45 protein-coding genes, 16 tRNA genes and 1 riboswitch (1 of these 62 cut by a window edge) are annotated in these 47,163 nt (G+C 45.2%); of the genes, 50 read left to right on the top strand and 11 right to left on the bottom strand.

Features of this window, described 5'->3' with window-relative positions:
* The first annotated feature begins 145 nt into the window (after window positions 1-145).
* The 21 genes from AC58QM_RS29705 (at window position 146) to AC58QM_RS29605 (ending at window position 8,997) form a co-directional block, all read left to right on the top strand.
* Window positions 146-221: transfer RNA gene (locus tag AC58QM_RS29705), tRNA-Asn, on the top strand.
* A gap of 3 nt (window positions 222-224) precedes the next feature.
* Window positions 225-316, top strand: a tRNA-Ser gene (locus AC58QM_RS29700).
* Between the two features lie 15 nt (window positions 317-331).
* A tRNA-Glu gene (locus AC58QM_RS29695) sits at window positions 332-406 on the top strand.
* A 14-nt stretch (window positions 407-420) separates the two neighbouring features.
* A tRNA-Val gene (locus AC58QM_RS29690) sits at window positions 421-493 on the top strand.
* 56 nt (window positions 494-549) lie between these two features.
* Window positions 550-626, top strand: a tRNA-Met gene (locus AC58QM_RS29685).
* 12 nt (window positions 627-638) lie between these two features.
* Window positions 639-715: transfer RNA gene (locus AC58QM_RS29680), tRNA-Asp, on the top strand.
* A 21-nt stretch (window positions 716-736) separates the two neighbouring features.
* Window positions 737-812, top strand: a tRNA-Phe gene (locus tag AC58QM_RS29675).
* A 15-nt stretch (window positions 813-827) separates the two neighbouring features.
* Window positions 828-903: transfer RNA gene (locus AC58QM_RS29670), tRNA-Thr, on the top strand.
* Window positions 904-912: 9 nt separating this feature from the next.
* Window positions 913-994: transfer RNA gene (locus tag AC58QM_RS29665), tRNA-Tyr, on the top strand.
* An 11-nt stretch (window positions 995-1,005) separates the two neighbouring features.
* Window positions 1,006-1,079 (top strand) — tRNA-Trp (locus AC58QM_RS29660).
* A 25-nt stretch (window positions 1,080-1,104) separates the two neighbouring features.
* Window positions 1,105-1,177 (top strand) — tRNA-His (locus AC58QM_RS29655).
* Between the two features lie 22 nt (window positions 1,178-1,199).
* Window positions 1,200-1,271: transfer RNA gene (locus AC58QM_RS29650), tRNA-Gln, on the top strand.
* Between the two features lie 8 nt (window positions 1,272-1,279).
* Window positions 1,280-1,354: transfer RNA gene (locus tag AC58QM_RS29645), tRNA-Gly, on the top strand.
* A gap of 10 nt (window positions 1,355-1,364) precedes the next feature.
* Window positions 1,365-1,438: transfer RNA gene (locus tag AC58QM_RS29640), tRNA-Cys, on the top strand.
* 11 nt (window positions 1,439-1,449) lie between these two features.
* Window positions 1,450-1,538: transfer RNA gene (locus AC58QM_RS29635), tRNA-Leu, on the top strand.
* Between the two features lie 17 nt (window positions 1,539-1,555).
* Window positions 1,556-1,634 (top strand) — tRNA-Leu (locus AC58QM_RS29630).
* A gap of 252 nt (window positions 1,635-1,886) precedes the next feature.
* Window positions 1,887-3,596 carry a sensor histidine kinase gene (locus tag AC58QM_RS29625; protein WP_497288382.1) on the top strand — a complete coding sequence of 570 codons (1,710 nt, stop codon included), beginning with the start codon at window positions 1,887-1,889 and terminating at the stop codon, window positions 3,594-3,596.
* Entirely contained in the window at window positions 3,589-5,193 is a 1,605-nt protein-coding gene (locus AC58QM_RS29620; protein WP_497288381.1) for a response regulator, read from the top strand. The genes AC58QM_RS29625 and AC58QM_RS29620 overlap by 8 nt, the downstream gene beginning before the upstream one ends.
* Before the next feature lie 225 nt (window positions 5,194-5,418).
* Complete coding sequence (locus tag AC58QM_RS29615) at window positions 5,419-6,405, top strand: ABC transporter permease (protein ID WP_497288380.1); 987 nt, start codon at window positions 5,419-5,421, stop codon at window positions 6,403-6,405.
* Between the two features lie 15 nt (window positions 6,406-6,420).
* Window positions 6,421-7,371, top strand: a complete 951-nt coding sequence (locus tag AC58QM_RS29610) for a carbohydrate ABC transporter permease (protein ID WP_497288379.1) — start codon at window positions 6,421-6,423, stop codon at window positions 7,369-7,371.
* A gap of 75 nt (window positions 7,372-7,446) precedes the next feature.
* Window positions 7,447-8,997 (top strand): ABC transporter substrate-binding protein, encoded by a 1,551-nt coding sequence (locus AC58QM_RS29605; RefSeq protein ID WP_497288378.1) that lies wholly within the window; start codon window positions 7,447-7,449, stop codon window positions 8,995-8,997.
* Between the two features lie 83 nt (window positions 8,998-9,080).
* Here AC58QM_RS29605 and AC58QM_RS29600 read toward each other — a convergent pair whose 3' ends face one another.
* Window positions 9,081-9,188 (bottom strand): YjcZ family sporulation protein, encoded by a 108-nt coding sequence (locus tag AC58QM_RS29600; protein ID WP_497258310.1) that lies wholly within the window; start codon window positions 9,186-9,188, stop codon window positions 9,081-9,083.
* Window positions 9,189-9,439: 251 nt separating this feature from the next.
* On the opposite strand from AC58QM_RS29600, the gene AC58QM_RS29595 reads away from it, so the two are divergent.
* Together AC58QM_RS29595 and AC58QM_RS29590 are read left to right on the top strand one after the other, a co-directional pair.
* Window positions 9,440-10,150, top strand: coding sequence for a class I SAM-dependent methyltransferase (locus AC58QM_RS29595; RefSeq protein WP_497288385.1), 711 nt, complete (start codon window positions 9,440-9,442; stop codon window positions 10,148-10,150).
* Window positions 10,151-10,234: 84 nt separating this feature from the next.
* Window positions 10,235-11,449, top strand: coding sequence for an ROK family protein (locus tag AC58QM_RS29590; protein WP_497288377.1), 1,215 nt, complete (start codon window positions 10,235-10,237; stop codon window positions 11,447-11,449).
* Here the strand turns inward: AC58QM_RS29590 and AC58QM_RS29585 are convergent.
* Window positions 11,439-12,233: an alpha/beta fold hydrolase gene (locus tag AC58QM_RS29585; protein WP_497288376.1), complete on the bottom strand. Its 795-nt coding sequence runs from the start codon at window positions 12,231-12,233 to the stop codon at window positions 11,439-11,441. The genes AC58QM_RS29590 and AC58QM_RS29585 overlap by 11 nt on opposite strands.
* 185 nt (window positions 12,234-12,418) lie before the next feature.
* Between AC58QM_RS29585 and AC58QM_RS29580 the strand changes: the two genes are divergently transcribed.
* From AC58QM_RS29580 to AC58QM_RS29555, 6 genes are all read left to right on the top strand, one after another.
* The gene (locus AC58QM_RS29580; protein WP_310501636.1) at window positions 12,419-12,802 is read left to right on the top strand and encodes a hypothetical protein; all 384 of its coding nucleotides are present in this window, start codon (window positions 12,419-12,421) and stop codon (window positions 12,800-12,802) included.
* Between the two features lie 220 nt (window positions 12,803-13,022).
* Window positions 13,023-14,390 carry a molybdopterin-dependent oxidoreductase gene (locus tag AC58QM_RS29575; RefSeq protein ID WP_497288375.1) on the top strand — a complete coding sequence of 456 codons (1,368 nt, stop codon included), beginning with the start codon at window positions 13,023-13,025 and terminating at the stop codon, window positions 14,388-14,390.
* Window positions 14,391-14,488: 98 nt separating this feature from the next.
* Window positions 14,489-15,133 (top strand): MOSC domain-containing protein, encoded by a 645-nt coding sequence (locus AC58QM_RS29570; protein WP_497288374.1) that lies wholly within the window; start codon window positions 14,489-14,491, stop codon window positions 15,131-15,133.
* Window positions 15,130-15,750 (top strand): molybdenum cofactor guanylyltransferase, encoded by a 621-nt coding sequence (gene mobA, locus AC58QM_RS29565; RefSeq protein ID WP_497288373.1) that lies wholly within the window; start codon window positions 15,130-15,132, stop codon window positions 15,748-15,750. Before AC58QM_RS29570 ends, mobA begins: the two co-directional genes overlap by 4 nt.
* Window positions 15,751-15,822: 72 nt before the next feature.
* On the top strand, window positions 15,823-16,827 hold the full coding sequence (moaA, locus tag AC58QM_RS29560) for a GTP 3',8-cyclase MoaA (protein WP_497288372.1): 1,005 nt from the start codon (window positions 15,823-15,825) through the stop codon (window positions 16,825-16,827).
* Window positions 16,828-16,857: 30 nt separating this feature from the next.
* Window positions 16,858-18,126, top strand: coding sequence for a molybdopterin molybdotransferase MoeA (locus tag AC58QM_RS29555; RefSeq protein ID WP_497288371.1), 1,269 nt, complete (start codon window positions 16,858-16,860; stop codon window positions 18,124-18,126).
* Window positions 18,127-18,245: 119 nt separating this feature from the next.
* On the opposite strand, the gene AC58QM_RS29550 is transcribed toward AC58QM_RS29555, so the two are convergent.
* Together AC58QM_RS29550 and AC58QM_RS29545 are read right to left on the bottom strand one after the other, a co-directional pair.
* Window positions 18,246-18,347, bottom strand: a complete 102-nt coding sequence (locus AC58QM_RS29550) for a sporulation protein YjcZ (RefSeq protein WP_310501627.1) — start codon at window positions 18,345-18,347, stop codon at window positions 18,246-18,248.
* Window positions 18,348-18,507: 160 nt separating this feature from the next.
* The gene (locus tag AC58QM_RS29545) at window positions 18,508-19,299 is read right to left on the bottom strand and encodes a stalk domain-containing protein (RefSeq protein ID WP_497288370.1); all 792 of its coding nucleotides are present in this window, start codon (window positions 19,297-19,299) and stop codon (window positions 18,508-18,510) included.
* A 4-nt stretch (window positions 19,300-19,303) separates the two neighbouring features.
* Window positions 19,304-19,456, bottom strand: a riboswitch (cyclic di-AMP (ydaO/yuaA leader).
* A gap of 169 nt (window positions 19,457-19,625) precedes the next feature.
* Between AC58QM_RS29545 and AC58QM_RS29540 the strand changes: the two genes are divergently transcribed.
* From AC58QM_RS29540 to lepB, 6 genes are read left to right on the top strand one after another with little or no spacing between them, the layout of a single operon-like run.
* Window positions 19,626-20,288 carry a PspA/IM30 family protein gene (locus tag AC58QM_RS29540; protein WP_497288369.1) on the top strand — a complete coding sequence of 221 codons (663 nt, stop codon included), beginning with the start codon at window positions 19,626-19,628 and terminating at the stop codon, window positions 20,286-20,288.
* Window positions 20,289-20,306: 18 nt separating this feature from the next.
* Entirely contained in the window at window positions 20,307-20,438 is a 132-nt protein-coding gene (locus tag AC58QM_RS29535) for a hypothetical protein (RefSeq protein ID WP_497288368.1), read from the top strand.
* Window positions 20,423-21,085: a cell wall-active antibiotics response protein LiaF gene (gene liaF / locus AC58QM_RS29530; RefSeq protein WP_497288367.1), complete on the top strand. Its 663-nt coding sequence runs from the start codon at window positions 20,423-20,425 to the stop codon at window positions 21,083-21,085. Before AC58QM_RS29535 ends, liaF begins: the two co-directional genes overlap by 16 nt.
* A gap of 25 nt (window positions 21,086-21,110) precedes the next feature.
* A complete protein-coding gene (locus AC58QM_RS29525; RefSeq protein ID WP_497288366.1) occupies window positions 21,111-22,178 on the top strand; it encodes a sensor histidine kinase in 1,068 nt (355 codons plus the stop codon).
* A gap of 26 nt (window positions 22,179-22,204) precedes the next feature.
* Window positions 22,205-22,852, top strand: coding sequence for a response regulator (locus AC58QM_RS29520; RefSeq protein ID WP_310501620.1), 648 nt, complete (start codon window positions 22,205-22,207; stop codon window positions 22,850-22,852).
* A gap of 17 nt (window positions 22,853-22,869) precedes the next feature.
* On the top strand, window positions 22,870-23,418 hold the full coding sequence (gene lepB / locus AC58QM_RS29515) for a signal peptidase I (protein WP_497288365.1): 549 nt from the start codon (window positions 22,870-22,872) through the stop codon (window positions 23,416-23,418).
* Between the two features lie 76 nt (window positions 23,419-23,494).
* On the opposite strand, the gene AC58QM_RS29510 is transcribed toward lepB, so the two are convergent.
* Entirely contained in the window at window positions 23,495-24,214 is a 720-nt protein-coding gene (locus AC58QM_RS29510; RefSeq protein WP_497288364.1) for a hypothetical protein, read from the bottom strand.
* A 130-nt stretch (window positions 24,215-24,344) separates the two neighbouring features.
* Between AC58QM_RS29510 and AC58QM_RS29505 the strand changes: the two genes are divergently transcribed.
* Entirely contained in the window at window positions 24,345-24,791 is a 447-nt protein-coding gene (locus AC58QM_RS29505) for a GNAT family N-acetyltransferase (protein WP_497288363.1), read from the top strand.
* 45 nt (window positions 24,792-24,836) lie between these two features.
* Here AC58QM_RS29505 and AC58QM_RS29500 read toward each other — a convergent pair whose 3' ends face one another.
* The gene (locus AC58QM_RS29500; RefSeq protein ID WP_497288362.1) at window positions 24,837-25,205 is read right to left on the bottom strand and encodes a hypothetical protein; all 369 of its coding nucleotides are present in this window, start codon (window positions 25,203-25,205) and stop codon (window positions 24,837-24,839) included.
* A 191-nt stretch (window positions 25,206-25,396) separates the two neighbouring features.
* Here AC58QM_RS29500 and zwf point away from each other — a divergent pair, with 191 nt between their 5' ends.
* The 4 genes from zwf to AC58QM_RS29480 all read left to right on the top strand — a co-directional run bounded on the left by zwf (window position 25,397) and on the right by AC58QM_RS29480 (window position 30,735).
* Window positions 25,397-26,932, top strand: a complete 1,536-nt coding sequence (zwf, locus tag AC58QM_RS29495) for a glucose-6-phosphate dehydrogenase (protein ID WP_497288361.1) — start codon at window positions 25,397-25,399, stop codon at window positions 26,930-26,932.
* 172 nt (window positions 26,933-27,104) lie between these two features.
* On the top strand, window positions 27,105-28,178 hold the full coding sequence (locus AC58QM_RS29490) for a metallophosphoesterase family protein (protein WP_497288360.1): 1,074 nt from the start codon (window positions 27,105-27,107) through the stop codon (window positions 28,176-28,178).
* Between the two features lie 46 nt (window positions 28,179-28,224).
* Complete coding sequence (locus tag AC58QM_RS29485) at window positions 28,225-29,808, top strand: peptide chain release factor 3 (RefSeq protein WP_497288359.1); 1,584 nt, start codon at window positions 28,225-28,227, stop codon at window positions 29,806-29,808.
* Between the two features lie 126 nt (window positions 29,809-29,934).
* The gene (locus AC58QM_RS29480) at window positions 29,935-30,735 is read left to right on the top strand and encodes a YheC/YheD family protein (protein WP_497288358.1); all 801 of its coding nucleotides are present in this window, start codon (window positions 29,935-29,937) and stop codon (window positions 30,733-30,735) included.
* Here the strand turns inward: AC58QM_RS29480 and AC58QM_RS29475 are convergent.
* Entirely contained in the window at window positions 30,730-32,094 is a 1,365-nt protein-coding gene (locus tag AC58QM_RS29475) for a putative bifunctional diguanylate cyclase/phosphodiesterase (protein ID WP_497288357.1), read from the bottom strand. The genes AC58QM_RS29480 and AC58QM_RS29475 overlap by 6 nt on opposite strands.
* A gap of 271 nt (window positions 32,095-32,365) precedes the next feature.
* Here AC58QM_RS29475 and AC58QM_RS29470 point away from each other — a divergent pair, with 271 nt between their 5' ends.
* The 4 genes from AC58QM_RS29470 to AC58QM_RS29455 all read left to right on the top strand — a co-directional run bounded on the left by AC58QM_RS29470 (window position 32,366) and on the right by AC58QM_RS29455 (window position 36,713).
* Window positions 32,366-33,406 carry a LacI family DNA-binding transcriptional regulator gene (locus AC58QM_RS29470; protein WP_497288356.1) on the top strand — a complete coding sequence of 347 codons (1,041 nt, stop codon included), beginning with the start codon at window positions 32,366-32,368 and terminating at the stop codon, window positions 33,404-33,406.
* A 361-nt stretch (window positions 33,407-33,767) separates the two neighbouring features.
* Window positions 33,768-34,931, top strand: coding sequence for a Gfo/Idh/MocA family protein (locus AC58QM_RS29465; protein WP_497288355.1), 1,164 nt, complete (start codon window positions 33,768-33,770; stop codon window positions 34,929-34,931).
* Window positions 34,932-34,961: 30 nt separating this feature from the next.
* Window positions 34,962-35,594 (top strand): ThuA domain-containing protein, encoded by a 633-nt coding sequence (locus AC58QM_RS29460; RefSeq protein ID WP_310501609.1) that lies wholly within the window; start codon window positions 34,962-34,964, stop codon window positions 35,592-35,594.
* Window positions 35,595-35,615: 21 nt separating this feature from the next.
* Window positions 35,616-36,713, top strand: coding sequence for a Gfo/Idh/MocA family protein (locus AC58QM_RS29455; protein ID WP_497288354.1), 1,098 nt, complete (start codon window positions 35,616-35,618; stop codon window positions 36,711-36,713).
* A gap of 147 nt (window positions 36,714-36,860) precedes the next feature.
* Here the strand turns inward: AC58QM_RS29455 and sspI are convergent, their stop codons facing one another.
* Window positions 36,861-37,064 (bottom strand): small acid-soluble spore protein SspI, encoded by a 204-nt coding sequence (gene sspI, locus AC58QM_RS29450; RefSeq protein ID WP_497288353.1) that lies wholly within the window; start codon window positions 37,062-37,064, stop codon window positions 36,861-36,863.
* 176 nt (window positions 37,065-37,240) lie between these two features.
* On the opposite strand from sspI, the gene AC58QM_RS29445 reads away from it, so the two are divergent.
* The 3 genes from AC58QM_RS29445 to AC58QM_RS29435 all read left to right on the top strand — a co-directional run bounded on the left by AC58QM_RS29445 (window position 37,241) and on the right by AC58QM_RS29435 (window position 41,084).
* Window positions 37,241-37,900, top strand: coding sequence for a potassium channel family protein (locus AC58QM_RS29445; RefSeq protein WP_497288352.1), 660 nt, complete (start codon window positions 37,241-37,243; stop codon window positions 37,898-37,900).
* Between the two features lie 8 nt (window positions 37,901-37,908).
* Entirely contained in the window at window positions 37,909-38,715 is an 807-nt protein-coding gene (locus AC58QM_RS29440) for a TrmH family RNA methyltransferase (protein ID WP_497288351.1), read from the top strand.
* Window positions 38,716-39,575: 860 nt separating this feature from the next.
* Window positions 39,576-41,084: a DUF3800 domain-containing protein gene (locus tag AC58QM_RS29435; protein WP_497288350.1), complete on the top strand. Its 1,509-nt coding sequence runs from the start codon at window positions 39,576-39,578 to the stop codon at window positions 41,082-41,084.
* A gap of 57 nt (window positions 41,085-41,141) precedes the next feature.
* Here AC58QM_RS29435 and AC58QM_RS29430 read toward each other — a convergent pair whose 3' ends face one another.
* The 3 genes from AC58QM_RS29430 to AC58QM_RS29420 are packed head-to-tail and all read right to left on the bottom strand — an operon-like array spanning window position 41,142 to window position 44,131.
* Window positions 41,142-42,317: an MFS transporter gene (locus AC58QM_RS29430; RefSeq protein WP_497288349.1), complete on the bottom strand. Its 1,176-nt coding sequence runs from the start codon at window positions 42,315-42,317 to the stop codon at window positions 41,142-41,144.
* A gap of 33 nt (window positions 42,318-42,350) precedes the next feature.
* Window positions 42,351-43,181: a carbohydrate ABC transporter permease gene (locus AC58QM_RS29425; protein WP_497288348.1), complete on the bottom strand. Its 831-nt coding sequence runs from the start codon at window positions 43,179-43,181 to the stop codon at window positions 42,351-42,353.
* Window positions 43,178-44,131: a carbohydrate ABC transporter permease gene (locus tag AC58QM_RS29420; protein ID WP_497288347.1), complete on the bottom strand. Its 954-nt coding sequence runs from the start codon at window positions 44,129-44,131 to the stop codon at window positions 43,178-43,180. Before AC58QM_RS29420 ends, AC58QM_RS29425 begins: the two co-directional genes overlap by 4 nt.
* A 280-nt stretch (window positions 44,132-44,411) precedes the next feature.
* On the opposite strand from AC58QM_RS29420, the gene AC58QM_RS29415 reads away from it, so the two are divergent.
* The 3 genes from AC58QM_RS29415 to AC58QM_RS29405 form a co-directional block, all read left to right on the top strand.
* Window positions 44,412-45,452 (top strand): LacI family DNA-binding transcriptional regulator, encoded by a 1,041-nt coding sequence (locus AC58QM_RS29415; protein ID WP_497288346.1) that lies wholly within the window; start codon window positions 44,412-44,414, stop codon window positions 45,450-45,452.
* Window positions 45,453-45,616: 164 nt separating this feature from the next.
* Window positions 45,617-46,507: a sugar phosphate isomerase/epimerase family protein gene (locus AC58QM_RS29410; RefSeq protein ID WP_497288345.1), complete on the top strand. Its 891-nt coding sequence runs from the start codon at window positions 45,617-45,619 to the stop codon at window positions 46,505-46,507.
* Window positions 46,508-46,561: 54 nt separating this feature from the next.
* Window positions 46,562-47,163: the start of an ABC transporter substrate-binding protein gene (locus tag AC58QM_RS29405; RefSeq protein ID WP_497288344.1), read on the top strand. It continues 811 nt past the right edge of the window; 602 of the gene's 1,413 nt are visible here — the first part of the coding sequence; the start codon lies at window positions 46,562-46,564; the stop codon falls past the right edge of the window.

The raw sequence follows: 47,163 nt of genomic DNA, 5'->3' as shown, positions 1-47,163 counted from the left end.
CGAGGTGGAAGTGCGGCAACGTATGCAGCTGACGAATACTAATCGGTCGAGGGCTTAACCAAAATTCCTAAGTAATCTAACTTTACGTTGAAGTTTCGTATCTAGTTTTCAAGGAATAAATCCTTGAAAGATTCATTGTTCCTATTCCCTGATAGCTCAGTTGGTAGAGCACTCGACTGTTAATCGAGTTGTCACAGGTTCGAGTCCTGTTCGGGGAGCCATATGGAGAGGTGTCCGAGCTGGCCGAAGGAGCACGATTGGAAATCGTGTAGGCGTCACAAGCGTCTCGAGGGTTCGAATCCCTCTCTCTCCGCCATAATCTTTCTAGCAAGGCCCGTTGGTCAAGTGGTTAAGACACCTCCCTTTCACGGAGGTAACAGGGGTTCGAGTCCCCTACGGGTCACCATTTTTACTTCCCATGGAGGCTTAGCTCAGCTGGGAGAGCATCTGCCTTACAAGCAGAGGGTCGGCGGTTCGATCCCGTCAGCCTCCATCATTTTTCCTAATGAAAGACTTGATTTAATAGGAAACGTGACTTATACTTAATGACGCGGGGTGGAGCAGCCCGGTAGCTCGTCGGGCTCATAACCCGAAGGCCGCAGGTTCAAATCCTGCCCCCGCAACCAAATAATGAATGTGGAGCTGTGGTGTAGTGGCCTAACATGCCTGCCTGTCACGCAGGAGACCGCGGGTTCGAATCCCGTCAGCTCCGCCATTATCACATTCATTGCAGTAAGGCTTTGTAGCTCAGTCGGTAGAGCAGAGGACTGAAAATCCTCGTGTCGGCGGTTCGATTCCGTCCAAAGCCACCATTTTTAACTAAATAAGCCGTTGTAGCTCAACTGGTAGAGCAACTGACTTGTAATCAGTAGGTTGGGGGTTCAAGTCCTCTCGACGGCACCATTGCTTTGTGGAGGCTTAGTGAAGTGGCTAAACACGGCAGACTGTAAATCTGCTCTCTTCGAGTTCGGTGGTTCGAATCCATCAGCCTCCATTTCTTTATGCAGGGGCATAGTTTAAGGGTAGAACAAAGGTCTCCAAAACCTTTGGTGTGGGTTCAATTCCTGCTGCCCCTGCCAAAAATGCAAGAAACCTAATATTGTGGCGGTCGTGGCGAAGGGGTTAACGCACCGGTTTGTGGATCCGGCATTCGCGGGTTCAAGTCCCGTCGTCCGCCCATTATTACCAAAGCAACATAATGGGGATTAGCCAAGCGGTAAGGCAACGGACTTTGACTCCGTCATGCCAAGGTTCAAATCCTTGATCCCCAGTTTTATATGCGGAAGTGGCTCAGCGGTAGAGCATCGCCTTGCCAAGGCGAGGGTCGCGGGTTCGATCCCCGTCTTCCGCTCCATTATTACTAAGGCGCCATAGCCAAGTGGTAAGGCAGAGCTCTGCAAAAGCTTTACCCCCAGTTCGAATCTGGGTGGCGCCTCCACAATCTTATTAGCCGGAGTGGCGGAATCGGCAGACGCACAGGACTTAAAATCCTGCGGTAGGTGACTACCGTACCAGTTCAAGTCTGGTCTTCGGCACCATTGTTTTACAAGTTTATGCCGGCATGGCGGAATGGCAGACGCGCTCGACTCAAAATCGAGTCCGAAAGGGTGGAGGTTCGAGTCCTCTTGCCGGTATAATGAAAAAGAAGCCTGTGAAATCATTTGATTTCATGGGCTTTTTTGTATTTGCTTTATGATAGACGACTCTGGCCAAACATTGTATCTATAATGCTATGTACATGTGTTTTACGGATAGTAAAATAGGAAAAGGATGTATACAATGATAGATCATACCCTAAATGACAGATGAGGCGGGAAATCCTTTTGAATATAGTGAATTCAGTAAGGTTTAAAATTTTTATTGGGTTTGCGCTGGTGGTAGCTCCATTGGTTTTGTTCTTAGCTTTTAATAATGTGTACTCCATGAATGTGGTAAGAGATCAAATATCCCAAAACTATAATAAGCTCCTGCAGCAATATGTGGAGGACACGGATAATACGCTCAAAGAATTCGATAATTATTTATTTCATCTATATAGTGATCCTGATGTAATCAATATGAACTTGTACCCGTTAGAATCGGATGATTATGTGCTGGCGAAGCAACGGTTATTCAATAAGTTAACTCGACAGTTGGATATATACAACTTGGTTAATACCTTTTTTGTATTTTCAGCTACTACGGGAGATCTGTTGGTGTCAACGAGAGAAAATACGTATTACTATGATCGCGTTCAGACAGTGAAGGAATTTATCGTAGATAATACGAAGACCCGGCCAAATGATAGTTCCAATGGCAACTGGCTCATTATGAAAGCTTCGAATGGTGATCACTATTTGATGAAAATTAATAAGGATCTAGGGGCGGGACTGTCGGGCGGCATTCTTATTAAAATGAGCAGCATGGTTGAGCCGCTTAGCAAATGGGATACCGGCGAAGGTGGAGGAACTACAGTGGTGTCACCAGAGGGGACTACGTTAACAAACACCTATTTCCCTTTGCAAAGATATCAAAACATCAGCGATCAAATAGCGCCCAAAAACTCAGGCTTTCAAATTGTGAAAGACAAGGAACTCGATCAGCAGTTTTTGATTGTGCGCGAAGCCTCCACACATGCTGATTTGGATTTTGAGCTTATTATTGCTGAGAAAAATATGCTCAAGAATTTACCGTATTTGCAGCTGTTGATTTACTTTTTGCCATTAGGCGGAGCCTTCGTTCTGGGAATTTATTTGTTGTATGTCCAGCGCATCCTTTTCAAACCATTGATGCAATTAATTCGTGGGATGAGGAAGATTGCGCAAGGGGAATTATCGATACGGTTGCATGAAGGCAGCTCGACGGAATTCGCCTTCCTGATCGCGACATTTAACAACATGGTGGATCAGATTGAGAATTTGAAGATCTCGGTGTATGAGGAGAAGATCCGTGTTCAGCAGGCGGAATTTAAGCATTTGCAGGTGCAGATAAATCCCCATTTTTATATGAATAGTTTAAATATTATTTATAACCTCGCGGCGTTAAAGGATACGAAGTCCGTGCAAAAGATGTCCTTGCATCTGGCGGATTATTTCCGTTTTATTATGCGTACGAATCGAACGACGATGACGCTGAAGGATGAAATCGATCATATTCGGAATTATTTGGAGATTCAGGTAATGCGCTATCCGGATCATTTGACTTTTGACATCCAATTACCCGAGACATACAGTCAGTATGCGATTCCGCCACTCATTGTCCAGCCATTTGTAGAGAATGCAGTGATTCATGGTTTTACAAAAAAGTATGGAACCTATGTGATTCAAGTGAAAGCTGAGCAGGATCCAGAAGCATCTGAGGAGTTCTTCATCCTCTCAATTAGTGATAACGGGGAAGGCTTTCAACCGGAAATGCTACAGCAATTGAATTCCGCTCAGTATTTGGACCAATCAGGTGATGAGCATCTAGGGATCTGGAATGTGCGACATCGGTTGCAGATGAATTATGGAAACAAAGTTGCACTGCGATTTCTGAATAAGCCGGACAGAGGGGCTATGGTGCAAATCAGGCTGCCGCTTCATACCGCCGTTGTGGAAGGGATGGATAAAGATGTATAACCTTTTAGTTGTAGACGATGAGAAGATTGCGGTTAAAGGAATAACGGTGGGGATCGACTGGGGAACGTTTCCGATTGGTCACATTTTTGAAGCATTGGATGTAAGTGAAGCGAAAGAGATCCTATCACAGAATCGCATTGATATTATGATTTCGGATATAGAAATGCCTGGCGCCAATGGTTTGCAGCTCCAAGAGTGGGTGCGAATGAATTCACCGCAAACAGAGACAATTTTCCTGACAGGTCATGCGAACTTCGAATATGCCAGGCAGGCTGTTCGTTTAGGGAGCTTTGATTATGTGTTAAAGCCGGTGGATCACGATCGTCTGCAAGACATTGTGAAGCTCGCCATCGCGAAGATCAAAGAGGATCAGGAGCATTTGGATTTTCATGAAACGTATAAAATGTATTATAGTCACTGGGTCAATGAGCTTCCGACTTTGGTGGAGAAGTTCTGGCAGGAGCTGCTAAGCGGGAAAATACCAGCAAATGAGGAGCGGTTAACACGTCATTTCCAGATGTATGAAATCCCGCTGGATATGACCAGCACTATTTTACCTATCTTAATCAGTGTGGAGCACTGGAAAGAAGAACTCAACGCGAGAGACGAAGAGATCATGGAGTATGCAATTCGAAAAGCTGCTGCTGAAATCATTATTGTAGATCAGGCAGGTTGTGTGATTCAGGAGAATGGCTCATCCTTAGTTCTGCTATATGTAGCTGAAGGAAGTCAGCCATCGTTAACTGATATTAAAGCAAAATGTGAGGCTTATATTAGTGCGTGTCATCGCTATTTTCAGTGCAGCTTGTCCTGTTATGTAGGTGAGGAAAGTTCTTTGCTTAAACTAACGGCGAAGGTTGCGGATCTATTTCAAAATGAGCGAAACAACGTGACGAAAAGCAATTGTGTCCTTATGGTCAGTGAGATGGATCAGCCGCATCTGAATAAGCCGCAAGCACCAACCTTTTCCGATTGGATCGTGTTATTAGAGTCTGGAAAGAAGGCAGAACTAGTAGCTCGCATTCAAGAGAATATTGATCGTCTGCAGAAGATGGATGACGTGGGCTCTGAAACCGTAGAGGCTTTCTACTATGGTCTGCTGCATGTGGTGTATCATGTTTTGCACAAAAAAGGATTAACGGTTCATGATATGCTGCCTCATCAAGATTTGCAGGATTATAGCAATGCAACACGCTCTTTAAATCAGCTTAGGAACTGGGCTGTGCGCATCGCGCAAATAAGCTGTGACTATATGAATAGCCATCTGAAAGGCGTATCGGCTGTTACAGCGAAGGTATGCCAATATATTGATGAGCATATGGAAGAAGAGCTTAGTAGAGAGGAATTGGCGGCCTCAGTATATCTCAATCCGGCCTATCTATCACGTTTATTTAAAAAAGAAACAGGACTTTCCATTTCGGAGTATAGCCTAAAGGTTCGAATGGAGAAAGCGATGAAGCTGTTAGCCGAAACAAATGATAAGATCAGCTATGTGGCGGAGCAAACGGGCTATTCACATTTTTCCTTTTTCGCGAAAATGTTCAAGAAGTATTCTGGTCTTTCTCCGCAAGAGTATCGGAAAAACTTTCAGGGCTGAAGCGGCTTGAAAGAAGGATCAAACATAACTGACAAAAAGCTGCCTAAATGGGCGGCTTTTGTGTTTTATTTTGCATAAATACTAGCTCTATCGGCAGTTTCCGTCGAATGTCACAGAAGTGCTGATTCGGTCACGCCGAAGATAGAGATTTAGTAGTAAACGCTTTACAATGAACCTATAACAGAGAGGCAAGCGGATGGATTGGAAAGGGGAGCATAATAGAAGATGAACGATACGTCAAATACGGCAGCGCAAGCAGCCCCTATACGTACTACAAAACGTCGAACTCACGTCAAAGTAAGCTTTCTATGGACAGTACGCAAGTATTGGATATTCTACGTAATGATGGCGCCAGCAGCATTATTATTAATCATTAACAACTACATTCCAATGGCGGGTGTTCTGATCGCTTTCAAAAACGTGAATTACACGAAAGGGATATTAGGAAGTCCTTGGGTTGGCTTTGATAACTTCAAGTATTTATTCTCCAGTGAGGTTGCGTGGGTCATTACTCGGAATACGATCTCTTATAATCTGGTGTTTATCGTATTGAACTTAGTGATAGCAGTCGCGATGGCCATCATGTTCAATGAGATGCGTAGTAAATTCCTATCTAAGTTTCATCAAAGCACGATGTTTCTACCTTTCTTTCTGTCCATGGTATGTGTTGCTTATCTAGTGTACGCTTTCTTGGGAGCAGAGCATGGCTTCGTGAATACGGTGCTCCTGCCTAAATTAGGTTTTGAACCGATTGACTGGTATACAGAGCCGAAATATTGGACAGTTATCCTGCCGATCGTGAATACATGGAAAAACCTTGGTTACTATACGGTCATCTACATGGCGGCCATTATTGGTATTGATCATGAGTATTATGAGGCAGCTTTAATTGACGGAGCGAATAAGTGGCAGCAAGTGAAACGGATTACGATTCCGCTTATCATGCCTGTTATGATCACGATGACACTCCTGCAGGTAGGTAGAATTTTCTATGCAGATTTCGGCTTGTTCTTCCAAGTAACCAAAAACGCGGGTGCATTATTTCCGACGACACAAGTTATTGATACCTATGTGTATCAAACGTTCTTAACGATGGGGGATATCGGAATGTCATCGGCAGCAGGTTTGTATCAAGCAGTAGTAGGCTTCCTACTAGTTCTAGTTACGAATTTATTTGTTAGAAAAGTGAGCAAAGAGAATGCACTATTTTAAGAAGGAGTGGCTGTCGTGAGTGAAGCAATGTCTGTACGCAAACAACAACAGCGGATAGCCAAGAAGCGAGGACCGAACGATTTATCACCTACAGCAAATATGTTGGTAAACGTATTCTTCTGGATTTATACCGCAGCATGTATAATGCCTCTTATATTAGTAATTATTGTATCCTTTTCCGATGAAAAGGGAGTTCTGATTCATGGCTACAATTTCATCCCGGAAGCTTGGAGCTTGGAAGCCTATAAATTCATGTTTAAGGATTGGCATCAAATCTTACGCTCCTTCGGGATCTCAGTCTTCTTAGCAACGGTGGGAACAGCGATTAGTTTAGTCATGATGTCGCTATACGCGTACCCCATTTCGCGAAGTGATTTTCCACATAAAAGCTTTTTCTCCTTCTTCATGTTCTTTACCATGTTGTTCAATGGAGGACTCGTTCCTTGGTATCTGGTCTATACGCAGATGCTGGACTTGAAAAATACGATTGCAGCGCTCATGCTGCCCCTACTCGTATCCGCTTTCTTCGTACTACTGCTGCGGACGTTCTTTGCTAATTCGATCCCGATGCCATTAATTGAAGCAGCGAAGATTGATGGAGCCGGTGAGATTCGGATTTTCAGTCAAATTATTATACCGCTTTCCTTACCTGTATTGGCTTCGGTTGGTTTGTTCCAGGTACTGAACTATTGGAATGACTGGTTCCTCAGTCTGGTGTTCATATCAGGCAGTAAAAACATCAATCTGCAGTTCATGATGTACAAGACGATGCTGGATATTCAGTTTCTGACATCTAATGTGCAGGCAAGTCAAGGTTTATCACAAGCAGGGGGAATGCTGCAGCTGCCAACGGAAACGGTGCGCATGGCGATGGCTGTACTCGGTATAGGCCCGATCGTGTTCGCGTATCCCTTTTTCCAGAAGTATTTTAAGAAAGGCTTAACGGTTGGCGCAATAAAAGGTTAGTTGGATACGGCTTGTACCAGTTATGACTGGTTTAGCATATAGGAATAATTGAGATAAAAGGGAGGCAATCCATCAATGAAAGCTTTGAAAAAAAGCACTCTTGCACTTCTTACACTATCGTTTTCGTTATCACTCACTTTGGCGGGCTGTTCAAAGAGTACACCAGAGCCTACAACAAGTGCTACAGCAGCACCGGCAACAAGTACGGCACCTGCTGCAACGAAAGCAGCAACGACAGACCTGAAACCGTATGAAGTGAAGTTAGTCTACCCTGGTACGCCGCAACCGGATCAAGCTAAAGTCGAAGATGCGATGAACAAGGTTTTGAAAGAAAAAATTAATGCAACGATCAAATTAATGCCAATCGACTGGGGTCAATGGGATAACAAAACGAACTTAATGATCGCTTCCCGTGAAGAGTTCGATATCCTTTTCACAGCGCAATGGAATGGTCACGCTGTCAATGTGGGTAAAGGCGCATTAATGCCACTGAATGATCTGATTGGGCAATATGGAAAAGGTATTACGGATTCCTTAGACCCAGCTTTCCTTCAAGGCGCTAAAATCAATGGTAAAAACTATGGTGTGCCAACAAATAAAGAACTTGCAGCATCAGGTGGCATTGTGTATCGTTCCGATATTGCGAAAGAGCTAGGAATTGATATGGCGGCTGTTAAAACGATGGCAGACTTAGGCAACGTGCTTAAAACGGTCAAAGAGAAAAAGCCTGAAATGACAGCTTTCTTCCTTCGCGACGGCGATAACCTGAATGCGCACTATTTGGCCCAATATGATTATCTGGGAGACAGTACAATTCCAGGTGTCATCATGAAAGACGGCACAGATACGAAGGTTATTCCGAAGTGGGATCAACCGCGTTACAAAGAAATTTTGAAATTAACTCGTGATTTTATGCAAAAAGGTTATATCAATAAAGATGCGGCTACGACGCAATTGTCAGGTCAAGATGCATTGAAATCTGGTAATGTGTTCATGATTACGTCTTCATTAAAACCAGGTAAAGATAGTGAATTAGCTAATGCAACTAACTTGGTCGGCAAGCTTGGACAAATCGAGCTTACACCACGTACGATTTCTACTGGCGACACGGCAGGTTCCATGTTAGGGATTTCCGTAACTTCTAAGGATCCAGCTCGTACGATGATGGTCATTAACCTTTTGCACACGGATAAACAATTGAACAACTTAATTAACTTCGGTATTGAAGGAACGCACTACACGAAAGTGTCTGACAACATTATTAAAGCTACTGATGCAGGTAAAAACTATGCGCCTGGTGCTGCTTGGCAGTTCGGTAACCAATTCTTGAACTACTTGTATGACAATGAAGATCCGAAGAAATGGGATAAATTCAAAGAGTTCAACGCATCAGGTAAGAAATCCCCTGGTCTTGGCTTTACGTTCGACTCCGAGCCTGTTAAAACGCAAGTGGCTGCAGCCGTTAACGTAGGTAAAGAGTTTGACGCTGCGATGGATACAGGTTCTGTGGATATGGATGCTTCCTTGCCGAAATATCAAGATAAAATGAAAGCAGCAGGCATCGACAAAATTATTGCTGAAAAGCAAAAACAATTGGATGCATTCTTAGCAGCATCGAAGAAATAAGTTGTTGTATGTATAAGGGGATAAGGAGCCAAGCTCAGATGAGCTATGGCTCCTTATTTGTGTTTCCGAACATGTATAACTAATTACCAAGCATAAGTCATAGTTACAATAACGAGCAATACAAACAACACAAGAATAGCAGCAGCAGAAGTTCCACCATAACCTGCACCAGTACCTACAGCAACACCCATTTATGTCACCCCCCCTCTCTAGGAATGCTCTTCCGCAGAAGCGAATGAGAGACAATACTATCCTATGGAGAGATGTCACGCTTTGCTTGGGTGTTTCGCCTAATTCTGATGGGACAACCCCTATTTTTGGGCATGAGCCTGTTTTTGGAAAAAGGTGGCGAGAAGTTGAACAAGTGACAGGAGCCTTCCATATGGTAGAAAAAGAAACGTAATGCCATTGCGGAGGTGTAAGGGCTATCGATTACTTGGATATGTTAGCGAAGCTCGGGATAGGAAACGCACATCCCGGGGGATTTGGAGAGACCATCGAGCAATTAAAGAGATATCCGATTGAAAGAGGGAAAAAAGTGCTGGAGGTTGGTTGCGGAACAGGTAGAACGGCCTGTTATTTGGCGGAGCAGGGTTGTGATGTAACCGCAATTGATATACGTCCAGAAATGATTAATAAAGCGAAGATTCGAGCGGAAAAGCAGGGGGCTCAGGTGAATTTCTTGATAGGGGATGTGTGTCATCTGCCATTCGAGGCGAATACGTTCGATGTTGTGATGGTCGAATCCGTCACGAACTTTGCAGATGCGCAGAAAGCCGTATCGGAGTATTACCGGGTATTACAACCAGAAGGCAAGCTGTACGACCGAGAAGTGATTAAAGTAAAAGACATGACAACAGGCATTCATAGGGCGCTATGCAGCTTCTATGGGGTGAGTAAGATTTATAAGCTGGAAGAATGGCAAGAGTTACTGGAAAGTAATCAATTCCGTTCAGTCGCCTCGACAGGGATTCACCCTTTTCCATTGACGATGTTCGAAGATCAAGTTCAGCACCCAGATCCTGTTCATTTGTCTGATCGACAATCCTTTATGGATCCACGTGTGTGGCAAATCACGGCGAGATATGATGAGCTCGTTAGTAAATATCATCCTTATATGGGCTATACCTTAATGATGGGCACTAAGCTCTAAGTGATAAGGACACAATAAGAAGCAGGATAATGATTCCTTCACGGCGAAACTTATGAGAAAGATTATCGTTGGGGGCTGCTTCTTTTGAACGTAGATATCATAACAGAACGAATATCGAACCGAAAAGCCAAGGAAGTATACGAGCTGATTACACGTCAAACTACGGTTTCGAAAATAGATTTATTAGAACAAAGCGGTATGACGGTCTCTACGTTGACACGCCTGTTGGAAGAGTTAACGAGTCAGGGACTCATTTTGGAATCCGGCTTTGGTGTATCTACGGGCGGGCGTAGGCCGATTTTGTACGAGAAGAATCCGGCCTATGCTTATATATTTGGTTTGGAAATCTCCCGAACATTGTCCAAGCTGGTACTTGTCGATTTAGGAATGAATAAGCTGGAAACCAAGAGCTGGACCATGACAGAAGTCATGACGCCCGCAGCGCTTCTTCCCCTTATTGCCGAGGAAGCCAAGCATATGTTAGTTCAGCATGGCATTGATATTTCTCAGGTGTTGGGTATTGGGGTTGGGGCCGTAGGGCCAGTTGACCGAATATCTGGCGTTATTCTGGAGCCCTCTTATTTCCCAGCGATTGGTTGGAGGCATGTAGAAATCTGTCATTGGTTAAGTGAAGCCCTACAGATCCCGGCGCTGCTGGATAATGGTGCGAACACGGCGATTCTAGCTGAATCCTGGCACCAGCGAACAAGGAGCTTTAAGCATCTCCTTTATATACATGCAGGCGTAGGCTTACGCTCTTCGATGGTGTCGGAAGGAAAGGTCATCTATGGGGCAGTGGATATGGAAGGCTCAGTAGGGCAAATGATTATTCAAACGGATGGTGTTCCCCATCGTAACCAAACTGGTAATTATGGCGCATTGGAATCGTACGCTTCATTGTATGCCATTGAGAAGGCAGCTAAATCAGCCTTAAAGCAAGGCAGATCAACTGTGTTGGTACATATGGTTGAGGATCCCGAGCAAGTCACCTATAAGCATGTTATGGAGGCGCTCAAAAAAAATGATCCCCTAGCCGTGGAGATCGTGACGGAGGCAGCGACCTATTTCGGGATCGGCCTGGCGAATTTATTGAATATTTTGCACCCAGAGAAAGTGATTATCGGGGGGCCATTAATTACAGGCGGGGAGTTGTTCTTCCAGACAGCAACGCAAGTTGCTATCCGCAAAACTTATTATTACCCCGCCTATCAGGTTATCTTTAGCAAAGGACAGCTAGGCGATGAAGCACTTGCCATCGGCGCGGCCGTGATGGTTATGAACCAGCTGGTTAAGCCTTAACTCCTTTAAGAAAATTAAGAAGCAAGGCATTAAAGACGTCAGGTTTCTCCATCGGGGTAAGATGAGAAGCAGCAGGAATTACGTGATAGCTAGCTCCTTGAATATGATCGGCCATGGATTTCATGACATCTGGAGGCGCAATGGCATCCTGCTCACCTGCAATAACGAGTGTTGGTACTGTAATGGTGCTTAGCAAGGGTACGGAGTCATCACGGAATGCCATCGCAATGCTGGCATGGACAAGCCCTTCCGCTGGCATGCTATCCATAATCAGTTTAAGGCTATCAACCAGCTGCGGCTGCTCTTGCAGGGTTGTTGCAGTCACAAGCTTTGGAAGCATGGCATCACGAGCTGCCGCGGCTCCCTTATCGTATAAGGAGACAGCCATATTCATACGATTTTTCCGCCCTTCTTGGCCGTCTGGCTCGGGGCGTGTGTTGGCAAAAATGAGTCCAGAAAAGCGTTCAGGCGCTAAACGCAGTAGAGCAAAAGCGACATAGCCACCCATGGAGAAGCCTCCGAGGGTGGCTTTTTCTATACCTAAATCATCCATGAGGGCAAGGATATCTTGCGCATAATTAGTGAGAGACATCGGGGATACAGGGACATTGGATTGGCCCATCCCGCGGAAATCTGGAGCGATTACACGGTAGTGGGATGACAAAGATTCGACCTGAGCTTGCCACATGCGATGATCCAAAGGAAAGCCATGAAGGAGGATAACTGCAGCCCCTTGACCTTGATCTTGAACGAATAATTCAGTACCGTTTACATGTTTTTTCATACGTTTTCTCCCTCCAAGAATCGGTTTTTGTAAAAAAATATCGAAAAAGTTATGTCTTCATACTTTCATTATGGTTAACTCATACTTACTTAACATTTCATTGCTATTCTCTGATTATACCTTTAGTACTTCACCAAGAACAGGCAAAATGAAACATTCATATTTACGAAATGGGGATTATTGATATGACTAAGAAACCATGGTCCACGCAAGAGTTGGACAAATTAATTCGCCTTTCCTCGGAGTGTCCGCCAGTTGTCATTGCTAGAGAACTATCTCGTCCTGTCACATCTGTTCGCAAGAAAATGCGTGAAATGGGTGTCAGCTACGTATCGGGAGAGCAATGGAAGAAAAGTCAAATTCAATACCTCATTTCGGATGAAGGAACTTCATATAAAAACAAACATAAGTTAACGCAAGAATCGAATGAAAATGGATTTGAATCCCCTGTGCTGGACGAGTTCTGGACGACCCTTGTGAAAATGGCTCGCGTAGCTAAAAAAAGGGGGAAACGGGTCGATGTCCTATCGTTTATCGATACATACCGGAAGATTCGTATTGGCGGTTAACGACAACTATATAAACAAATGAAGGTGAAATCCGTGATGACGTGATTTCACCTTTTTCTTTTTGATGAAAGATGAAGGTTAATAGATGAAAGGTGAAAGACGAAAGATAAAAGATAAAAGATGAAAGATGAAAGATGGACTGATAAATTTATCCAAAATTATAAGCTAATTTTAAGGTTAATGCGGTATGATAGATGCATAATCTTATGGAACGTATCCCATGAAGGATGTGGCGAAGGTGGAGTCAAAAAGAGGCTGGCTCAAGCAGTCGTTTGGAAAGCGGTTAAACGCCATTCATAGCTGGAATGCTTGGATTTTGGTGCTGTTGACTGTGACGGGAATTGTGCTCAGTATTGGCGCAATCCGCGGGGATCTTGGTGCTTTTCGTGTAACGCTGAAGCAGCTTCACATCTATTTGGGAGTCGCCTCGGTGCTGCTCATGGTGCTGTATGCACCCATGATACGCAAGCATTGGCGACAAATTCGCGCGCGGCGCAACCAACGCGCGAATCTGGTGTTCGTGCTCGCACTCCTGATCGGCTGGGCCGCATCAGGCGTAATCCTGTGGCAGTTCCGCCACATGCCACCGGCTCTGAATAACGCGGCACTCCTCGTGCATGACCTACTAACCTGGGTCGGAGTGCCGTATGCCGTGTACCACGCCATCTCGCGCAGCCGATGGCTGAAGCGCCAGCAGCGGCTCGAGCAAGCCGTTGCCATGACTAAACCGCCCGCATCGCTGCAGGCGGTCACAGCCCCTGCTGCCGCCGCTAGCGTGGCAGCGGCGGATCCGGTGGCGTCAGAGGACGCCACGGCAAAGCGCACAGCAGCGCAGGCGGTGATCGCCGCGCTGAAGGAATCACCGATCACACGCGCCTCCTTCCTGCGACTCGTCGCAGGGGTGGTGCTCGTGATCGCGGTCGGTCCCGCCTTTTATCGCTGGATAAAAGGCGCGTTCGATACCGGCGGGTCGTCGACCGCCGACTATGTGGCAAGCGACGGCAACCGCATGCTGCCGCCGCCAGAGCCACTTCCCGATTCCTCCGCAGTCGTAGGCGGAGGGGCCAAAGGGAATTTCCGTATCTACACCGTAACGGAAATTCCGGCTTTTTCATCAGATACATGGAAATTTGCTATCTCGGGTTTGGTAGATAAGCCTAATGCATGGAACTGGGATCAGTTCATGCAGATGAAACGCACGGTGCAAGTCAGTGACTTTCATTGTGTGACGGGTTGGTCTGTGTACCAATGTACCTGGGAAGGTATTCCCTTGAAGCAGCTATTAGCAGCAGCAGGCGTGCAGGCATCTGCTAAGTTTGTGAAGTTTTATTCAGGTGACAAAGTGTACACCGATGCACTTTCCTTGAGTCAAGCAAACGGGGACGATATTATGGTCGCGGTCTTACTCGACGGCAAACCGATTCCACAGCAATTAGGTGGACCGGTACGCCTGATTGTACCGAAGATGTATGCGTATAAATCAGTGAAGTGGCTGCAAGCCATTGAGTTAATCGATAAGGAGCACATGGGGTACTGGGAAGTACGCGGCTATGATAACGATGCATGGGTCGGCACATCCAATGGATAATCTTGGTTGACCATGAGTGAAGCGGGGAACTGACTTTTCGCTAAGATTTTGGTATAGTAAGGGCAAAGAATCCTGTTCGGAAATGAGGGACATTTGCCATGCAAATAACATCGATTAATGTGGGGTTACCCCAAACAATAGCCTACCGAGGCAAAGAGCTGACTACAGGGATTTATAAGACCCCAGTCAGCTCCTCTTTGTTTGTATCCAAAATACAAATAGAAGGGGATGGACAAGCGGATCTGACGGTTCATGGTGGCGTAGATAAGGCCATCTGTGTTTATCCTGAGGAACATTATGCTTACTGGGAAACGCTCAGGGGGTATAAATTAGATGCAGCTACCTTTGGAGAAAATCTTACAATCCGCGGTCTTCAGGAACATGAGGTGAGGATTGGGGATACGTTCGCCATTGATGAGGTAATCGTTCAAGTCTCACAGCCAAGGCAGCCGTGTCATAAACTAGCTAAGCGTATGGATTGGCCAGAAGCGACGCTCCATGTTCAGGAAACAGGCTATACGGGGTATTATTTCCGAGTGCTGCAAGAGGGGCGCATTTCACCTCATTCGGAGTTGAGACTCATTGCTAGAGATGAAGCCGAGGTGACGGTTGCGTACGCTAATCAGATCAAATACCACGATAAACATAATATCGAAGGAGTTAAAAGAGTTCTAGGTGTCGAAGCACTTTCGAGCAGCTGGAAGCAATCGTTTAGGAAACGATTGGCGGAGCTTGAGGAATGATTACGGGCGTTATTCTTGCCGGAGGCTTGAATCGCCGTATGGGCGGGAGGCCAAAGGCTCTCTTACCTGTGCAAGGTGAGGCTATGCTGCTAAGACAACTGAAAGAAATGTCCCACAGCTGTGAGCAAATTATTGTCGTAACCAACGAAGTGGAAACCTTGCAGCCCGTGCTCGCGGGGGTAACTGTCGATATAGAAGTACTTTGTGTAAGTGATATCTATCCCCAGAAAGGACCTTTGAGCGGGATTCATGCCGCCTCCAAGGTTGCGCATTCGGCTCACTTATGGATTGTTGGCTGCGATATGCCATTTATTTCTGGCGATGCAGCAGAAGCTATGGTGGAGGTATGCCGAGATACGAATGTGGATGCTGTTATTCCCGAGTTAGAGGGGCGTTTGCACCCACTTCACGGCATCTATGGCCGAGATGTTGGGCCAGAAGCTGAACTACTGCTGCAGCAACAAAACTATCGGTTAATGGGGTTATTAGACCATTTAGATTGGCAGTCTGTTGATTCGGATTTTTTTGTTCAACGTGGGCTTCGAACGAATTTTGCAACCAATATGAATACACCTGAAGATTATAAATTTATGTTAGATAATCTGTCATCGGAATAAATGGGATACGTTGAAACCTAGGAAATTGTCAGAAAATATGCCATAATAGATAGAGAGAGAAGGTGAACTCCTATGCCAAAGCTGCTATTGGATCGTTTTGGGCGGATGCATGATTACCTGCGCATCTCAGTGACAGATCGTTGTAATTTGCGTTGCGTCTATTGTATGCCGGAAGAAGGAATGGAATTTGAACCGGATGAGAAGCTGTTAACTTTTGATGAAATAACAGAAATTGTTCGCGTATTAGCTGGACTTGGTGTTCGTAAATTACGATTAACTGGCGGAGAGCCTCTTGTACGTAAAAACCTGGAGCAGCTGATTGGGAGGCTGTCTCAGATTCCCGGTATTGAAGATATTGCATTGACTACGAATGGGATTTATTTTGCGTCACGTGCTGAGAAGCTGCGAGCGGCAGGGTTAACCCGTGTAAATATTAGCTTAGATTCATTAAGAGCAGACCGTTTCTCTTTGATCACCCGTGGTGGGGATATTCGTCGTGTGCTAGCCTCGATCGAAGAAGCGTATCGTGTAGGTATTACACCGATTAAACTGAATGTGGTACTGATGAAAGGCATTAATGACGATGAAATTGCTGATTTCTTGCAAATGACGATTGATCGCCCGATTCAGGTGCGATTTATTGAATATATGCCAATCGGACATCAAGACGAAGATTGGAAAAGCCGCTATTTATCTCTTACGACGGTTCTGGACCGCTGTAAGGAAATGGGCTGGGAAGCAACGGCGTCTACTGCGGTTTATGGCAATGGGCCTGCACAGAATTATCGCATAGAAGGTGCGTTAGGTTCATTCGGCCTGATTCATCCGATTAGTGATCACTTCTGTGAAACCTGCAATCGTCTGCGATTGACGGCTGATGGCAATATCAAGCCGTGCTTATATTGGTCGGATGAATTTAACGTACGCAAATATATTGGTGATGATGCAGCGGTGGAGGACCTGTTCTTCCGTGCGCTGGATATAAAACCACAAAATCATGAGATGGCTCAGGCTTTGATGAACGAAGAACAGTCGCATACACCAACTAATCGCCGGATGTCACAGATCGGCGGATAGCGTAACGGGGTACAGGGGGCATGGAATCAAGTGAACAGTGAAATGAAGCTCAGGTTTGGCAGGAAAGTAATCTCTGTTGAGGAAGCGCGAGCCGAACTCTATGCATACGTTATACCCACTGAGACGGAGATGGTCTCGCTGCCCAAGTCCTTTGGCAGACGGTTGGCAAAGGATATTTATGCCGATCATGCTGTTCCGCATTTTCGCCGATCCGGTGTGGATGGATATGCGGTTCGTTCCGAGGATATTACAACGGCGACGCAAGACTCACCGGTTGTCTTACAAGTTATTGAGCGGATTCCAAGCGGGACCATGCCCCAGCTTACGATTCGAGAGGGAACGGCTGCTCGTATCATGACGGGAGCGCCTGTGCCAGATGGTGCAGATGCGGTTGTCATGCTAGAAATGACAGATTCTTTGCAGGATGCATCTGTGGTATCTAGGGACGTCAAAGTACGGATTAAGAAAAATGTGCAAGCAGCAAGTAATATTACGCCAATCGCTGGCGAGGTTGCACGTGGGGAGTTCGTGATTGCACGTGGTGCACAGATTGGCCCAGGAGATGCCGCTATTCTGGCGACCTTCGGCTATTCTGAAGTTGAGGTGTACCGAAAGCCTAAGGTAGCGATATTCTCGACTGGTTCAGAGCTGTTACAAGTCGAACAGGAGATGCAGCCAGGGAAAATCCGCAACAGCAATAGCTACATGCTGGCTGCACAAGTTGAGGCAGCAGGTGGATCGGCATGGATCATGCCAGCACTTACGGATGATCCTGAGCAGGTGGAAGCCGCGCTTGAAGCAGTGCTGCCTGATGTTGATCTTATTTTGACTTCTGGCGGGGTCTCTGTAGGTGATTACGACGTTCTCGTAGAGCTATTCGGTCGATTCGACGGTAAGCTATTGTTCAATAAAGTGGCGATGCGGCCAGGGACACCAACAAGTGCGGCTTTATGGCAGGGCAAGTTGCTCATCGCATTGTCTGGTAATCCAGGAGCATCATTTGTAGGCTTCGAGCTATTCGCAAAGCCAATTATTAAGAAAATGTTAGGGAGTCAGTGTCCTGAGGCAAAAGCGTCTACAGCGTTTCTGGATGTGACTTATGATAAACCTTCTGCCTATCCCCGTTATATTCGGGGAACGACACGTGTCGAAGCAGGAACCATCTGGGTGCGACCTGCGGGCATTGATAAGTCAAGTATCATGGTGTCGATCAAAGATGCGGATTGTTTGATTTGGTTGCCTCCTGGAGGACAAGGGTATCAGCGTGGTGATGGTGTGAAGATGTATACAACGCTTTAACGGATGAACTTATAATTTTATTGATAAATGAAAAAAAGCCCGCTGCTGGAAGCTTCTATGGACAGAAGTTTCAGCAGGCTGGGCTTTTTTGCAATCTAACGAATTAACGGAAGATAGTCCTAGTAGAATGTAGCAAGAATGATGACCAACAGTACATAAAGAACAAGAATTACACCTACGGAATTTCCGTATCCTGGCGTTCCACCAACTACAGCTGACATAGTATCCCCTCCGGTTTTGAATGAATATGGGTTAAACACTATATAACATATGTAGGGCGAATACCTGTTGATTGGACGAATGCCCTTATTGCATCGGAACATTCACCTACCAAAAAGAGCTGCCCTTGTCTGATTCTCAAGGGGCAGCTCTTCCAAGCAATTAATTTGGAATTTGGTATACTTTAATTTTCTGAATGCCGAAGCTTTGCAAAGATTTTCGCGAGCCTGGGATAAAGATGTCCATTCGTTTTCCTTTAATGGCGCCACCGGTATCGGTTGCATAGACGTACATTCCGCCTTGCGGAAGACCATTAAACGAATAACCTTCAATATAAAGTTTGGTACCAAGTGGAATAACGGATGGATCAACAGCAACTGTGCCGACTGCAAGTGGATTACCCATGTAATCAAATGCGCCGTACCCACCGTTTTCAGAAGGATCTGCTGAATAAGCTGTAGACTCAAAAACTTGATAATCCGGTGCATGTTGCCCGCCATCTTTACTCAGAATAGCTAGTTTACTGCTAGCATCCCAATGGACAGGTACACCTGCAACGGTGGAAAGGAAGCGAAGCGGCACATAAACCCGCCCATTTTGATACTGGGAAGCGCCATCTAGTACGACGGTTTCCTGATCAATGTTAGCTTCTTTTTGACCTGAAACCAAGGTAATCGTATGTTTGTCATTATTTAGTGTTACTTCAATCTGGTTTCCATCTTTTTTCCAATTCACTGTATAACCAAGCTTCTCGGTTACAAACCGGAGCGGGACTTGGGTAATTTGGTTGCCATCCAAAAATGGCTGCGCATCAGGGAAATGGATCAGGTCATCATTGACTTGCACTTTCACTTCCATTGCAGCTGCTTGGGCTGAAAATGGGGAAAGAAAGCCTCCTGCCAAAACTGTTAGTGACACAGCAAGGCTAGTTAACCCTTTAGTAAGCTTATTCAATTGGTAATCCTCCTTCATGAGCCTTCGAGGTTAGTTGACGGGTTCGGGAAGAAGGTTCTCCCTAGTCTGCTCCAAGCCGAAGCAAATATTCACCCCAAGTATTTCGTCCCCCGTACCAGTGCCTTTATTTACGCACTAGACTCGGCTTCAAATATTTTATCATCATCGCCATGCTCGAACAACGACCAATATATGGTTGTACGCTTCTCATACTAGACTTAGGTCTAGGTTCAAAAACAGTCGATAGTCGGTTTTAGAACATCATATATTGCGCTACGATAGAAGTATGATGAAGGATGAGGCTGAGGATGAGGGGCGATTTTGATATGAATGATAAGAAACAGGAAATTGATCCTACTAATATATTTGACCGTATCGGCAAGATGGCTGAAACCGTCTGGCAAGAGACTGTAGGCAAAACGAATCCAGGTACTGCGTATGCAGGGAACCCTACGATAGTTCAGTTAGAGGAGCGCTATGAAGATGCGCTTCAGGCTACGATTGCGCTGCGCAGCAACATGGCTCGCGCAGAAGAGATGGCGAAGCTGCGCAGCGAGCAGGCGGAGCTTGCCATGCGCGCCGGCGAAGAGGATCTCGCGCGGCTCGCCCTGCAAGAGAAGCTGCGCGAGGAAGCCGCTTGCGAGCACTACCGCGCGCAGTACGCGAGCAGCCAGGACTTGTGCCTGGCGCTCGCAGAGGAACTGCGCGGGCTGCGTGCAGGGCACGCAGCCGAGGATGTGCAGCCGCGCAGCGGGCTGCACGGCAAAGAAGCTCGCGACACATGGCGCGAGCTGGAGGTCGCCGGCCGCGAACTCGGCCGGGAAGCGTTGCAGGGGCTCCGCGTGGCGGGCCGCCTGTCGAAGGAAACGCTGAAGGAAGCCGGAGGCAACCTTCAGCATGAACTGCGCGCGCTGCGTACCAAGCTGCAGCACGATTGGCAGCAGGAGCAGCGAACTCGCGATGAGCGAGATCCGCATAACCGAAAATAGCGTTGGCGCGTGACCTCCATGAAAGGCAAAGCCTTGCCCTATAAGGATTTGCATCTTGGAGGTCGTCCATTCTTATGGTATGCTAAGAATCGTATGAACGAAGACATGAAGCAGCAGCCAGAGGAGGTGCATCGATGGGAGAAGAAATGAAAAATAACCGCAGCCGAAATACAGCGCTTGTGCTGATTGCAGTCGGTGTTTTTTTGCTTCTAGATCATACCGTAGGCTTTTTTCCCATTGTGGCCGTAATCCTTATTTTGCTGGGCATTCACCGTGTTCGTTCACGCAAAGAACGCAAGGGTTATGTGCTGATGGGGATTGGTGCCGTCATTTTATTTGGTGATCATCTCACAATTGTCATTTCCGTTGTGTTGATTTCATTAGGTTTATTTTTCATTCGATCTAAGCAGGCTCATAAGGATGATACGTATATACAAAAGCAAAAGATTGTCGATAGTGTTCGCCTTGGTCGTGAACCGTGGATTCTAAGGAATACGTCGACGTGGTATTTGGTGGGGGAAACGTATATGGATCTCTCGCTAGCAATTCTAGAACAAAAGGAAACGACAGTTATCCTTCAGGGCGTTGTAGGGGATATTGATGTAAAGGTACCTGATGATATCGGTGTTTCCGTAACAGCTTCTGTCATGTTCGGTCAGCTTCATATCGCGGAAGAACGTGAAACAGGCGTAATGAACAAAGTGGTGTGGCAATCGGAGAATTATCAACATTGCGACCATCGAGTGAAACTCGTGCTCTCTTATATCGTAGGAGATATCAAGGTCAAAGTATTGTAACTTTGTAGAGATCGGAGATCACCACGTGGACGGCTACAAACGACGTTTAACGAATATGATATGGCGCAGCATGGGGGAGGCCATCCTCTTTAGCTTCGCTATTTTCGGTGCTATGCTTTATTTTTTGAATTCAAGAAATTTAATCGAACCCTTTACGAACTGGCAGCAGGGGGTCAAGTTTTCGTTCATGGCCCTGTTGATTCTAGGTGTTATTGGCGCGGTGTTCGGATATTGGAACAGCTCAAAGGTGACACGCAGACTTGAGCCGATGATGGAAACGATGATTTTATTGGAAAAAGGGACATTTGCCCGTGAAGGATTTCAACACGGGGAAGATGATGAGATCGGACGCTTGGGTGAACAACTTAGCCGTATTATGAAGCGATGGGAGGAGCAAGTGACCTCACTCCAACGGCTTTCCAATAGCAATGCAGAGCTTACGGAGAAAGCCAAGCTTACCGCGGTTATTGAAGAACGCCAGCGTTTGGCACGCGAGCTGCACGATGCGGTGAGCCAGCAATTGTTTGCAATTTCGATGACGGCTACAGCTGTAGGCCGGACGTTGGATAAGGATTTTGAGAAGGCGAAGCGGCAGATTCATCTTATTGAGGAGATGGCCTCCGTGGCGCAATCCGAAATGAGAGCCTTGTTGCTCCATCTGCGCCCTATCCATCTCGAAGGCAAGCGATTGTCTGAGGGACTTGTTGAGCTGTTAAAAGAGCTGGCTGCCAAGGTACCTATGGCAATTAGCTGGGATATGGATGAGGAAATTCGCTTGAATAAAGGAATCGAAGATCATTTGTTCCGGATCGTGCAAGAAGCACTTTCGAATGCCCTGCGTCATTCCAAAGCGAATAAGCTGGAAGTGAAGCTACTACATCGTTCAGATGGCATTCGCTTAGTGATTCGCGATGACGGCGTTGGCTTCGAGCTGGATGCGAAGAAGTTAACTTCCTATGGGATTGTGTCCATGAAGGAACGCGTGAACGAGATCGGCGGATCGGTTGATATTATTACGGCACCAGAACGTGGCACCCGTATCGAGATTCGAGTACCTATTCTAGCAAGCGATCCTCAATTGATCGAGAATTAGCACTGTACATAGAGAGGGAGTAGCAAATGGACGACGCCTTAATCAAAGTACTACTTGTTGACGATCATGAAATGGTCAGAATTGGACTTGCAGCTGTTCTAGGGACGGAAGATGGCATTGAGGTTGTAGGCGAAGCGAGCAATGGTCACGATGGCATTCGCTTAGCGCAAGAATATCGTCCTGATGTCGTGCTGATGGACCTTGTCATGGAAGGCATGGACGGCATTGAAACGACAAGAAAATTACTGCAGCTATACCCGGATTGCAAGGTCATTGTCTTGACTAGCTTCTTAGATGATGAGAAAATGTATCCAGTTATCGAAGCAGGTGCATTCAGCTATTTATTGAAAACCTCGCGAGCATCCGAAATCGCGCAAGCGATTAGAGCCGCGGCCAAAGGTCAGTCGATTCTGGAGTCACAAGTTGCATCGAAAATTATGAATCGCTTCCGTCAACCGAAGCCAGCTGCGGAGCCGCATGAAGAATTAACGGACCGCGAGATGGAAGTACTTCGCTTAATCGCGAAGGGCAAATCGAATCAAGAGCTAGCGGATGATTTATTTATCGGCGTGAAGACGGTGAAATTCCACGTCACTAACGTTTTGTCCAAGCTAGGGGTTGAAGATCGCACACAAGCGGCAATCTATGCCTTCAAGCACGGACTGGCGGAATAAGGCAAGGAGAGATAAGCTTGAATGTCGTCAAACAGATTTGGAGCTGGTTTGGTTCCATTGCGATTTCTTTTGTTTTAGTTGTATTTCTAGGTGTGTTTGTATTTCAATCAACACGCGTTAGCGGCCATTCTATGGATCCGACGTTACATGATAGCCAGCGTGTGTATGTTTCGAAGCTTTCACATACGTTTCGCTATGAACCGAACTATGAAGACATTGTCATTATAGACTCTAGAGTGGAAATGAAACGGACTTTTAAAAATGATCTAATGGATAGCCCTTTGATTAGCCTTTTTCTCCGAGGCGATGATAAGCATGTATGGATCAAGCGAGTGATCGGTAAGCCAGGCGATGAGCTGGAGCTTAGAGATAATAAGATGTACCGCAACGGTGAGCTTCTGGATGAGTCTTACATTAACGAGGAAATGAGAGCGAATGGGAACCGAAAGTGGAGTGTTCCTGCCGACCATATTTTCGTTATGGGGGATAACCGGAACAATAGCATGGATAGTCGTGTCATTGGCTTCATTCCGATTGATCATGTGTTAGGTAAAAAATTATTTTAATGGAAGAGGCTGTCTCCCCCGTAGATTTCTACTTGGGGGAGACAGCCTCTTGTCGCTTGCTGTGTGCCATTAGAGGTCACATCTTCGTGTCTAACAATAAACCGCGCATTGGCACTGGCAAATAGGTTCTCAGTTGCGATTGATACTGCCCATATGGCTGAAGTGGTGAATCTGAAAGTTGAAACAAGGAGACGGCCGGTTGCTGCTGCAAGCGATCAATATTGCTTACTACCGAGCTTGCAAATTTGGTGAGAGTAAGTAAGTTTTGGCGATCAATGCCAATGGGTTGCTTTAGTTGCTCTTCGAGAACGTCGGCTTGCAGGGTCAACTTTCCTTCGGTATTCTTGCTGATGCCGAGATCATGAAGTGTGGTGGTACCTGCGGCTCCCTCGAGACCTAGTAGCAAGGCATGACTTACGTAGTCAGGTGAGTCACCCAGTTGATCTTGCAATACATTATAGGAATGAATAAAGGTTTGTATGTTGTCGGCGATGTTGGCTGATGAAGCTTCTGTCAGTTCATGGGTGGGCTTGTTCATCGTTGGAGCAAGTGTTGAATGGACGAGCGATTGGGCTGATCTCTTCACGTTGTCCGTCGTTTGAACGAAGTTGGCTACGTCTTTGGCTGCCGTCTGTGCGAATTGTTTGTAGGCGAGCTGCTCAAACGGTAAATCCAACATACGCCGGATGGTAGTCGTCTTACCTCCAGCAACTCCGCTTACGGCTCCAACACGGTAATAATCCTTATGAGTCTGATACCTGTTCACCGCCATGACGGATGGATAAGCATTGATCATCTAGATCACCTCATTTCACATACGTCTAGTATATCATTTGCGTAGACTGGGGTAAATTGGTACTTGGGGGGTCAATTAGAGCATTACCAACATAAGATAGCATTATTGCTTCTTGTGGAGGCGGTGCCATGTGATACGCAAACGTTTGGCTACCATTGACGACGCTGCTATATATCGCTTAGTTGTAGAACAATTAGTTCCTTTTTCCAGAATGTATCAGTCAGGCAATTCGGTGACCTTTTCTGAGATTCGTAAGCGATTGAATAGCAATAAAACTTTTGTCATCGCAAAAGGGTACAAACGGCCCTACGGGTTCATATCCGTGATTCGCAAATCGAGCAAGCTTTTTATTGATATGCTGGCTGTTGACCCGCGAGAGCAAGGGAAGGGCATCGGGCATACGCTTATGAAGGCAGCTGAAGACTATGGGCGTAGTGAACGCTGCCAAATGCTTGAGCTTTTTGTAGATGACAGCAACCCAAAAGCGATTCAATTTTATAGCAAAAGAGGATATGAGATTGATTCTTATGTACCCGAACTTAGCTGCTATCGAATGACGAAAAGGATGCGACGGTGAGAAAGTGGCTGTAGATGAACTTAGCATCCACAGCCTTGATTTCCGTCATTCACTAAACATCGCGGCAATATAGTCGATTTGAATATCTACCGGGCCCGTAGGTCTGGCAGCTGGTGCTTGTGGAGGTCCGCCAAACCGGATAAGTCCGAAAGATGAGAGTTGATCCTCATTGGTCAACGGAGCGGGTATATCGGGTTGGACTTGTTTCTTTTTTGCCTTTTTCGTAAGAGTTGGTTTGGTGGTTTTGAGGGCGGATTTGACCTTCGCTGGTTGCTCATCATTTAAGATGAGTTTGTTTTTCTCAACGCGACTTACGATCCCATATATCTCTGAGCCATTCGATAAGTAAATAAGAACAGGCTTTCCGATCAGGTTTCTGCAGCTTTTCTCGGTGATTGGGTGAAAGGGTTGCATGACTAGGAGGCACCTCCGTATTGGTATGTACTGTTAGCCTATGCCATGGGGTTTACAACGGTATAGACGAATGTCTAGTTTCTCATAAGAAAATGTTATGAGTTAAAGTGACCAGATAAGTTGAATAGCTTGACAATTTTAGGTATGCTAAGCATATTAACTAATCCTAATAGAGAAAGAATGATGCATAGATGAGTGGAGCTGTGTTTTATATTTTCGGAGCAACGGGAGATTTAGCGAAAAGAAAGTTGTTTCCAGCCTTTTATAGCCTTTATCGGGAAGGCAAACTTGGCGAAAATTTTGCGGTAGTCGGTTTGGCTCGCAGACCGCGGACGAATGAGCAATTCCGTGATGATGTAAAAAATTCAATTCAAGAGTTCGCTCGTTACAAAAATACGGATGCTGCGGAATGGGAGAAGTTCGCTGGGCGTTTCGAATACATGTCTCTCGACATTAACAATGTTGCGGGTTTCCATGAATTGAATGATCTAACAGCGAAGTTGGACGAGAAATATCAAACGGGCGGCAATCGTCTGTTCTATTTGGCACTTGCACCAGAGTTGTTCGGCAATGTTTCGTACAATTTAAGTGAAGGCGGCTTGCTTGAAACCAAGGGCTGGCATCGCTTAGTTATTGAAAAACCGTTCGGCTATGATTTGCCTTCGGCAGAGCGTTTGAATGGACAGCTTCGTCAAGTGTTTGAAGAGAAGGATATTTATCGTATCGATCACTACCTAGGCAAAGAAATGGTCCAAAACATCGAGTTCGTTCGCTTTGCGAATGCCTTCTTCGAGCCGCTTTGGAACAATAAATACATAGCGAACATCCAGATCACGCTGAGTGAGACGGTGGGTGTAGAAGAGCGCGGTGGCTACTATGACCACTCAGGAGCTCTTCGCGATATGGGACAAAATCACATGCTGCAAATGCTAATGATGATGGCGATGGAACCGCCAAGCCGTCTGCATCCAGAGGATATTCGGGATGAGAAGGTGAAAGTGCTTCGCTCACTTCGTCTGTTCGAAGATGGTGACGATGTACGTGCGAACGTCATTCGCGGTCAATATGCCAGCGGTACTGCCAAAGGCAAAGCACTTACGGCATATCGTGAGGAAGATTCTGTGAATCCGCAATCGACAACAGAAACGTATTTTGCCGCACGCGTTCACGTGGATAACTTCCGCTGGGCAGGTGTACCTTTCTATATCCGTACAGGTAAAAGACTTCCTGTTAAAACAACTGAGGTCGTTGTAGAATTCAAGAACATTCCGAACAATGTCTATCTAGCTAAAAAGCATGACCTAGAGCCTAACCTACTCGTATTCCGAGTGAATCCGATGGAGGGCATCTACTTGAAAATGAATGCGAAGCAGCCAGGTTCAGAAGGTGTGATCGTTCCTGTTGCGATGGACTTCTGCCAAAGCTGCCAAATTGGCATCAATACACCAGAAGCTTACGAGCGCTTGCTATATGATGCGACTCGCGGAGATTCCACGTATTTCACGCGTTGGGATGAAGTAGCTCTTGCATGGTCGTATGTCGATCGCATTGCGGCTGCATGGGGCGAACAAACAGAGGATCTTAAGCACTATCCTGCTGGCTCGTGGGGACCTGAAGAAGCGACGAAGCTCTTGAGTGATGATGGGTTCAAGTGGTGGCCGATTAACGGTCAGAATGAAGGGGAAGTCGATTGGGAAACTGTTCAAAAAACAACCGTTCTAGCTTAAAATAGAGTAGCTCATCCAACAGGCGATTTTGGCCTGTTGGTTTTTTGCATGTTGGTCCAAGCGTAGTAAGAAATCCCGTGATATCGCCTAGTCTGGACGACGTATATGACACAATTTGTGGTATACTAGTGCATATGGCCATTTTTTCATTTTATACACTAGAGGTGCATTGATGTCACGAAGAGCGTTTGTGCGATGGCTGCTCGCCATTGGGGCTGTTTTAGTAGGATTAAGTGCTTGGTTTAGTCTGCTGGTCAAGAAAAAATTCATTCCCGAAGAGCAGGCCGCTGCCGCTCCCGTGGCAACTGCGGAGCCTCCGCAGGCTAGTCTAGAACCCTCAGAGGAACCTCTGCCTCTTGGGCCGTTAATGTCCTTTTTTATCTTAAGCGATCTTCATGTGACGTCCGGAGATTCTCTCCCCAATAAGAAGCTTAGGCTGGCGTTAGATGATGTCACTCATTTCGATGGGCCTGTTGATGCCATTATGCTGACCGGCGATTTGACGGATACAGGAACGGAAGTTGACTACAAGGCATTGCGCGCTATCATGAATGATTATAAGCTTCCTCCCATTCATGGGAATATGGGGAATCATGATTATTACACGATTTGGATTAATAAAGCGAATAGCTGGGATCAAGACAAAGTCCCGAATGGCAAGAGCGATGCCATAAGTAGAGAGCAGTTCAAAAAGTTTATGGGCTATACGTCCATTTATAATGATTTTACCGCTAACGGACACTCTATCCTATTGCTCTCACAGGAAGCTTATGTGCAAGAAAAACCCGAAGTGGGTGAAGGTGCCTGGTACTCCGATGAACAAATGGCTTGGTTCAAAGGCAGATTAGGCAATTTATATAAACCAGGAAGACCTCTGTTTGTGATGACGCATCAACCACTGCCGCCTGTTGGCACTGATGGTGCTACTCACCAGCTCATTCGGGCCATACAGTTCCGAGATACGTTGAAGCCTTACAAGAATGTCTTCGTCTTCTGCGGGCATCGCCATCAGGATTTCCAGAATGGGACACCGCACTATATTCAAGAAACGTTCCATTATTTTCACAACGCCTCTGTAGGGAGAACGCTGAATCGGGCGTACCAACAAACGGCACAGGATAAAGCACAGGGTATTTATGTGCAAGTATTTGCGGATAAAGTGGTTGTACGCGGCAGGGAATTCAGTACTCGTAAGTTCATTGATGAAGCGAACTGGAGCGTTCCTTTGGAGAAAGCACACGCTTGATTCCGATGTAGTCTATATGTAAAAGAAGAAGGGAATAAACGAACACATGAAAACGCAACTCACCAAAATTCTCGAAACGGAAGTCGCAAAACGACGGACGTTCGCGATTATTTCTCACCCGGATGCGGGGAAAACAACATTAACAGAGAAACTGCTCCTATTCGGGGGCGCAATTCGCTTAGCCGGAACGGTAAAAGGTCGTAAAGCGAGTAAACATGCTACATCAGACTGGATGGAAATTGAGAAACAGCGTGGTATCTCCGTAACGTCAAGCGTGATGCAATTCGACTACGAAGGTCACCGCGTCAACATTCTGGATACCCCTGGTCACCAAGACTTCAGTGAGGACACCTATCGTACGTTGACAGCTGCCGACAGCGCGGTGATGTTGATCGACGTTGCCAAAGGGGTCGAGACACAGACCAAGAAGCTTTTCCAAGTATGCCGGATGCGCGGTATTCCCATTTTCACATTTATTAATAAATTGGACCGTGAAGGTCGCGATCCGTTTGAGTTGCTAGAAGAGCTTGAAGAAGTGCTCGGTATTCGTTCTTATCCGATGAACTGGCCGATTGGCTCAGGGAAGCAATTCTGTGGTGTATATGACCGTGGAAAATCACAGTTAGAACTGTACCAAGGCGATGATCATAGAGAGATTGAAGTCCGTAAAGTAGATGGTGTGGAAGATCCGTTAGTGAAACAAATTGCAGGTGAGTTCCTGCATAAACAATTGTGCGGTGATATCGAGCTGCTCGATGTCGCGGGTGATCCTTTTGATATGGAAAAAGTCATGAAGGGGGAACTGACACCTGTATTCTTCGGTAGTGCGGTGAACAACTTTGGTGTGCAGACGTTCCTGGAGAACTTCCTACAGCTTGCACCTCAACCAGAGCCGCGCACAAGCACAGCCGGTGTGATCGAACCAACGAGAGAGAAGTTCTCTGGTTATGTTTTCAAAATTCAAGCGAACATGAACCCTGCTCACCGTGACCGCGTAGCTTTCTTACGTATCGTCTCCGGTAAGTTCGAACGCGGGATGTCCGTTAAGCATGTAAGGCTAGGGAAGGATATTAAGCTGGCACAGCCGCAGCAGTTCCTAGCACAAGATCGTGATATCGTGGAAGAAGCATTCCCTGGCGATATCATTGGTCTGTTCGATCCAGGTATTTTCCGAATTGGTGATTCCTTGAGTGAAGGAGAAGAGGTCGTTTTCGATGAATTGCCAACGTTCTCTCCGGAGCTATTCAGCAAGGTATCGATTAAAAATGCGTTGAAGCAAAAGCAATTCCTCAAAGGGATTGATCAATTAACGGAAGAAGGGATGATCCAAGTCTTCACGACGATTGGTTTCGAGGACATGATTCTAGGCGTCGTAGGCCAACTTCAATTCGAAGTACTGGAGCATCGCATGAAATCCGAGTATGGTGTGGATATTCTTTTGCAACGTCAGAATTATCAATTCGCACGTTGGATTATCGATGACAAAATCGATCCAGCTAAATTCCGTATTAACTCCCAATTGGTGAAAGACAAGAAAGGGAATTTCGTAGGCTTGTTCGAAAGTGAATATGCGCTGCGCTCTTCCATAGACAAAAATCCAAACGCACAGTTCTTAACGAGTGCGCCCTAATAGCAAGACAGTAAGAAGAGGCTCTTCCTGAAGATTTCAGGGCGAGTCTCTTTTTGTATTTTTGTCGCCAATGCTCGCTTGCGTTCATACACTAGGATGGGGTGAATTCTAAGCTGGAGGCTAGGTATGAAGAAGCGTATAAAGAGGAGTCCAAAGAAAGTGTTGCCTTTGAGTAGAGCGAGATATGTTAGCAGCAAAATCGGAAAAACCAAGGCCGTCGAGTCAGTTGAATCACTTCGTAAGTATGTACCTAGCACGATGCGAATGACAAAAGCAAGCTTAGAACAGATGCTTAATAAATATAAAATGGTCTATATTAAACCGAATATAGGGATGTGTGGAAACGGTGTTATCCGGATTGAGTTAGCAGGAGATGACGCAGATTTGGCCTATTCCTACCAGTCGGGGGTCACACGTAAAAGGTTTAAAACCTTTGACGACATGTTTACATCACTCCAAAAGTTGACGAGGAAACGACACTATTTAGTACAGAAGGGCATTCATTTGTTGACCCATAAAGGAAACCGCTTTGATCTCCGAGTGATGGTACAGCAAACACCAGCTCGTAACTGGGAGACAACAGGGGTGATTGGCCGTGTGGCACATCCAACGAAGATTGTTACGAACTTTCATAATGGGGGTACACTGAAATCGGTAGATACCTTATTGATGAGATATTTGGCTCCAACGGAGCGGAACAAGTATGTGAAACAGCTGCATGTTATGGGAGTCATGGTGGCCAAAGCGATCAACGCTAGGTATAGAGGGGTAAAAGAAGTAGGAGTCGATATTGCCGTAGATAAGGAACTGAATCCCTGGATTCTAGAAGTGAATACGAGCCCGGATCCCTACATTTTTCGGAGACTTACCGATAAGCGCATTTATGCCAAAATCAGAAGATATGCCAAAGCTTACGGCCGGTTATGAAATCATAACCGGTCTGTTGTCATACATATGAAAGGTTTGTTCAATCTCATAAGCGGATATAGGGGGGCTTAGCAAGAAGCCTTGAATCGTTGTACAGGTTGTTTCTTTGAGAATATCAAGCTGCCCCACATCCTCAACCCCTTCGGCGACCACTTGGATATTGAGTGCATAGCCGAGGTGAATGATGGCATTCGTAATCGCTAAATCATTGGAATTGTTTTGAATATTTTTCACGAAGGAACGGTCAATTTTGAGGCAATGAATCGGAAATTCCTTCAAGTAATTGAGGGACGAGTATCCAATGCCAAAGTCATCGATGGAGATGGAGATTCCTTTGGAACAAAGCTTATCAAGGACAGCGATGGTTTTGTCCATATTTTGCATAATGGAGCTTTCAGTTATTTCGAACTCTAGATAAGAGGGATGTATACCCGTTTGTTCAATGATGCGAATGGCTTTGTCCGCGAAGTTTTCATCTTGAAACTGGCAGGGGGAAATGTTGACGGCGACTTGATAATCGAGCTTATCTTCTGCCAGCCATCGTGCTTTTTGAAGGCAAGCTTCCCGTAACACCCATTCTCCTAGCTGTAAAATAAGACCGGATTCCTCCGCAATCGGGATGAAATCAGCAGGCGCAATCATGCCATATAGGGGATGATTCCAACGCACCAAAGCTTCAAGGCAGCTAATGTGCCCTGTAGATAGCTCAAGGCGAGGTTGGTAGTATAAACAAAGTTGATTCTCTGTGATCGCTTTTCGAAGGTCGGTCTCCATGTGAATCTGACTTGTGAAACGTGGCAGTGAAGGCATAGCCTGGAAAGTAATCCGTTTATTCTTACCTGTTTGTTTGGCAATGAGGAGTGCTTGCTCGGCTTGGTGGAAGACTTGCGCTATATTCTCAGGTGTTATCGTAAGGGCATTCAGACCAAAGCTTGCACGAAGAAAGCAGTCCTGACCCTGGTAGGTAAAGGGGAAATCAAAAACCTGTTGAACGCCATGCAGGGCAGTTTCAAGTTGTTCCTCTGTATGTGCCCGAAGAAGGAGCGTGTATTCATCATCGCCGGATCGAACGACAAGGTCGATCTGGTCTAATGCTTTTAATCTGCGGCCTAATTCTTGTAAAAGATGGTCCCCGCAATCGTATCCAAGTGAGGAATTAACTTGCCGAAAACGATCAATATCGAAAACCAGACATGCACGAACATGTGAATTTGAGGTGTTAAAATACTTTCGAACAGCATGCTCTAATTGGGCAAGGAGCTGTCCGCGAGTGTGAAGTCGAGTAATCTGAGATCTGCTTTTGAGAGCATCGATCGTTGTTGTCGCAGTAAACTGAAGATGGCGCCAGATTGCTTTCATTTGCTATCACTCATTCCCATCTCATAGTTGTCCCAATACCCTTTATCATAAGGCCCGAAGAGGATTTTCACAATATAAAGAGTTTGCTTTTATGACAATAAATGGACTTTTATTTCATATTTCTTTATGAAAATTTAATGAAAATGTCGAAATGTGCCGAAAATCGAATTAGAAGAAAATAATGGATTTTATATTGACAGGAACAGCCTATGATGAGAAAATGTACGCGTGTACATTTTACATGTAAATGAGCGGAAGGGAGCCAATCAACATGGTGACGAGAAAAGAGGTTGCCGAGTTAGCAAAAGTATCAGAGGCGACCGTATCTCGCGTGTTCAATGGACTCGGTCCGATGAAACCTGCAACAAAAGAACGTGTGCTAGAAGCGGCAAAAGTGCTGGGCTACCATCCTAATGCGATTGCGCAAAGCTTCGCTCGTAGAAGAAGTGGCAATCTGGGCGTGGTGCTGCCGTATATGCCGAAGGTGCATCTGTTTTCGGCTTATTATTTTGCAGAAATATTAAGCGGAATTGGGGAGCAGGTTAGGGAACAAGGCTATGATATGTTGTTGTCCCTGCTGGCACCGGATGACGACTTGGATTATGGCCGGTTGTATCGTTCGCAGAAGGTGGATGCTTGCGTCATCCTTGGGGCGAGAGATACCGAAGCTCAGCGAAGTTCATTACTGCAATTGCAGGAGCAGGGACTTCCGTTTTGCTTGGTTAATCAACGATTCGAGGGTTTATCCTTCCTTGAAGTTGATGCGGATCATGTGGATGGGAGCTATCAGGCGGTACGCCATTTGTTGGATGAAGGCTATCGGAAGATTGCCTTTCTCAACGGTTCTCCCCAGTATTCCAATTCGATGGACAGACTTCACGGGTATCAAAAGGCAATGCTGGAAGCGGGCTTATCGATAGACCCGTCGCTGCAGTTTGAGGGGAACTACAGCCGTACTAGTGGCTATGAGGCAGCGGCACGGATATGGGAGAACCGAGATCAGGTAGAAGCCATATTCGCAGCTAATGATCGCATGGCGATTGGCTTGCTGCAAGGACTTCGCGAACGCGGTTGGGTCGCAGGGCGAGATTTTGCCGTCATCGGGTGCGATGACTCGGATGCTGCCAAGCTAAGTGATCCGCCTCTCAGCAGCATTAAAGTGCCCTTTTTTGAGATGGGCAAGCAGGCGGCACGCGCAGTGCTTGCTACTGTCGGGCAGGGAGCGGGCGAGGCTCAGCTGCAGGTTAAGCTGCCGACGGAACTGAAGATTCGGCAGTCTTCGAAGTCTGGAGCATGGCGAGCGGGTAACTAGGGTATTGGTATAAATAACTGGATTTCCTGTAGGTAATTTTGTTGGAATTGACTTGTTTGGAGATTTAGATGGATTTTGTACAGTTAATTTGGCTGATTTGCTCTGCATGAAGCAGAAAATGAATTATTAACTGTATGTTTTCCAGTTAGATTGAAAAATCAGATGAATATGGCAGAAATAGATGTATGTTTTCCAGTTATTTGGTGGTCGACGGGTAGGCGTTCAGTTGGTGAGGAGCGCTGAGTGTAGGGTAAAGAGTAAAGAGTGAAGAGTGAAGAGTGAAGAGTAAAGAGTAAAGAGTGGAAGCGAGTGCGAGTGGTAAGGCACTGGATAGTAATCACACTTGGGAGGCGTGAATCCGATGAAGAAAACGTTCAATATTGGGATGATTGGCTATAAATTTATGGGAAAAGCACATAGTCATGCCTATAAAGATTTACCGATGTTCTTTCCACAGACGGCGATTCCCAAGATGAAGCTCATCTGTGGTCGCGATGAGAGCGGTGTTCGTCAGGCGGCGGAGCAATTCGGCTGGGACGGGTATGTAACGGATTGGCGCGAGCTGGTGACGAACCCCGATATCGACATCGTCGATATCAATGCACCAAGCGATGCGCACAAAGAGATTGCCTTGGCAGCGGCGAAGGCCGGCAAGCATTTGTTCTGCGAGAAGCCGCTAGCGCTGACCCTTGCGGATGCAAGGGAGATGCTAGAAGCGGCTGAAGAGGCTGGCGTGAAGCACATGGTCGGCTTCAACTATCGTTTTGCACCAGCGGTACAACTGGCGAAGAAGCTCGTGGAAAGCGGCCGTCTCGGCCAGATCTATCACTTCCGCGCGTGGTTCCTGCAGGATTGGATCGTTGATCCGACGTTCCCGTTGGTATGGCGCTTGCAGAAGGAGATTGCGGGATCAGGATCGCATGGCGATCTGGGCGCGCATCTCATCGATCTCGCGCACTTCCTTGTGGGCGATATGACCGAGGTGATCGGGATGAGTGAAACGTTCGTGAAAGAACGTCCATTGCCGACATCAATGACGGGGCTTAGTGCCAAAGGCAGCAAAGATTCGCCGCATGGTCCTGTTACGGTTGATGATGCGACATTATTCATGGCTCGCTTCGCGAATGGGGCATTAGGCAGCTTCGAGGCAACGAGATTTGCTCCCGGGCACCGGTGTACGAACTCTTTTGAAATTAATGGTAGTAAAGGCAGCGTGAAATTCGATTTCGAGCGATTGAATGAGTTACAGGTTTATTTTACAAGTGATGAGGAGGATGTTCAGGGCTTCAGACGTGTTCTTGCTACAGATGCCGCACATGCGTATATGGATGCTTGGTGGCCAGCTGGACATACGATCGGGTATGAGCATACTTTTGTACATGAAGTTGTAGAGTTGATGACAGCGCTTTCTGAGGACCGGCAACCGGTTCCGAATTTTGTGGATGGTGTGAAATGCCAAGAGGTGTTGGAAGCCGTGGATCAATCGATCGCTCAGCGTCGGTGGGTTCGTATAAGTGAAGTATAAAAGCGTCATGGAGAGAGGAGCACGAATGGCATGAGTCAGAAACAAGCATTGATTGTATGGGGTGGCTGGGACGGTCATCAACCCGAGGAGGTTGCGGGGATTTTTGCAGGGGTATTGCGTGAAGAGGGCTACGGAGTGGAAGTTTCAGATACGTTGGACAGCTTCCGTGATGAGGAGCGTCTAGCGAGTATCGATCTTATAGTTCCTGTGTGGACCATGGGCAAAATTGAAAAAGAGCAGCTAACGCCTTTAATTAACGCGGTTCAAGTTGGTGGAACAGGAATTGCAGGTTGTCATGGCGGAATGGCTGATTCTTTTCGAAATGAAGTGAACTACCAGTATATGATTGGCGGCCAATGGGTGGCGCATCCTGGTAATGATGGCGTTACGTATACGGTTCGTATGAAGGACAGTGAGCAGCCGCTGACTGCGGGCATTGGTGATTTCGTCGTTGTCTCGGAAAAATATTACATGCATGTAGATCCAGCTATTAAAGTTCACGCAGTGACAGATTTTGATGATGTGGAGATGCCAGTGGTTTGGACGAAAACGTTCGGGGCTGGTAAAGTTTATTACAATTCACTGGGTCATCAAGCTAACATTGTGCGCATGCCGGAAACGTTGGAATTAATGCGACGCGGGTTACTATGGGCGACACGTTAATCAAATAGGGGGAATAAAACGATGAACAAGATGAAGGTTGGTATCATAGGTTGTGGAAATATAAGCGCGGCTTATATGAAAAATATCCCTACTTTTGCCCATTTGGAATTAGTCGCTTGTGCAGATATTGATGTAAGCAAAGCGCAAGCGCGGGCTGAAGAGTTTGCAATTCCTCATGCTTATACGGTAGAGCAATTATTGAATGATCCGAATGTGGATATTGTCATCAACTTAACGATTCCAGCTGTACACGCTCAGGTGTGTATACAAATTCTAGAAGCGGGAAAACATGCTTATGTGGAAAAACCGCTAGCGGTGACGCGTGAAGAAGGTCAACAGATCCTAGAGGTAGCTAAACGCAAAGGGCTTCTGATAGGCAGTGCGCCAGATACGTTCCTTGGTGGAGGTATTCAAACAGCCGTAAAGCTGATCGAAGATGGCTGGATTGGTAAACCGATTGCCGCTACAGCGTTCATGATGGGTAAAGGGCATGAGCACTGGCACCCAGACCCAGAGTTTTACTATGCCAAAGGCGGCGGGCCGATGTTCGACATGGGGCCTTACTACTTAACAGCGTTGGTGGCTTTGCTTGGGCCGATTCGTCGAGTAACAGGTTCAACTGCAGTGAGCTTTCCGGAGAGAACGATCTCAAGTGAGAAGAAGCGTGGGCAACAAATAAAAGTGGAAACACCGACTCATGTTGCTGGGGTCATCGATTTCCATAACGGTGCAATCGCAACACTTGTGACCAGCTTTGATATTATGGCCGGTACGCAACTGCCACACATTGAAATTTACGGCAGTCATGGCTCTTTGAGTGTGCCTAACCCGAATATTTTCGGTGGGCAAGTGCTGATTCGTAAACCTGGTGCATCTAATTATGAACCGATTCCACTCTCGCATGGCTACATCGATAATAGCCGCGGCTTAGGTGTTGCTGCAATGGCGCAGGCGCTGATAACGGGAGATAGCTCAGCACATCGCGCGAATGGCGAGCTTGCCTATCATGTGCTTGAAGCCATGCATGGATTCCATGATGCTTCTGATTCGGGCCAACATTATGTTATGCGCAGCAGCTGTGAGAAGCCGGCAGCGATGAATCCGTATACTGTTCTTTAGTTTAGTTGAAGATCCTGAGTGATCCTCCTCGTATTGCGAGGGGGATTTTTTTTGATTTAGAAGTGAAAAACAAGCTAAGGAATGCCGCAGCATCCCCCAGCTCTATTATTGAAACATGCGATGGTCCGTGGATGGAACATATCAGGGTTAAGGAAGATGTGCCTTCAAAGTTTCTACAAGTGTGTCCTGTGTGCTTGCTTCGGTATGCTGCCATATAATTTCGAAAAGTACACCTAGTCCAGGTAAGACTTTTTCTTCTCCACCGATGGAGTCTTCGATAACTTCCTTTAGTTCTTCCGATGTTTTGTTCTGAACACGCTGGTGAATGGCTTGTCTTAATGTAATATTCATTCAAGGACCTCGCTTCCATTTCATTCTCGCTATTAATATGTGCAGTTGAAGAAGGCTTCATCCTTCCCACACTTTGCCAATGCATGATGCTGGGCTAGTCATGTGAAGTGAGCTATGCGTTCATGTGTGATATACTGTAAGGGATATATTCTTGGGAATATGGAGGAAAGTGACCGGTGAGAAAACAATTTGCGATTATTGGGATGGGAAGATTTGGTTCAGCTGTCGCTAAGACGTTATCACAACTAGGCTTCGAGGTTCTCGCCATTGATCAGGACGAAGAAACGGTTCAGGACGTTTCCGCCTATGTGACACATGCCGTTCAAGCTGATTCTACAGATGAGGAAGCTATGCGGGCGTTAGGTATTCGGAATTTTGACGTTGTGGTCGTGGCCATTGGAGAAGATATTCAAGCGAGTATTCTGACTACATTAATTCTAAAAGAACTGGGCATAGCTACGACGATCGTTAAAGCAGTCAATGATCTTCATGGCAAGGTGCTCAAAAAAATCGGCGCAGATAAAATCGTCTATCCAGAACGAGATATGGGACAACGCGTTGCTCATCATATGATTTCATCGAACATTATCGATTATATAGAGCTCTCTGCCGATTACAGTATCGTGGAAATGAAAGCATCCAAAGATATGGTTGGCAAAAGTCTGCGTGAACTCGATGTGCGTGCCAAATTTGGCTGTAACGTGATTGCGGTTAAACATAACGAGCAGATGATCATTCCACCGAGTGCAGAAGCACCGATTAAAGAAGATGATATTTTAGTTGTAGTGGGTAAAAATTCGAGTCTTCAAAACTTTGAAGTCACTTTTGCAGAGTAGGTACATTTATGACAAATACATATTTAGAGATCATGTCCGTTCAAAATGCCAGAGTCAAAGATTGGGCTCAGCTCCTAGAGCGGCGTGGCAGAGATAAGCAGGGCAAGTATATCATTGAGGGTTATCACTTGATTGAGGAAGCTTTGAAGGCTGGGGCGCAGGTGGAGGTTATCCTATTTCTAGTGGAAAAAGGAAGCCCTTCAGAGCTTGTCGCTCTTGCTGGCGACCGCGCCGTCGAATGGGTCGGCGTGAGCGCGGCGGTGCTGGCGAAGTGCTCGGACGCACAGACCCCGCAGGGGGTCGTTGCCATCGTGGCGCGGCCGCAGCTGGGCATGGACGAGCTGCTTGCCGGCGAGCACGATCTGGTTGTGGTGCTGGACGGTGTCCAGGACCCGGGCAACCTAGGCACGATTATCCGCAGCGCGGATGCCGTTGGGGCCAAAGCAGTTGTCCTCGGCCGCGGCACGGTCGACTTGTACAATCCCAAGACGATCCGCTCGACGATGGGATCGATGTATCATCTGCCGATTGTGGAGGCAGATTTGGCAGAGCTGCTGCCGCAAGCGCGTGAGCGCGGCGTGCAGCTCGTGACGACGAGCCTGCAGGCACAGGGCTCGTGCTACGACACGGACCTGCGGCAGCCGACGTGGTTGATCCTTGGCAACGAGGCCAAGGGCGTGTCGGAGGAAGTTGCCGCGCAGTCGGACGTGAAGGTTATTATTCCGATGCAGGGCAAAGCGGAATCGTTGAACGTCGCGATGGCGGCGACGGTTTTGTTGTTTGAGGCGGCGAGGCAGCGGATGTCGAAGTCGTAAAGCATATAAAACAACACTATTCTTTTTTCTTGTAGGAACAATGCTTAACAAAGATAAAAGAAGAAATACCTAAAGTTGCGTATTTAGTCATTCATACTATTAAATCAAGACACAGCCCCCAAAGTATTGGGGGTTTATTTTTGTTCATATCATATAAAATAGGCAGAACAAAAGTAACGTGAAGTAGGATAACTTTGAGACTGGGCTAGGAAGGAGTGGGTTCATGAGCGGGTTGAAGGGGGGCGCGAGAGGGAGATAGCTGCTCACTACAAACTCTTCCCTATTTTACGGGCATCAGTTTTATCAGTTTCCAGTTTCCAAACGATTGAATATCTTAATATCTAGTTATTGTAAGAACAATTCGAATCGCTGGAGGGGAAAGCGTGCTAAATGTCCCTTTGTACATAGATCAATTTGTTGGAGAAAAAGTGTCTTCCGGAAATTTTTGATGTAAATGAACGTGTTTTTGCTAGAAAAAAGTCGAAAAAACTAATGATGGGTGCATAATATTTTGTAATATTTTGTTATAAATTCACGGACAAAGATTGAATTATATGGTAGAATATAGTAATTAATTGTGTAGCGGCAAATCTATTTCTGTGAGTGTTTTGAAGTTCATTCAGTTAGAACAGTGGATTTGCGATCATTCATTACGGATTGATGATGGATAAAACATAAGGTGGAGGAAGCACAAAAATCAGAAGTTGTAAGAGAAACGTATGTAAAAGCGGGTAGTATTTGCATTAGTGGTAAGGTGAAGCTAGATTTAAATGCTGATTTTTTATTCACTAGAATAAGAGAAGTATTGGACGAGTGTTTTTTAAAGTATTACGTCAGATAAAATGATTGGAGTGATAGTGGTGAATACAAAAAAAAATCCTATTTTAAGGTTATATAATAGTTTTTTCTCAAAACAAACAAAAGAAATTTCTGAAGAACAATTAAATACGTTTATACTTCAGTTATTTAATGAGATGGTAAAAAAAGGTATAAAAGATAATGAAAAAATCGACGAAATTATTTTTATTCAAAAATTAGATACAGAGCTAAAGAAGAAATTGAAATTAGATTTAGAAGCATTATTAGGACGTAAAACAACAGATGGCGATGCTTCTATTTTTGGGAAGCAAGTAGCAAAAATATTACTAAACGAATTTAATAGAATTAGACAAGAAATATCTGAGGAGGAAATTGTCAGTCTACGCAATGAAATTATTGACAGTGGTAGTGACATAGATGCGAAACTCAAATTTTATTATGATGAAACAAATAATCCAAGGAAATTTTGGATAAAAGGAAGTAAGTTTAATTCCCCTGTTAATAAAAATTTTGTGCTAGGGGGAATAGTTATTGATGAAAATAAATTTATTGGTAATCCCGAAGATCTACATGACAAACTAAAGTTACAAAGTAATATAACTGAGATGAAATCAAAACATATTCTAAAGTTAACTTTTAAAGAATCTTTGAGATCAAAACAACTTAATACAATCTTGAAATGGATTTTTGAACATGACATTTATATTCATTTTATAAATGTTGATAATTTATACGCAATTGTTAATGACATTTTGAAGTTAATAATTGATAAAAACACAGATAATGAGAATATTATGGGGCAGGAACTTATGTTCGGACACACCCTTTATAAACATATGGCTAGCAATGTAGATCAAGTATGCGAAATACTAACAAAATATGGATATCCTAAAATTCCGAAGAGTGCTATAACAGATTTTTGTGAAGATTGGCTTACTTTTTTAAAACGATTAAAATCTAACCTGCCTCCTGTAGAAGATAAGTTTGAAGAATTAGGTAGGATGATGATGTATGATGAATTATGGAAACTTTTCGATAAGCAGAAAGACGATAGTGATTTTATTGGATTTGGTAAAAATGAGTATATCATTAAAGATTATTCAAAATATTACCTGATTAAACCCGATATATTTATAAATTCATTTCATATATTTGATAATGAACCAACAATTGAAGAAATAATCAATACGACTAATTTTGAGAATGATAGAAATTTTACATTCAAAAATTCTAAGGAAGATAAATTTATACAAATCAGTGATGTTGTAGTGGGATTATTGGGGAGATTTTTTGCATATATAGAGGAATTAAATGATGAATTGGAAAACGGAAGAATCGTTCAAAAATTAGTTAGCTCTGTATCAAAATTTGATAATATGCAAAAAGAAAATTTCCTTCTACTGACTAATCTATTGAAAAAATCTCGTGATAAGAATAAGTTGTTTTTTAGTAGCGAAAATACATTTGTACAAAGGAATAATTTGGATTTTATTTTGAGCATTATTGATATAACAGACGAAGAGGTCAAGTTTAAAGTTGGAAATAACTAATGATAAGAAAAAAATCCCGATGTGGCTCCAAGCCTAGATACATCGGGATTTTTTTCACTAAGACTGTCTCTCGAACATTTCGGCACTCTTACCCGAGAAATAGGGAACCATTAAAGCGCAGACGAGCGCTAGCAAAATTAATAGCATAAATGCGCCTCCATGAATCTCCTTTACCGATAAGGCCAATATAAGCAAGAGTATTTTGGAAGCATTCAAGAAGCATTCACGCCATAAAAAAATATGAGCTTGTTGAATAGCTGTTTGCTTAGTAATCACTCTGAATTGTCGAGTGTTCCAAACCGTCCCAAAATAAAACATACCGATGGTAGTTAAAATGTTTGAAAGGATAAGCAGGGGGGCCTTAGGTAACAAAGGCAGAAGAATACCAACGGAAACAAAAATCATACCAATGGTGAGCCAAGTCCCCTCACGGACCTTCAAACGCTTATACATGAACATCGCCCCCATAGCGAAGCAAGCATTCAGTACATTCAGTATGGCAATAACCAATTTGTCTTGGGATACGGTAAATGTAAACACTAGCGAAAACAAAACTTGAAACTGCAAAAATATACCCGTTGCCATAAAGGATGGAACCATCCAACGCAGGGTGCTGCTGGAGAACACCAGCCGAAATTGAATACCGCGGAACAGTCGCTCCGATTGGCCGGCGAGGGTAATGGAAGGAATATAGAATGAAACCAGTAGTAAGATAGCGACAAAAAACATCAATAGTAAAAAGGAGCCAGAGTAACCAATCCATTTGATAATAAGAGCAAAGGCTATCGGATTAACGATGGAGACAAGCTGGTTAATAATATTGGCTATTGAGAAATATTGCTCGAAATCCTTCCCTTTCCCATACATGCTCAATGTAATGTTTTGTGTTACGGCATATAATCCCCACATGATACCGATCGGCACGGAGATAATCGTGATCCAGAGAAGTCGGTTATCCAATTCCAGTATCGATAAAAGTAGGAAAACGATGGCTCCGCAGAACGCATTTATTCGAATCAATACACGGGTCGTATAGCTAGTTAATAATCTGTAACCACCCGCAAACCCCAATGTCCAAGTGATAAACATGATGAGATTGAACCAGACCACCTCGGAGATACTGTTATTCTTTTCCCATATAAATAAATTAACGAAAATACCAATGTAGTTAAAAATAACGATCGATACTGCATTCATGAGCAGTAATCTTTTCATTTGACTGCTAATAAGCATTTCTTTCCGCCGCCTTCTAGAAGTTAATGCTTGTTATCCTTTCACAGCCCCGTTAAAAATGCCACCCGCCATATTTCGTTGAAACAAGATGAAAAACAAAATGGATGGAATCATGATAACCGCAATCCCGGCAAAAACAAGGGTATCGTTGGACCCCTCATGGGCAGTCAGCAGCGTGATGCCTACTTGCACAGTTCGCATTTCTGTCTTGGTAGTAACGAGCAACGGCCATAAGTAAGCGTTCCACACACCGACGAACGATGACAAGCCAAGCGAAATAATAATCGGTAAGGAAACGGGGATACAGATTCTGGCATAGAACCGCAAGTCGCTGCAACCATCCAAAAACGCGGCTTCCCGCAAAGTGCCCGACACCGTTTTGAAGTATTGGCGAAACATGAATACCTGCGTAGCTGATACAAAGAACACAATCATAATGCCAAGATAGCTGTTTAACAGGTGCAGCTTGCTGACCGTAATAAAGTTAGAGATCAGCAAGGCTTCCGAAGGGGTCATCATCGTGCCAAGAATAAAGAAAAATAAGAAATTGCTTCCGGGAAACTTTAAAAAAGCAAAGGCGTAGGCAGCCAAGCTAGATAGGATGAGCCGTACTACTGTAACGACAAGCGCTATGAAGAATGAATTCCACATGAAGCGCAAAATTCGGGTTTCGAACAAAACGGTACGGAAATTGTCCAAATAGGCAAAGCTATGCGGCAGGATCGAAGGTGGAAATGTCCCGAACTCGCTTTCCGTTTTGAATCCGGCCATGATCGCGTAAAATATTGGAAATGCTACGATCAAGCCCAGCAGCAGTTTGAGGGCAGCTCCTATGTAAAGTTTCAAATTTCGATTGTATGTCATTCGTATACCACCCCTTTTTTCTCATATAGAAAGTTGATCAACAAGAAGATAAACGTGAGGATAAAGGCGCAAATGCTTGCTGTGCTTGCAAGTGAGTAGTTAACACTGCGGAACCCGGATGTGTAAATATAATAAATGAGAGTCGACGTAGCGCCAAGCGGACCGCCTTTCGTTAAGATCATAACAGGGGCAACCATGGTTAACCCGACAATGATCTGTGTACATACAACAAAGAATAAGGTAGGCGATATCAGAGGTAATGTAATGCGGAACGTTTTTTTCCAATAACTAGCGCCATCCATTTCGGCCGATTCCAACAAATCCTGCGGAACATTGCGCACAGCAGCCAGCATAAGAAGGAAGTCGAACCCGATATGAGTCCAGACCATCGGGACCACAAGGGAAGGGAGCGCCCACGTCTGGTCATGCAGCCACTTGATATCTGTTGTATTCTGCATGAGGCCAAGTAGGTTTAGCAAGTAATTTAAGAGTCCAGAATGAGCATAAAATTGTTCGAAGATTAAACAAGTTACCGCCATGGAAACACCCATTGGAATGCTATATAACAGCTGATTAGTTTTGGCAAACAGACTCTTCGGAGCCGCAATTAGGGCAAGCAGCAATGGACAGATAATGGCCAGCGGTACATACATAGCCGTAAATTTTAACGTTACAAGCAGCGCGTTGATAAAATCCTGCCTGCCGAACAGGTTTATATAATTATCCAAACCGACGAACCTAATGATTTTGCCTTGAGCATTGACACTGGATAAGCTGTAGATGAAGGTACGCAAGAATGGAAAGTAGTCGAAGACGAGGATAAACGGGATGATTGGCAGGACGAACAAATAAGCCTTCCATATATCTTTTCTGCGCTTGCGCTTGCTAGTTACCGTGTAGGGCAACGAAGGAATACTACTGTTAATTGGTGAAGACATTGATTTGGCCATGAGACGATAACCCTCCGAACATTTTTAATAGGTGGCCGAAGGCTCAATAAATTTGGAACGTTCCAAAAGTAATAGGCACTTCTCCGAATTTCAACCAATTATGGCCCCTCAAACAAAGCAGCCTGGCAACACAAGATCATATTACATCACACTAAAAAAAGTTGTCAATTGGATGGGAGAGATTTAACATAGAGTTAATCTTCGGTTAACAAATCGCATGAGTTGGTCATATATATTGGAAAATAGTTATGAATAGCAGGAGATTCGACGGGAGGATTTTATGGGTGTCACAATTATGGATATAGCTCTTGAAGCTGGTGTGTCCAAAAGCACAGTTTCATTGGTCATAAACGGAAGTAATTTAGTCAAGCTGGAAACGAGATACAAGGTACTGCAAGCCATTCACAAACTGGGCTATGTACCTAATATGGTTGCACGGGCACTGACGACAAGTAAAAAAGGGACATTCGGGTTGATCTTTGTAACCTCGGGAGAGGAAAACCTGTCTTACGGATTCGATTCGATTCCCGAAACACTGCTTTTCGATGTGAGCTTCGGCATCAATGAAGGATTGAAAAATACGGATTATACCTTACTAACCGAACGTTTTTCTATGCGTGACAAGCTGCCGAACATTGTCAAAAACAAGCGTGTAGACGGGGTATTTATCATTGGAGGCTTGTTCGACAGCCAATTTATTGAGAGTCTCCGAAAGGAAAATATATACGTCGTCATTATTGGCCGTACTTACGAGGGCGTCGATTCCGTATCCGTCAATGCTTATCAGATAGGTTATCTTGTCGCTAAGCATTTGCTGGAGAAAGGTCACAACAACATCGCTTTTGTGAATGGGCCCATCGATAATGTGAATTCCATAGAAAAACTGGCGGGTTTTACAGCAGCCTTTCACGAGGAAAGCCATCTTGGAGAGAAAAAAATGCATGTTATCCATTCTCCGTATACAGGCAGGGGCGGTTACGAAGCGATGAATGAGTTGTGGGAGAAAGGAATTAGGCCTGATGCGGTTTTTGGCGGGAGCGATGGGATCACGATGGGAATTATTCGATATTTGTACAAGCAAGGCGTGCGAATACCAGAAGACATTTCCGTTATGGGTTATGAAGAATCAATCATTACTGCCCATTCACCATTGGCGTTGACCATCATCGATGGACATAAAAGGCAGCTGGGTGAAGCGGCATGCCTAGCGATGCTGAATCGTATGCATAATAAGAATGCCCAAGAAGTTTCTTTGAAGCTGGAACCCACATTAATTGAGCGCAATTCGGTAAGGGATTTACATATTCACCGCCAAATGTAATTTTTTGGCGGTGGAAATTCACAATTTATTTACTTCCAGTTAACGAAAATTGGTTTATTCAAAGCAAGTAATGATGATAAGTTGGATAAGAGTGAACGGAATAAAGTAACTATCAGAAAAATTTCAACCGTTCCAAAAATAAAAAGTGACTAGGAGGTCTGACCATGCGCTTGGCAACAATGACAAGTTTGTTTAGAGAACGAAGAGAAGAAGATGTGCACATTGGATATGAGGAGTCGATCCAAAGGTGTAAAAATGCCGGTTTCTCCGTACTAGACCTCAACATGTGCGCGATGATTCACAACAAAACCGAACTGAACGGTCCGGATTGGGAAGTCGCGCTTGACCGAATTAAAGAAGCAGCTGAGAAGGCCGGTGTTGAATTTAGCCAGTCGCATCCGCCTTACTTGCCTGGGAGCAAACGATACCCTGCCGGATCGGAAGAGGAAGCATTCTTCAACGAGATTACACGTCGTTCTTTAATCGCAAGCAGCGTTCTGGGTGTGAAAGCGGCCGTCTTTCATCCCTTAACGGAAATGAACTTGGATGAGCATAGCCTAGAAGCTAATCTCCGGCTGAACCATCAAGTGTATGACCCCATTATGGAACAAGCGGCGAATTTGAATGTCAATTTGGCATTTGAAAACATGTTCGACGCCAATGGTCATCGGCGTTTCGGAGTAACTGCCGAAGAGTTGATTGCATTGGTTGACTCCTACAACGATCCTCGCGTCGGGGTATGTTGGGATATCGGACACGCTAACCGAGTATATGGAAGCCAGCTTCGCCCGATTCGACTGTTAGGCAAGCGGATTATCGCGTTGCATGTTGATGACAACCAGGGATTGGCCGATGATCACTTACTTCCTTTCCACGGGAATATCGACTGGGAATCCATTATGCCGCTATGGAACGAAATTGGGTATCAGGGCGATTTCGTCTACGAGATTAAGATAAATAACAGTATGCCAGAGAAATTGAAGGATTTGACGGCCAGCTATTCTTATCAAGTCGGTCAATATTTACTGTCGCTGGCGAATAGCAGCTCGGTTTGAAAATTTTAGGGAAGAAATAGTAAACAGAAAACCAATAGGAGTGGAGATCGAATCATGTATAACAAGTTGAGAACTTTATTAATGTTGAGCGTATGCTTCTCCGTTATTACAGCGTGTGCTGCCAAGGAAGAACAAGAATCTACACCAGTGTCGAGTGCTCTGACTCAAGAAAGCTTATTGCCGAGTGCTCCTGTTAAGGTTGATTTTTGGCACTCTATGACGGGTGCAGCCGCGGCGAATATTGAAAGTACGGCCAAAGCTTATAATGAAACGGTCGGCAAGGAGAAGGGTATCACGATTACGCCAGTTTTTCAGGGTACGTATGACGAAGCAGCAACCAAGTTAGCGGCTGTTCTTCGATCCGGTTCGCAGGAAGAATTACCAGATATTATGCAGCTCAGCTCTAAAGGGATTTTCGATGTGAAGGATTCTAAATATATTGTTCCTGTCCAAAACTTTATCGACAAGGATAAATCTGGATTGAACGCAAGCGATTTGAACCCGAATGCGTTGCAATACGCTAAGTACAATGACAAAATGCTCGGATTGCCATTCTCGAATTCATCCATCATGTTGTACTATAACAAAAATCATTTCCGCAGTGCAGGACTGGATCCGGAAAATCCACCGAAAACACTGGAGGAACTGGCAAAAGC

It is taken from the genome of Paenibacillus sp. J22P165 (assembly GCF_059692015.1).
Note: the sequence above shows the minus strand (reverse complement) of the source record. Positions and strands in the feature narration are given on the sequence as shown.

Bases quoted from the DNA above. Each gene is read 5' to 3' on its own strand.
- AC58QM_RS29470 (WP_497288356.1), top strand. From the start codon at position 32,366: ATGGTGACGAGAAAAGAGGTTGCCGAGTTAGCAAAAGTATCAGAGGCG.
- mobA (WP_497288373.1), top strand. From the start codon at position 15,130: ATGATTACGGGCGTTATTCTTGCCGGAGGCTTGAATCGCCGTATGGGC.
- AC58QM_RS29550 (WP_310501627.1), bottom strand. From the start codon at position 18,347: ATGTCAGCTGTAGTTGGTGGAACGCCAGGATACGGAAATTCCGTAGGT.
- AC58QM_RS29500 (WP_497288362.1), bottom strand. From the start codon at position 25,205: ATGCAACCCTTTCACCCAATCACCGAGAAAAGCTGCAGAAACCTGATC.
- AC58QM_RS29460 (WP_310501609.1), top strand. From the start codon at position 34,962: ATGAGTCAGAAACAAGCATTGATTGTATGGGGTGGCTGGGACGGTCAT.
- AC58QM_RS29615 (WP_497288380.1), top strand. From the start codon at position 5,419: ATGAACGATACGTCAAATACGGCAGCGCAAGCAGCCCCTATACGTACT.
- AC58QM_RS29425 (WP_497288348.1), bottom strand. From the start codon at position 43,181: ATGACATACAATCGAAATTTGAAACTTTACATAGGAGCTGCCCTCAAA.
- moaA (WP_497288372.1), top strand. From the start codon at position 15,823: ATGCCAAAGCTGCTATTGGATCGTTTTGGGCGGATGCATGATTACCTG.
- AC58QM_RS29455 (WP_497288354.1), top strand. From the start codon at position 35,616: ATGAACAAGATGAAGGTTGGTATCATAGGTTGTGGAAATATAAGCGCG.
- AC58QM_RS29585 (WP_497288376.1), bottom strand. From the start codon at position 12,233: ATGAAAAAACATGTAAACGGTACTGAATTATTCGTTCAAGATCAAGGT.
- AC58QM_RS29510 (WP_497288364.1), bottom strand. From the start codon at position 24,214: ATGATCAATGCTTATCCATCCGTCATGGCGGTGAACAGGTATCAGACT.
- AC58QM_RS29430 (WP_497288349.1), bottom strand. From the start codon at position 42,317: ATGCTTATTAGCAGTCAAATGAAAAGATTACTGCTCATGAATGCAGTA.
- AC58QM_RS29595 (WP_497288385.1), top strand. From the start codon at position 9,440: ATGTTAGCGAAGCTCGGGATAGGAAACGCACATCCCGGGGGATTTGGA.
- AC58QM_RS29490 (WP_497288360.1), top strand. From the start codon at position 27,105: ATGTCACGAAGAGCGTTTGTGCGATGGCTGCTCGCCATTGGGGCTGTT.
- AC58QM_RS29440 (WP_497288351.1), top strand. From the start codon at position 37,909: ATGACAAATACATATTTAGAGATCATGTCCGTTCAAAATGCCAGAGTC.
- AC58QM_RS29575 (WP_497288375.1), top strand. From the start codon at position 13,023: ATGAAGGATGTGGCGAAGGTGGAGTCAAAAAGAGGCTGGCTCAAGCAG.
- AC58QM_RS29480 (WP_497288358.1), top strand. From the start codon at position 29,935: ATGAAGAAGCGTATAAAGAGGAGTCCAAAGAAAGTGTTGCCTTTGAGT.
- AC58QM_RS29465 (WP_497288355.1), top strand. From the start codon at position 33,768: ATGAAGAAAACGTTCAATATTGGGATGATTGGCTATAAATTTATGGGA.
- AC58QM_RS29570 (WP_497288374.1), top strand. From the start codon at position 14,489: ATGCAAATAACATCGATTAATGTGGGGTTACCCCAAACAATAGCCTAC.
- AC58QM_RS29485 (WP_497288359.1), top strand. From the start codon at position 28,225: ATGAAAACGCAACTCACCAAAATTCTCGAAACGGAAGTCGCAAAACGA.
- zwf (WP_497288361.1), top strand. From the start codon at position 25,397: ATGAGTGGAGCTGTGTTTTATATTTTCGGAGCAACGGGAGATTTAGCG.
- AC58QM_RS29410 (WP_497288345.1), top strand. From the start codon at position 45,617: ATGCGCTTGGCAACAATGACAAGTTTGTTTAGAGAACGAAGAGAAGAA.
- AC58QM_RS29475 (WP_497288357.1), bottom strand. From the start codon at position 32,094: ATGAAAGCAATCTGGCGCCATCTTCAGTTTACTGCGACAACAACGATC.
- AC58QM_RS29420 (WP_497288347.1), bottom strand. From the start codon at position 44,131: ATGGCCAAATCAATGTCTTCACCAATTAACAGTAGTATTCCTTCGTTG.
- sspI (WP_497288353.1), bottom strand. From the start codon at position 37,064: ATGAATATTACATTAAGACAAGCCATTCACCAGCGTGTTCAGAACAAA.
- AC58QM_RS29535 (WP_497288368.1), top strand. From the start codon at position 20,307: ATGAAAGGCAAAGCCTTGCCCTATAAGGATTTGCATCTTGGAGGTCGT.
- AC58QM_RS29600 (WP_497258310.1), bottom strand. From the start codon at position 9,188: ATGGGTGTTGCTGTAGGTACTGGTGCAGGTTATGGTGGAACTTCTGCT.
- AC58QM_RS29520 (WP_310501620.1), top strand. From the start codon at position 22,205: ATGGACGACGCCTTAATCAAAGTACTACTTGTTGACGATCATGAAATG.
- AC58QM_RS29620 (WP_497288381.1), top strand. From the start codon at position 3,589: ATGTATAACCTTTTAGTTGTAGACGATGAGAAGATTGCGGTTAAAGGA.
- AC58QM_RS29605 (WP_497288378.1), top strand. From the start codon at position 7,447: ATGAAAGCTTTGAAAAAAAGCACTCTTGCACTTCTTACACTATCGTTT.
- liaF (WP_497288367.1), top strand. From the start codon at position 20,423: ATGGGAGAAGAAATGAAAAATAACCGCAGCCGAAATACAGCGCTTGTG.
- AC58QM_RS29540 (WP_497288369.1), top strand. From the start codon at position 19,626: ATGAATGATAAGAAACAGGAAATTGATCCTACTAATATATTTGACCGT.
- AC58QM_RS29580 (WP_310501636.1), top strand. From the start codon at position 12,419: ATGACTAAGAAACCATGGTCCACGCAAGAGTTGGACAAATTAATTCGC.
- AC58QM_RS29415 (WP_497288346.1), top strand. From the start codon at position 44,412: ATGGGTGTCACAATTATGGATATAGCTCTTGAAGCTGGTGTGTCCAAA.